Raw genomic sequence first — 56255 nt, forward strand, 5'->3', positions numbered from 1 at the left:
GGTATCTTCTCCTGCAGCCACGGCAGCCTCTTTTCATCTTTGAATGTCTGGGCTCGGTTGTTTTCATATTGTGATAAAACATTCTTGCTATCCGAGATTAGGCAGGTGGGCCCAAGGCGGTCAAGGTGAAGCCGCGGGGCCGAAGGCAACCACGGTCACTTTCCCTGCTTCACACCGAATGTGACCGTTCCCGATGGCTAGGGACCCTTGACCGGAAGGTGACCCAGGTCATACCCTTATTCCACTATTCAAAACTGCATTTCCACCTTATGGAAGTCGCGTCGGGGAAGCCGCGCTTCCCTTCAAGCCCTTTCCCAGATCACCCCATCACGCAGAACCCACACCCATCCCCCAGAACTGGAGATCCAGATGCAGACGACCCCATCAGTCGGCGTCGATACGGCTCCTGCCCCGACAGAGTTGTCGGGCCAGCCGATCCATCCCGCAACGGGCATTGACGCCCTTTGTGAAACAGCCACCGCAGCCTCCGGGCGCACCATCAGCCCCAGCCTCTACAACATCGACCTGGCCCCGACCAAGCGCGAGGGGCGCCGCTGGACCAGCTACAGCATCTTCACCCTGTGGGCGAATGACGTGCACAGCCTCGGAAACTACGCCTTTGCCATTGGGCTTTTCGCGCTGGGGCTCGGCGGCTGGCAGATTCTCCTGGCCCTCGGTGTGGGAGCTGTCCTGCTGTTCGCCCTCCTTAGTTTCTCGGGCTTCATGGGCGTCAAGACCGGTGTGCCATTCCCCGTCATGAGCCGGATCAGCTTCGGCATCCGGGGTGCCCAGATCGCAAGCCTCCTGCGCGGGGCGGTGGCAGTGGCCTGGTTCGGCATCCAGACCTACCTGGCATCGGTGGTGCTTCGCGTCATGCTCGTGGCTATGGTTCCTGCACTGCACGAACTGGACACCAACGCCGTCCTCGGACTGTCCACCCTAGGCTGGGCCGCCTTCGTGTTCCTCTGGATCGTCCAGCTGGTCATCGTCAGCTTCGGCATGGAAATGATCCGCAAGTACGAGGCCTTCGCCGGTCCGGTCATTCTGGTGACCATGGCCGCCATCGCCATCTGGATCTTCGCCGAGGCCGGCGGCTCCATCGCGTGGGCTTCGGACAACGCACTCGAAGGCGCGGACATGTGGCGCACCATCTTCGCCGGCGGCGCCCTCTGGGTGTCCATCTACGGAACCTTCGTCCTGAACTTCTGCGACTTCACCCGGTCCGCCGTCTCCAAGAAGGCGGTAGTGCGCGGCAACTTCTGGGGCATCCCGATCAACATGCTCCTTTTCGGGGCAATCGTGGTGGTCATGGCCGGCGGCCAGTTCAAGATCAACGGCACGGTCATCCAGAGCCCGTCGGACATTGTCCAGACCATTCCGAACACGCTGTTCCTGGTGCTGGCCTGCCTCGCCTTGCTCGTCCTCACCATCGCCGTGAACCTGATGGCCAACTTCGTTGCTCCTGTCTACGCCCTGACCAACCTTTTCCCGAAGCACCTCAACTTCCGCAAGGCCGCCTGGGTCAGCGGCACCATCGGCCTCGTCATCCTTCCGTGGAACCTCTACAACAACCCGCTCGTGATCGTGTACTTCCTGGGCGGCCTCGGGGCTTTGCTCGGACCTCTCTTCGGCGTCGTGATGGCCGACTACTGGCTGCTGCGCCGCGGCCGGGTCAACGTGATTGAGCTCTACACGGAAGACCCCGCCGGTGCGTACTTCTACAAGAAGGGCTTCAACCCCCGGGCGATCATTGCCCTGGTTCCGGCGGCCGCCGTCGCGCTCCTGATAGCGTTCGTTCCGGCGCTCGAGGCAGCCGCCCCGTTTGCCTGGTTCTTCGCGGCCGGCATCGCCGCCGTCGTCTATTACTTCATTGCGGACCGCTCGCAGCGGCTGGAAGATGTCGACGGCGAGACGATCGCCGTCGCGAGCACCCACTGACGCCCGCACCACTCATCTGTCCAGACCAACTCTGTCCATACCAACAGCGGAAGACACCACCATGCGCATTCTTGTCGCGAACGTAAATACAACGCAGTCCATGACGGATTCCATCGCCGCCCAGGCACGGGCGGCGGCGGCGCCGGGCACCGAGATCGTGGGGATCACGCCCCGATTCGGCGCGGACTCCTGTGAGGGAAACTTCGAAAGCTACCTGGCAGCCATTGCCGTCATGGACGCGGTGGTGAACTATCCGGAGCCGTTCGACGCCGTCATCCAGGCAGGCTATGGCGAGCACGGCCGTGAGGGGCTGCAGGAGCTCCTGGACGTTCCCGTCGTCGACATCACCGAGGCTGCGGCCTCGACGGCCATGTTCCTGGGCCACAAATACTCGGTGGTCACCACCCTGGACCGGGCCGTCCCATTGATCGAGGACCGGCTGAAGCTGGCCGGGCTGGAGGCACGGTGCGCCTCGGTGCGTGCCAGCGGGATGGCCGTCCTGGAACTGGAGGAGGAACCGGAGCGGGCTGTCGAAGCGATCATTGAGCAGGCACTGGTCGCCGTCCGCGACGACAAGGCCGAAGTCATTGTCCTGGGCTGCGGCGGCATGGCCGGGCTGGACGAGGAGATCCGCAAGCGCGCCGGCGTCCCGGTGGTGGACGGCGTCGCGGCGGCCGTCACCATCGCCGAGTCGCTCGTCCGGCTGGGGCTTTCCACGTCCAAAGTCCGGACCTACGCCAGCCCGCGACCCAAGACCGTCATAGGCTGGCCCATAACGGCAGCGGCTGTGCCCGCTGCGCGGTAGCCTGGCCGGACCCGCAAGCCTGGCCAGACCCGCAAGTTTGGCCAGATCCGCAAGTTTGGCCAGATCCGCAAGGAGCGACAAATGACTGCAACCCACCGGCCCGTAGCACCCCACCGGCCGGGGCCGGTCGCCGTCGTGACCGGTGCCGGTTCCGGAATCGGCCGGGCGGTGGCGCGGCTGATGCTGGCCGAGGGGTACCGCGTAGTGCTGGCCGGACGCCGTGAGGAGCCCCTGCTCGAGTCCGCGGCGGGGCATCGCCAGGCGCTGACAGTGCCATGCGATGTCACAGTGCCCGACGACGTCGAACGCCTTTTCGCTGCTGCCCTCCACAAGTGGGGGAGGGTGGACGTCCTGTTCAACAACGCGGGCGTGTTCGGGCCGGCCGCGTCGGTGGATGAGATCAGCGTAGAGGACTGGAATGCGGTGGTGGCGGTGAACCTCACCGGTTCAATGCTGTGCGCCGCTGCTGCCGTGCGGGCCATGAAAGCTCAGGAGCCGCAGGGTGGCCGGATCATCAACAACGGGTCCATCGCCGCGCACTCCCCCCGGCCGCGGACTGTGGCCTACACGGTCACCAAGCACGCGATGACGGGGCTGACCAAGAGCATCGAATTGGACGGCCGGGAGTTTGGCATCACGTGCGGCCAGATCGACATCGGCAACACGGCCACCGACATCATGGGCGCCATCGGCGTCGACTCCGGCGCCTTGCAGGCCGACGGCACGCGGAAGGTGGAGCCGACATTCCCGGTCCAGGACGCAGCGCGGGCTGTGCTGCTGATGGCAGGCATGCCGGCCTCGGCCAGCGTGGGCTCGGTGGTGGTGACGGCGGCCGGAATGCCCTTCATCGGCCGCGGCTGAGCCGGGGCTTCTTGGAGTTTTTGTCCACATAACGGGACTTCCGGGCCTCGGAAGTCCCCGTAGCTGGACAAAAACTCGCGTTCCCGGAAGCAGGCCTGTGGATAACCCCTGGTTCCCATTCTGGGAGTGCCTCAATGGATCATGAGCAGATTGTCACCGCTTCCCGACGAGATCAGCGGCAGGCCCTTCGCGGTTCAGGAGGCAACCGACGCCGGCGTGCGCACCAGCAGGCTGCTGGGTTCCGACCTGCACCGGCCAAGCCGCGGGCTCCGCGTGCCGAAGGGATACCAGACTGATCTTGCCGGCCTTGTCCGTTCACATACGGAGCTCGATGCGGGCACCTTCGGCACCCTTCTCAGCGCTGCCGAAATCCACGGGCTTCCGCTGCCGCCGTGGGCGGAATTCCGGCCCGACGGCGGCGGTCCCGTTACCGCCGTCGTCGAACCCGTGCCGTGGGGAAAGAAGACAGGCCCGCATTTCCGCCAGCCCGGCCGCTTCCTGCACCTCGCGCGACGGGGCGGCGCAACGCTGCCGCGGCGGAAGGGAGTGGCGGGGCACCGCCTCCGGATCCGCGAAGGCGATCTCATCGACATCGACGGATTGAGGCTCACCTCTGTGGCCCGCACCTGGGTTGACCTCGGCTCGGTACTGCCCATTGACGACCTTGTGGTGGCCGGCGATGCCATCGTCAGCGAGCACAACCGGACGTTCGGGCCGCCCAAACGGGCAATGGTGCCGCTGGCAGAGCTGCGGACGTTCGTAGACAACGCCAACGGAATCCACGGCGTGCGCAAGGCAAGGCTCGCGCTTGAGCTGCTCCGCGTCGGCGTCGATTCGCCTCCCGAAAGCAAGCTCCGCCTGCTGCTGGACAATGCCGGGCTCCCCGAGTTCACGCCGAACTTCCGTGTCGACGATGCTACGCACCGGCCGGTCTGGACGGACCTGGGCTGCGCGAGGTTCCGGACATGCATCGAGTACGACGGCGGGCATCACCTCACGCCGCCACAACAGGCTTTGGACGCCTACCGGGATCAGCGGGTGGCAGACGCGGGCTGGAGACAGGTCAAAATCAACAAAATCGACATGGAGCACGGACCCGAGTGGGTAGCGTGGAGGGTCAAAAACGCGCTTCGCAAGCAGGGCTGGCAGCGTTGAAGTTGTGGTCACATATCGCGGGAAGGAGTCCTCGCAGCTCCCCGGAAGTGGACAAAAACTCCGGAATCCTAGAGCCGCACCGAGGCACACCTATTCCACAATATGAAAACACTATTTCCCCTTGCGGAATAATGTGAGGGGGGTTACTTTGGAAACAGACCCCGATCTCCGGGGCTGTTCCCGATTGATAGGTACAGATCAATGAAGATCCCAGATTCCGCGGCGCTGAAGGCGAGTTCGGCGCCGTCGAAGAAGAAGCCCCTGTACAGGTCGCTCTTCTTCCAAATTCTGATCGCCGTCGTGGCAGGTGTTCTTATCGGACATTTCTGGCCGGACCTCGGCTCGCAGCTGAGGCCTCTCGGTGACGGATTCATCCAGCTCATCAAGATGATCATCGCGCCGCTGATTTTCCTGGTGATCGTTACCGGAATTTCGGCCGTAGGCGACGTCAAGGCGGTCGGAAGGGTCGGAGTCAAAGCCCTTCTCTACTTCACCGCGGCCACGCTTTTCGCGCTGGTCTTCGGCCTGATCGTAGGCAACATCGTCCAGCCCGGTGCCGGACTGAACATCGATCCCAGCACCCTGTCCCAGGAAGCGCTGAACGCGAAAACCGGCACCACGCCGCCGAAGGACGCAGCCCACTTCATCCTGGACATCATTCCCACCAGCGTGATCGGCGCCTTCGCCAGCAACAGCCTGCTTCAGGTCCTGTTCTTCTCGGTCTTCTTCGGTGCGGCCATCGTGGTCATCGGACGCGAGCGGTGCATGCCGGTCATCAGCCTGATGGAGACCGTCCTGGAGCTCATCTTCAAGATCATGTCCTGGATCATGAAGGTTGCGCCGATCGGTGCCTTCGGCGCCATGGCGTTCATCATCGGCCAGTACGGCCTCGACACCCTCAGCACCTACGCCATGCTGATCGCTGCCTGCTACGGCGCGGCCATCGTCTTCATCGCGCTGCTGTTCCTCGTGGCCTGGGGATTCGCCCGGGTGCCGCTCTGGCACTTCCTGAAGTACACCCGTGAAGAGTTCCTGCTGGCCCTCGGCACCGCCTCCACCGAAGCGGTCATGCCGCGCATCATGACCAAGCTGACCAACGCCGGCTGCTCCCGCGCCACCACCGGCCTGGTGGTTCCCACCGGCTATTCCTTCAACCTCGACGGCGCCGCGATCTACCTCTCGATCTCCCTGCTCTTCCTGGCCCAGGCCTTCGGGCACCACCTGGACCTTGGCCAGCAGCTGGCCGCTCTCGGCGTCCTGCTCCTGACCTCCAAGGGTATGGCCGGTGTGCCAGGATCATCGTTCCTTGCACTGTCCGCCACCGCGGCCGCTCTCGGGATCTTCCCGGTTGCCGGCGTAGCCCTGCTCCTTGGCGCGGACCGGCTCATGGATTCCATGCGAGTTGTGGTCAACCTGCTCGGGAACTGCGTGGCCACGTTTGTCGTCTCGAAGTGGGAGGGCCAGTTCGACCGCAGCGTCATGGTCCGTGCGTTCCAAGGCGAAATCACCAACCACGATTCGGCCATTATGCTCGGAGTCGAGGACGACTTTGAGGACCAGGAACTCGAACGGATCAGTGGAGGAGGGGCACCGTCGCCCAAGTTCCGCGGCGGCCCGAGCCCCGGGGACATCCCCGGATTCCAAATGAGCCGGCCCGGCGCCCACGCAGGTCCGCCGGAGCACAGCTCGGCCGCCATCCACCACGAATAACAGCAACGTCCCAAACAGCATTTCACGCAGCCCCGCCCCGGGAGCCCTCCGGTGCGGGGCTGTGCTGTGTCCGCCTATAACCCGCCGCCCGCCGCCGCCCGCCCGCCGCCGTCACCCGCGGCCGTCGCCCGCCGCCGACTCCCGCACCTGCGCCGAGCCGCCCCGTCTCCCGCCCCCGCATGGAGTTTTTGTCCAGATAATGGGGCTTCGGACGTCCGGAAGTCCCTCGATATGGACAAAAACTCGAATGGAACGGGGGGAGGAGGGGACGAGGGGAGGAGGGGACGAGGAAGGAGGGGAGGAGGGAAAGGGGGCGGAGGGGGATTTGGTCAGAGGGGGAGGAGGTCCGAGAGGTCGGCCCGCAGGCCTGAGGCGGCTACGTTGCCGGAGGCGACGGCGTCGGCCCAGCTCAGCCGGCCGGTGACCATCGCCAGCCAGGTGGCGGCGTCGCACTCTATGACGTTCGGGGGAGTGCCGCGCGTGTGCCGCGGGCCCTCCACACACTGGGTGACGCCGAACGGCGGGACGCGCACCTCCACGGAATTGCCCGGCGCCCGCGCGGTGACCTCCTCCAGCGAGTAGCGCACCGCCGTCGCGGTCACCGCCCGCGGAACGCCCGACGCCGGGACCTCCGACGCCGGGACGGCGGCTTCCAGCCACGCGGCCAGGGCGGCGCGGCCTTCTTCAATGTCAATACGTCGACGTGAAACGGCCATGTCAGTCCAGGAGTGCCGAGACGGCGTGGCCGAGCCGGATCTTGCCCACGGGCCGTCCGCCGCCCAGCACGGGTTCAACCACCTTTTCCAGGACGCTGGCGACGCCCGGGATGTCCACCGCGCCTGAGGCGGCCAGCAGCGTAAGGCCCACCAGGGTGGTGGCCCGCAGGTTTCCGTCCAACACCTTGATGGCCACCGAAACGCCCGTGGTGGTGGCCATGGCCAGGACGCCTTCCGCGCCGATCTTGGCGATGATCTCGAGCTCGTCCATCACGAGGGTGTTGGGCTCACCCTTGCCTTGGACGGCCCACGGGTAATCCAGCATGGACGTGGCGATGGTGGCTGCCCTGGCATTGGAGTTCTTGTCGCCCGGGGCCTTGGCCAGCCGCGAGTACGCACGCGCGAGTCCAGTCAAGGAGATGGCCGCCACCGGAGCGCCGCAGCCGTCGATGCCCAGGTGCGCAATCTGCTCGCCGGAGTACTCCTCGATGGCTGACCGGACGCGCTGCTGCATCGGATGGTTGGGCTCGAGGTAGCTGTGGGTGTCCCAGCCGTTCTCCGTGCAGGCCCACAGGAACGCGGCGTGCTTGCCTGAGCAGTTGAACGCGAGCTTGGACTTGCCCTGTTCGGACCGGATGAGCCAGTGCCGCGCGTTTTCGTCCTGCGGCCAGGCGGCGGGGCACTGCAGCTGCTCTTCCTTGACTCCGGCAGCCTTGAGCATTCCCTCCACCACGTCCATGTGGTCCAGGGATCCGGTATGGCTGGCGCAGGCCAGGGCAACCTGCGCGCCGCGCAGGGGCACTCCGGCCTGCATGGCGGCCAGGGCCTGGAGCGGCTTCAAGGAGGAGCGGGCGTAGATGGGGGTGGTGATGTCGCCGAGCTGCGTGACCACCGTTCCGTCGGCGGCAAGAACCACGGCTGAGCCGATGTGCCGCGACTCGACGAAGCCGCTCCGTTCCACGACTGCCAGTTCGACGGCGGACTCCACTGTGAATGTGGCATGCGGATTTTGTGGCATGGCTAAAGTCTATTCTGCCGGCGGCTGAAACCCCGGCAATCCGGGCCCACAGCTACTGCACCGTGACCATGACCGACTGCCAGCCGGAGGCTCCGTCGGGCACAGGATCGGCGCGCTTCTCCGTCTGGACCTCTCCCGTGCCGTCCGTGGCGCGGGCCTTGATGTAGTGCGGCCCGGGCGTGGCATCCCATTCGAACGACCACTGCCGCCAGGTCACCACTGACGCTTCCGCGGACAGCACCGCTTCGGTCCAGGGGCCATTGTCGATCTGCACTTCCACCTTGGTGATGCCCCGGGTCTGCGCCCAGGCAGTGCCGCCGATCGCGACCTTTCCGGCCGGGACCTGGGCAAAGGACCTGGGCACCTCCACCCTGGCCATGGTCTTGATGGGGCCGCGTTCGGACCAGCCGCGGTCGGTCCAGTACGCCTTGCTGTCCGCGAAGCGCGTGACTTCGAGGTCAACCACCCACTTGGTGGCGGAGACGAAGCCGTACAAACCCGGGACCACCATGCGGACGGGGTAGCCGTGTTCCAGCGGCAGGGGCTCGCCGTTCATGCCGATCGCCAGCATCGCGTCCCTGTCGTCCTGCAGGACTTCCAGCGGTGTGGAGGCGCTGAAGCCGTCCTGGGAGGTGGACAGGACCATGTCGGCGCCTTCCGTGGGGCGTGCCATCTTCAGGACCTCGCGAAGGGGGAAGCCAAGCCATTTGGCGTTGCCGGCCAGGTTGCCGCCCACCGGGTTCGACACGCAGGTGAGGGTTACGTGGGACTCGATCAGCTCGGCGTCGAGCAGGTCCTGGAAGGTGAGGGTGACTTCCTGCTCCACCAGGCCGTGGACCCGGAGCTCCCATTCCTCGGCGTTGATCTCCGGCGCGCTCAGGGCGGTGTCGATCCGGTAGAACTCGTTATTGGGCGTGATCCACGGCGTGACGCCAGGCGCGGCGGACTGCACTCCTGCAGGGACGGCCGGAGCTGCCTTGACCGGCGAAGGAAGGGTAAGCGACTCACGGGCCTGCGCGACGTTGTTCCGCGCCGCGCTGAGTAGCCGGCCTCCGGTGGCCGCGATGGCAGCGGCCGCCGCCGTGATGCCGGTGGCGGCGAAAAACGCGCGCCGCGTGGTGGCAGGTCGTTCGGGGTCCTTGGCTGCCACGTCCGCGGCGACGCCGGGCCATGAACGCATCCGCCACAGCCGCGTGATGAGGAGGCGCAGCACCACCAGCCCGGCCAGGGTGCCGATCAGCGAGGGAACGGCGTCCACCGGCTTCACGCTGGCCCGCGTGACCACGCTGGCCACAATGACCCCGCCCATCAGCAGCACTCCGGCCACGCCCAGGGCCCACTTGCGGTAGGCCACCACACCCAGGACGCAGGCGAGCAGGAGAACTGTCAGCCCCATCCCTGCAAACAGCGCCGCCTTGTCATTGGTGCCGAACGTGGCGATGGCAAAGTCCTTCAGCCACGGCGGAGTGAAGTCGATGAACGTGGAGCCCACGGCAATGAGCGGCGTTGCCCGCGCCGTGAAGAAGGCGCCGATCAGTTCCGCAACGGAAAGTACGACGGCGGCCGCGGCCACGCCTGCCAGCGCAGCCATCGCCGTGGGACCCTTGAGCCAGTTCGTGAGCTTCTTCATGCCGGAGGTTCGTAGCCGCCCGCCGTCCGGATTGACGGAGCAGGTCACGGCTTAGGAGCGGACCCGGTGCACAAAGTACCCTTGGAGACTGTGAAGGTACTCGTCATTGGCCCCGGTGGCCGCGAACACGCCATTGTCCGTTCCCTGCTTGCAGACCCCAACGTTTCCGAAGTCCACGCGGCTCCCGGCAATGCGGGCATCGGAAAGCTGGTCCCCACGTACGCCATTGACGGCAATGATCCGGATGCTGTGGCGGCCCTGGCCACCCGGCTGGGCGTGGACCTCGTGGTGGTCGGCCCCGAGGCGCCCCTGGCGGCCGGTGTTTCCGATGCCGTCCGTGCTGCCGGGATCCCGGTGTTCGGACCCAGCAAAGCGGCTGCCCAGCTGGAGGCCTCCAAGGCATTCGCCAAGCAGATCATGGCCGAGGCCGGAGTCCCCACCGCCATGGCCCGCGTCGCCGGCACCATTGAGGAAGCCGCCGACGCGTTGGACGCCTTCGGCACCCCCTATGTCGTCAAGGACGACGGCCTGGCCGCAGGCAAGGGTGTCGTGGTCACCAGGAACCGGGACGAAGCCCTGGCCCACGCCCAGAGCTGCTTCGACGCCGGCGGCACCGTGGTGATCGAGGAATTCCTGGACGGCCCGGAAGTTTCCCTGTTCGTCCTGTGCGATGGTCGCAACACCGTTGCCCTGTCACCGGCGCAGGATTTCAAGCGCATCTTCGACAACGACGAAGGCCCCAACACCGGCGGCATGGGCGCGTACACCCCGCTGGAATGGGCCCCTGAAGGCCTGGTCCAGGAGGTCATCGACCGGGTGGCGCAGCCCACCGTGGACGAAATGGCCCGCCGCGGCACTCCTTTCGTCGGCGTCCTGTTTGTCGGCCTGGCCCTGACCTCGCGCGGCACCCGTGTCATCGAATTCAACGTCCGCTTCGGCGATCCCGAAACCCAGGCTGTCCTCGCCCGGCTCAAGACGCCGCTCGGTGCCCTGCTCCTCGCAGCAGCCAAGGGCGAACTGGACAAGGCGGAAGAGCTGCGCTGGTCCAAGGAGACCGCGGTCGCCGTCGTCGTCGCGTCCGAAAACTACCCGGACACTCCGCGCACCGGTGAGCGCATCCGGGGCCTCAAGAAGGTGGAAGAGCTGGAAGGCGTGCACGTGATCCACGCCGGCACCAAGCTGGACGAGGAAGGCAAGGTGGTCTCCGCGGGGGGCCGGGTACTCGCCGTGGTGGCGCTCGGAACCGACCTCGTGGAGGCACGCGAACGGGCGTACGACGGCGTGGAGCTGGTTCAGCTCGAAGGCGGACAGTTCCGCACGGACATCGGCGGCAAAGCGGCACGCGGTGAGATCAAGGTAGCCTCCACTGCCACCAGCTCACTGCCCGTGACGAAGGCGAAGGCGTAGCATGACTGAGAATTCCCCGCTGGAATCCCCCAAAACGGGACTGGACACCGAAACGCTGGACCTGCCGGGCTGGCGCCACGTTTACTCCGGAAAGGTCCGCGACCTCTACGTCCCCGCGGATGAATCGCTCGCGGAGCAGTTCGGCCAGGAGTGCGTCCTGGTGGTGGCCAGCGACCGCATCAGCGCCTACGACCATGTGCTTTCCAGCGAGATCCCGGACAAGGGCCGCATTCTAACGCAGCTGAGCCTCTGGTGGTTCGACCAACTGGACGTGGACCACCACGTGCTGGCATCCACTGTGGAGGACGGTGTCCCCTCGGCGGTCGCGGGCCGGGCCATGATCTGCAAGAAGCTCGAAATGTTCCCGGTGGAATGCATCGCCCGCGGCTACCTCACCGGCTCCGGCCTGCTGGAGTACCGGCAGTCCGGGACCGTCTGTGAGATCCCGCTGCCGGAGGGACTGGTGGACGGTTCACGCCTGGAGCACGCCATCTTCACACCGTCCGCCAAGGCGGAAGTGGGAGAGCACGACGAAAACATCACGTACGACGCCGTGGTGGCCATGGTCGGCGACGATATCGCTGCCCGGCTCAGCGAGCTGACGCTGAAGATCTACACGACGGCGGAAGAGACCGCCCGGGAGCGGGGCATCATCCTTGCTGACACCAAGGTGGAGTTTGGCTACGACGCCGTCTCCGGGTCCATCACCCTGGGCGATGAGGTCCTCACGCCGGATTCCTCGCGCTTCTGGGACGCGGCTACTTATGAGCCCGGCAGGGCCCAGCCGTCCTATGACAAGCAGTATGTCCGTGACTGGCTGACTTCCGCAGAATCCGGCTGGGACCGGGAATCGGACGTGCCTCCGCCGGCCCTGCCGGAGGACGTGGTGAGCCGCACGCGCGGCCGCTACGTTGAGGCCTATGAAAAGCTCACCGGGCTGAAGTTTGTTTAGGTGAAGTTCGTCTAGCTGGCCTCTGCCGCGGCTTCGGCCGCGGCGGCGCGCCGCTGGGCGAGTTTGATCTCCAGTACGGCGTCCATGGCCTGCTGCACCCGGTCCGAGGCGCCGGCTGCGCTGAATTCCTGCTGCGCCTCCTCGAGGAGCACCAGTGCTTCGTCGGATTCCCCGGCAGCCTTAAGCGACTTTCCCAGCAGGAGTGATACTTCGCCGGCCACGTGCCGGGCGAGGTCCTTCCGCTCGGCGTGGATCTCGCGGAGTTTCGCGACGGCAGCGGGGATGTCACCTGTGAGGTACAGCCAGCGCGCACGGATGAACGCCACTTCCAATTGGTCCGTCTTGTTGCCGCCCACGATGGACAGGGCCAGCTCGGCACGCTCGATCGCCGAGAGGGTTTCCGGCTCCACGATGCCGGAGGAGAGCCGGACTGCGGCGGAGGCCTTGTTGAAGCGGGCCCAGAGTTCAATGTCGTTGGCCGGCGAGAGCAGCTTGGCCGCGCGCTCGTGGTGCTTGATGCCTTCCGGGTAGTCATGCCGCATGAAGGCAACGTTCCCTATCACCCAGGCCACTTCGCCTGCGAGCTGCGAGATGGATTGATCGTCCATCTGGTCGTTCATGGCCTGGCAGTAGGTCCAGGCTTCGTCCAGCCGCCCGCTTTCCGCCAAGGCGCCGATCAGCGCCCGCAGGGCGCCGATGATCAGCGTTGAGCCCTTCGGCAGTTGCGAGCACAGTTCCACGGCCTTCTGCGCATGCTCGACGGCGGTGGCCAGCTGGCCCTGGCCGTGGCACACCGCGGCAAGCATCTGCCGGGCCCGCACGCCCAGGCCGGCGGACTCGGTGGCCATGGGGTGTTCGAGGAGGTGCAGCATGATGTTCTGGCATTCCTGCAGCTGGCCCTGCTTCATGAGGCATTCCGCCTGCATGTAGGTCATGTTCCACCAGGCGCTGGTGTTCTTTCCTTCTAGGGCAATCTGGGCTGCCGTGGCGGCGTGGGCGGCTGCGAGGGGATAGTCCCGGAGGTCCCACGCCTGGCGGGCATAGAGCCCGGCGAGTACGTACTCGGCGTCGCTGACCGAGATGGGCTGGCTCCAGGCTTCCAGCGCCTTGGGTGCCAGCTCGAGCCGGCGTGCTAACTCTTCAATAACGTCCGCGGTTGGTTCACGCCGGCCTGTTTCCAAGAGGGAGATGTAACTGGGAGAATAGAGGTCCCTTCCAAGTTCTGCTTGCGTCAACCCACGTTCGAGTCGTTCGGCGCGGAGCTTCTCCCCGAATCCGTTTCCCACGGGTTTTCCTCCAATTCCGGACAGTCGTTGTACCAAATGCTTGACAGTCTCTGTGGAAAACATTTTACAATGTATGTCAACAAGGGCAGTGCTGACTTTGTAACGAATCCGACTCGTATTGAGGAATCCTAATGTTGAAGAAGATCGCAGCCGCCGCCGCTTTGGCAGGCGCACTGGCGTTTTCAGCCGCAGCTCCGGCAGTGTTGTCTGCCAGTCCTGTCGGCAACTGGGCGGATCAGCTGGGCAGCACTATTGCGATCGGCAACTGGCCCGATCCCATGCAGGCCATTGGAAACTGGCCGGACCCCATGGCTGTTCCGGCTTTCATCGGGAACTGGCCGGATCCGATGTAAACAGTTGAGGTACTTCCCGCAAGGGATCCAGGCTCCGGGACATGTGCGAACCATGTCCCGGAGCTATTTTTTGGACCAAACGAGGTGCCCGGCCAGTCGACGCAAAGCAGCACCTTCAGGAACCTCTGAACGCTGCAGGCACGTCCGGGACATAAGCAAAGAGGGCCTTCCGAATGGAAGACCCTCTTACTTTTTGGTCGGGATGACAGGATTTGAACCTGCGACCTCTTCGTCCCGAACGAAGCGCGCTACCAAGCTGCGCTACATCCCGATCCGCTGCAAAAGCAACTTTACAAGAATAGCGGATGCTTGCCCCGGATGTGAAATCGGCTCTCCGGGGTACATGCCGGACGGCTCTGCAGGCCTACACGAGCGAGTCTTTCCAGGCCCCGTGCAGCTGGGCAAACCGCCCGCCGCCGCCGATGAGCTCCTCCGGGGTGCCGTCCTCCACCACCTGTCCGTCGTGGACCACCAGGACGCGGTCCGCTGTCTCGACCGTTGACAGGCGGTGGGCGATGATCAGCGCCGTGCGTCCGTCGTCGTGCCCCGATACGGCCTCCATCAGGCCGGCGAGCCCGCTCTGGACCAGGCGTTCGGAGGGGATGTCCAGCGAGGACGTGGCCTCGTCGAGGATGAGCACAGCGGGGCGGGCCAGGAAGGCGCGGGCAAAGCTGATGAGCTGGCGCTGGCCGGCCGAGACGCGGCCGCCGCGCTTGTTCACGTCCGTGTCGAAGCCTTCGGGCAGTTCCATGATGAACTCGTGGGCCCCGACGGCCCGGGCCGCCTCCTCGATCTCTTCGCGGGTGGCTTCCGGACGCCCCAGGGCAATGTTGTCCGCCACGGACCCGCTGAACAGGAAGGCCTCCTGGGTCACCATCACCACGTTCCGCCGCAGGTCATGCGTGGTGAGGTTCCGCAGGTCGACGTCGTCCAGCGTGACGGACCCCTCGGACACGTCGTAGAAGCGGGCGATCAGCTTGGCCAGCGTGGACTTGCCAGCACCGGTCCGGCCCACCAGGGCGACGATCTGGCCGGCCGGAATGTGCAGGTCCAGCTTCGGAATGATGACGGGGCCGTCGCCGTACCGGAATTCCACGCCGTTGAAGTTGATGGTGCCGCGGGCTTCAGGGAGCGCCACGGGGTTCCTAGGCGGCCGCACGGTGGGGATCTCCTCCAGCAGCCCCGAGACCTTCTCCAAGGCTGCCTGGGCGCTTTGGAAGGAGTTGTAGAACATGGCCATCTGGTCCACCGGCTGGAAGAAGCGCTTGGTGGACAGGATCAGGGCCAGCAGCACCCCCACCGCGAGGTCTCCGCTGAGCACCCGGAAGCCGCCGAAGAGGAGCACAACGGCGACGCAGACGTTGCCGATCAGCACGAGCCCGGGCTGGAAGACGCCGTTGAGGTTGATGGACCGGACCGTCGCCTTGCGGTAGTCCTCGGCCAGTTCGCCGTACCGTTCGGCGTTTTCCCGCTCCTTGCGGAAGGCCTTGACTGCCCGGATGCCTGTCATGGTTTCCACGAAATGCACGATCAGGCTGGCCGACACCACCCGGGATTCGCGGAAGGCGACCTGCGAGTGCTTCTGGTACCAGCGGGCCAGGAAGTACATGGGAACGCCTGCGGCCAGCACAATAAGCCCGCTGCGCCAGTCCAGGGCGAACACCGTGACAGCGGTGAACACCATAAAAAGCATCCCGGAGGCCAGCGAGCTGACGCCCGAGTCCAACAGTTCACGCAGCGCTTCCAGGTCCGAGGTCTGGCGGGCGATTATCCGGCCGGAGGTGTATTTCTCGTGAAACTCGAGGCTGAGCCGCTGCGTGTGCCGGAAAACGCGCACCCGAAGGTCCAGCAGCATCGACTGGCTCAGTTTGGCCGTCGATGTCACGTACAGGGCGGTGAGGCCCGCCGTGGCAACCGACGCCGCGACGTAACCGACGCCGGTGAGCACCAGGGGCAGGTTGTCCCCGGCCCGAAGGGCCGGAAGGGCGTGGTCGATGCCGAAGGCGATCAGCGCCGGGCCGGCTACCCGGGCCGCCTGTGAGAGGACCACCATGGCGATGGTCAGCCAGAACCTGAACCGGACGGGCCGGATCAGCGACCCCAGCAAGGCGAGCGACCGGCGTCGTACGGCTTTGCTTTCGGTCTTGCTCAGGTGGGCGTTGTCCTCGTTGGCGGTGCCGAACGTTGCGGTGCTCATCGGGAAACTTCCTCGGCGTGGGCGTCCGCCTGTTCTTCAAGCTCTGACAGTTCGGAATCGAGGTCCCGGGGTTCCGTTTCCAGGCTGGCGATCACATAGCGGTAGTGCTCGTTGTGAGCCAGCAGTTCCGAGTGTGTGCCGACCGCGGCGATCCGGCCGTCCTCGAGCAGCGCCACCCGGTCCGCCAGGGCCACGGTGGAGGGCCGGTGGGCGACGATCAGGGTGGTGGTCTCGGCGAGGACCTCGCGCAGCCGGGCTTCCACGAGTTCTTCGGTGTTGACGTCCAGGGCGGACAGCGGATCATCCATCACAAGCACCGTGGGCTTGGCGGCGATGGCCCGGGCCAGGGCGATCCGCTGCCGCTGCCCGCCGGAAAGGCTGAGGCCTTCCTCGCCGATCAGCGTGTCCACGCCGTCCGGCAGGGAGTAGGCAAAGTGCGCCTGGGCCACATCGAGGGCTTCCTCCAAGGTTTCCTGGCTCCGCTCCCTCGCACCGAGCAGGACGTTGTCGCGGACGGAACTGGAGAACAGGGTGGTGTCTTCGAAGGCCACCCCCACCACCGTGCGCAGTTCCTCCACGGGGAACTCGCGCAGGTCGACGCCGTCGATTGTGATGGAGCCGGTGGTGACGTCGTAGAGGCGGGGGACCAGCTGCAGGAGCGCGCTCTTGCCGCTGCCGGTGATGCCGACGAGGGCCATGGTCTCGCCGGGGCGGATGTCGAGGCTGACTTCCCTGAGGATCGGCTTGTCCGGGGCGTCATCGAACGCGAATGTGGCTGCGTTGAAGCTGAGCGCGCCCTTGAGCTGTGCGGGTGTCCGTGGCTTCTCCGGGCTGGTGATGGTGTTGGCCGTGTCCATGACTTCGAAGTGACGGTCCACCGCATTTTTGGCGGTCAGTGCCATGGCCAGCAGCATTCCGCTGAATTCCACGGGGGCGGCGATGACGGCGGCGGTGGCGAAAAAGGCCACCAGGGAACCGATGCTCAGCTGTCCGCCGGCTGCCAGCATGATGCCCACCACCAGTGCCGCGCCAAGGGCGAGTTCGGGCAGGAGCGTGACCACCATGCTGAACGTTGCCTGGTGGCGGGCCTTGGCAATTTCGGTCTGGCGGAGTTCCTCGGCCTGCTCGTTGAAACTTTCCAGGGCTTCGCGGCTGCGGCCGAATGCCTTGAGGACGCGGATTCCGTGGACCGATTCCTCAACGGTGGTGGCGAGGTCGCCGGCCTGGTCCTGGCTGCGCCGGGCCACCTTGCTGAAACGGGTCCGGAACCGGAATCCGTAGGCCATGATGGGCACCGCGGCGGCGAGGAAGATCAGGGCCAGCTGCCAGCTCATGGAAAACATCACGACGACGCCGATCACCACCGTCAGGGTGGTCACCACCAGCATGATGGCGCCGAAGGCCATCCAGCGCCGGAGGAAGTTCAGGTCCGTCATGGCCCTGGAGAGCAGCTGCCCGGATCCCCAGCGGTCATGGAAGGAGACCGTCAGGTCCTGGAGATGTCCGTAGAGCGATACGCGCATCCGCGTTTCCACGGTGGTGGCAGGGTTAATGACGAATTGGCGGCGAAGGGCAACAAGTCCGGCCTCGGCGATGCCCAGGGCCAGGATGACCAGGGATGCGTTCCAGACCGCTTCGGTGGCACCGCCGGGACGGAGCGATTCGTTGACCAGGACGCGGAGAACCTGCGGGATGGTCAGCGCGACGACGCTCGCCAGGAGGGCGGAGATCAGCCCCAGCAGGAGCCGGGGGAGGATGGGCCTGACGTGAGGGTATAAACGGCTGATGGATCTGAAAAATGACGTCTGCTTGGCCATGCCCGCTTCTCACGCTCTAAAACGAATGTAGTTTCCTCTAGCAACTACCTTATGCCATGGAGTGACGCCGTTCACAGGATTCAGCGGGGTATTGAGGCCCTGCTCAGCTCTCCGTCAGAGTCAGGAGCACGGCCTCGGGCCGGCAGGCGATGCGCACCGGGGCGAAGCGCGAAGTGCCGATGCCGCCTGACACGTTCACCGGCGTCGTGCTTCCGTTGCTCTGCCAGTTGTTGAGTCCCTTGGCGCGCCAGGTGGGAAGGTCACAGTTGGATACCAGGGCACCGTATCCGGGAAGGCAGATCTGGCCGCCGTGGGTGTGGCCGGCGAGCAGGAGGTCCGCACCGTCCTCGGTGAAATGGTCCAGGACGCGCTGGTAGGGGGCGTGGGTGACTGCCACCTTCAGGTGCGGCGTGGTGTCCTGCCCCCTGGTCCCGCGCGGCCAGCCGGCATAGCGTTCCAGGCCCAGGTGGGGATCGTCCACGCCGGAAAAATCGAAGCGCAGGCCGTTCAGCACCACGGACTGGTGGCGGTTGGTCAGGTCCACCCAGCCGGACATGCCGAAATGGGAGCGAAGCCGAGGCCAGTCCAGTTCCACCGGGTTATCGCGGGCCTTGGAGGGTCCGAGGAAGTAGGACGCTGGATTCTTCAGGGTGGGCGCGAAGTAGTCATTGGAGCCGGGAACGAACACGCCCGGAAACTGCATCAGCGGGTCCAGCGCCGTCAGCAGCGGATCGACCGCCTTGGCGTGGCTGAGGTTGTCCCCGGTGTTCACCACAAGGTCCGGTTCCAGCTCAGCCAGCGAGGACAGCCACCGGGCCTTCCGCTGCTGTCCGGGGACAAAGTGGATGTCGCTCAGGTGCAGGATCCGGAATGGACCGTAACCCGCCGGAAGGATGGGCAGGAGTTCCTCGCGGAGGATGAACTGGTTCTTCTCCCACAGGCCGTAGCCGGCTGCGGCCATGCCTGCTGCAGCACTGGCCGCTGCTGTTACGGCAAGGCCGCGCCCGATGCTTCGGGCGCGGCCTGCCAAAGTCGTTGCGACGGCCACCGGTGCTTACCCGTTGCCATTTCCGTTGTTGCCGTTGCTCTTGTTACCGCTGGGCGCCGGCGCGGGGGAGGACGGCGCCGGGGCGGGTGATGAGTTCTGAGTCGACGGCGTGGTCTGGCGCGTGGGTGTCCCGCTGATCATGTTGGACGGCGGGGCGGTGAACGGGTTGGTGCCGTACGCGGGAGCCACCTGGGACATGAAGTTGGAGAACATCGGGCCGGCGATCATGTAGCCGTCGATCCCCGTGTAGAACTTGCCGTTGACCGTGACGTTCTGGCCTGCCCGCTGCTGGGTGCCGAGGGCATCACCGAACCACGCGGCGGTGGCCAGGCCGGTGGTGTGGCCCACCACCCAGGTCGATCCGTTGTTGTTGGACGTACCGGTCTTTGCGGCGATCGGGAAGTTGGTCTTCGTGGAGATCCGCGGCTGGATCAGCGAGCCGGATCCCCGGTTGAGGACTTCCTGCAGGGCGTAGTTCACGCCGCGGGCAACATCCGGTTTCAGGGCATCCCGGCAATTCGTGGTCTGGGCGGGCAGCTGCGCTCCGGTCTGGTCCTTCACGGAGGTGATGGCGATGGGCGCGCAGTATTTGCCGTCATTCGAGAAGGTGGCGAAGGCGCTTGCCATCGCCAGCGGCGACGTCTGCCTGGAACCCAGGAGGTTACCCAGGGTTGTCATGGTGATGGGCGGCGTCGGGTTGATGATCTTCCCGGCGTCGTCCCGCTGCGGAAGGCCTTCGTGGAGCCCGACGGCGTCCACGACCTTCTGGATTCCGCACAGGTCAACTTTGGAAGCCGTGGCAAACGTCATGGTGTTGATCGAGTTTGCCAGCCCGTCGAGGACGGTCATGGAACGGTAATACCCCGGCTCCGCGTTCTGCAGGTCTGTGGAGTCACCGTTGGTGCTGTCATACCAACCGACAGTCGGCGTCTGGCAGGTGTTCCTCCACGGGAAGCTTTGCGGATAGCGGCGAACCGCGCCGTTCAGGATGGTGTTCATCGAGTTGCCCTCGTTGAGCCATTCCGCGAAGGTGAAAGGCTTCATCGTTGAACCCGGCTGTGCACCGCCGAGGCCGTTGAGGTCGTTGCCGTTGGCGTCGTACTGGTCAACGCTGAAGTTCAGCTGGCTGTCGAACTTGCCGTCGCCGGCGAACCACACCGTGTTCTGCGCCATGTTGGTGATCTTGCCGGTGTTCGGCTGGACCGAGACGACTGCAGCACCCCACTTGTCCGGGTTGGCTCCGGCGGAGGCGTCCACCTGGGCCTGGGCCACGCTCTGGGCGTTGGGGTCAAGGGTGGTGGTGATGGTCAGGCCGCCGCGGAAGACCGTCCGCTCACGTTCTGTGGCATCGGCACCGTAAGCCGGATCGTTCAGCAGCAGGTGCAGGACGTAGTCACAGAAATACGGCGCAGTTGAGGCGTAGGCACAACCCTGGCGGGCGGGCGTGACCTTGGTTTCCACCGGCGTTGCAACCGCGGCCTCGTAGTCGGCCTGGTTGATCTTGCCCTGGGTGTACATGGCATTCAGCACCTGGTCGCGGCGGTTCTTCGCGTTTTCCGGGTTGTTGATGGGGTCATAGAACGACGGGCTGTTCACCACGCCGGCCAGCAGGGCCGCCTGCGGAAGGGTGAGGTCCTTCGCGGTGGTGCTGAAGAAGAACTTGGACGCGGCTTCGATGCCGTAGGCGTCCCGGTTGAAGAACACAATGTTGAGGTAGCCCTCGAGGATCTGCTCCTTGGTGAACTTCTTCTCCAGTGCGATGGCCAGCTTCATCTCGCGAAGCTTGTCACCCACGCCCTTGTTGACGCCGTTGAGCTTGATGTCCTCGGTGTTGCCCTCAGCCTCCAGCGAGGCGTTGATGACGTTGTTCACGTACTGCTGCGTGATGGTTGACGCGCCCTGCTTGTTGCCGCGGGCCGTGCTGACCAAGGCACGCATGATGCCGGTGGTGTCCACGCCGCCGTGCTCATAGAAACGGCTGTCCTCGATGGCGATCACTGCGTCCTTGATGAACGGCGACATCTGGTCCAGTGAAACGCGGGTCCGGTTTTCCGCGTAGAGGTTGGCGATCAGGCTGCCGTCAGCGGCAAGGATCTTGGTGGACTGGCTGGGCGGGTCCACCTGCAGCTCTGCCGGGAGCGTGTCGAAGAACTCGATGGAACCGCTGGCTGTGCTGCCGGAAACAGCAGCCGCCGGGACCAGCAGGCCCGCTACCAGGACACCACAAATCGCGCTCACGCCAAGGAAAGCAAGGATCTTTCCGAGGGTGGTGGCTGTATCGAATAGAGGGTTCTTACCAGTCGCCATGTTTTCCACTTTACCGGCAAGGACTAGGCTTTAGCTCATGACCAAATGGGAGTACGCCACGATTCCGCTCATTATTCACGCCACGAAGCAGATTCTGGACCAGTGGGGAGAGGACGGCTGGGAGCTCGTCCAGGTAGTCCCGGGACCTGACGGCAACGGTCTTGTTGCCTACCTCAAGAGGGAGAAGCAGTAGTTATGACAAGCCCTGCAGGCACGGCGCCGGAAACCCCGGCACAGGCCGAAAACCGCGTCTCCGGCGCAGAAAACGGAGCACCGGCTTCCGCCGTCGAACAGCGGCTGGCGGAGCTGGGATTGGCCCTCCCGGAGGTCGCCGCCCCGGTGGCTGCCTACGTGCCGGCCGTCATCTCGGGCAGCCATGTTTACACCTCCGGCCAGTTGCCATTTATTAACGGCAAACTCGAAGCCACGGGCAAGGTGTCCACGGGCAGCGAAGGCTTCGCGGACGAACCGACTGTGTCCCCCGAAGACGCCAAGCGTTTCGCTGCGGTCTGCGCCGTGAACGCCCTCGCGGCGGTCAAGAGCGTAATCGGCGACCTCGACCGCATCACCAGAATCGTCAAGGTTGTCGGTTTTGTTTCCTCGGATCCGTCCTTCACCGGGCAGCCGGGCGTCATCAACGGTGCTTCCGAGCTCCTGGGCCAGGTCCTGGGCGACGCCGGCCAGCACGCCCGTTCCGCCGTCGGCGTGTCGGTCCTGCCGCTGGACTCGCCGGTCGAGGTCGAACTGATCGCCGAATTTAGCTAAGGCCGGTCACTTCCCTTGCCCCAGTTAGCCCGCCGCCTGTTTGTGCTGCCCCCGGATCTCGAGGGGGCAGCACAAAGCTGGGTCGAACACGGCGAGCGGACCCCGCGCGCCGCCCGCCTCGCGTCCTCGGTCGTCCTGCTTCGCGACTCTCCCACCGGATTGGAGACCTGGTTGGGCTACCGTCCGGGTTCTTCCCCGCTCGGTGTGCTCGCCTTTCCCGGCGGTTCCCTGGATGCGTCCGACGACGACGCCGTCGGCTGGCTCGGCCCCTCAGCCCAGCATTGGGCGGAACAGATGGGAACAGACGACGTCGGGCTTGCTCGCCGCCACGTGGTGGGCGCCATCCGCGAACTGTTTGAAGAGACCGGGGTGCTGCTGGCCGGCCCGGACCTGTCCACCACGGTGGAAGCCACTTCCACGTCGGAATGGATGAAAGCCAGGGTGGCTGTCGCCGAGCAGGAGAAATCCTTCCCGGACGTCCTGGCCAAGCGGGGGCTCTCCATCCGCACCGACCTGCTCAAGCCGCTGGTCAACTGGCTCAGCCCCGACTTCGCCCACCGCCGGTTCAACACCCGCTACTTTGCTGCCACGGTGCCCGTGAACCAGCAGCCCACGCTGCTGGAAGGCAAGGGAGTGTGGGGCCGCTGGGTCTGCGCCAGCAAGGTCATCGCCGAACGCGACACCACTGCCCTGGGCGACGAAGTAGGCCAGGAAAACACTGTGGGCCTGGCCCTCGGACAACTGCTTGTGCCCGGCTCGGAGATCATGCTCGAAAAAATGGCGGCGGCCAACGGCTGCATCGCCTACCTGAGCTACAAGCGGAAGCCCCACGTCTACCAGCCGAAGCTGGTCGAAGAAGACGGGAAGCTCATGCTCGAAGTCGAGGCAGCAAAGACCGTCGCGGGAGAGCCCCAGCGCGAGCGCTAGGTCCGCAGCTCCCTCACTACCACCGACAGAGAAGGCCGGCTCCGATTCCTGGAGGCCGGCCTTCGTCCATATGGAGCTGTTGAATAATATTTAGCGGGAGCGCTGGCGGAGGCGCTGCATGTCCAGGATCACGACGGCGCGGGCTTCCAGGCGGAGCCAGCCTCGCTGCACGAATTCGGCCAGGGCCTTGTTCACGGTTTCACGGGAGGCGCCCACCAGTTGGGCCAGTTCCTCCTGCGTGAGCTCGTGGGCCACCAGGACGCCGTCGGTTGCCGGCCGGCCGAAGCGGTCTGCCAGGTCCAGCAGTGCCTTGGCCACGCGGCCCGGGACATCGGAGAACACGAGGTCGGACAGGGAGTCGTTGGTGCGGCGCAGGCGGCGGGCCAGGGCCTGCAGGAGCTGGGCCGAAACTTCCGGACGGGTCCGGAGGAGCGAGTTCAGGCTTTCGTTCTTCAGGCCGGCGAGGCGGGTCTCGGAGACGGCGGTTGCCGTGGCCGTGCGGGGGCTGGGGTCGAACAGTGCCATTTCGCCGAAGAGCTCGCCCGGGCCGAGGATGGCCAGCAGGGACTCGCGTCCGTCCGGGGAAGTGCGGCCGAGCTTCACCTTGCCGGAGACGATGAAGTAGAGCTGATCACCCTGGTCGCCTTCACGGAAAACCGATGCTCCGCGTGACAGATCCACCTCGGTCAGTTCGTCCGTGAGCAGACGGAATGCTTCGTCGTCGAGCGTGGCAAATAGGGGTGCGCGGCGCAATACCTCGATGTCCATGAAATCTCCTGAGTAAATGTGTCGGCTGGGGCGCTTCAGCCATTGTTTCAGAATTTTCAACGTTCTGTGACGTACTTGGCAGCTGAAACGCCTGAAACGGGGCCTTCGAGGCCGTCGCGGAGCCGTCGAGCGACGCGCATGACGGCGGTTCCGCTGACGCCGTGAGGGCTGCGAAGTGCTCTGCGGAGTGCGCGGGGCGGCGGTCTGTCGTCGGGAAACTGTCAGGGTTCACCACTAGAATTGGGGCTTACCTGTTTTTGTGAGGAGCCCGTGTGTTCGGCTTGACCATCCTGGACCTGGCCTTGATCCTGACGCTTTTGTCCTACCTGATCTACGGCCTGCGCAACGGCTTCCTGGTGACGCTGGGCGGCATCGCCGGATTTATTGTCGGCGCCCTGGCCGCGTTCGTCTCGGTGCCCATTGTCAGCAACCTTGTTGAGGACAGCGGCTGGAGGCTCACCGCGATTGTGGCCGCCGCCGTCGTGCTGATTGTCCTGGGACACGCGCTGGGAACCATGATCGGCCGCAAAATCCGCAGCGCCGTGCGGATCCAGCCGCTGCGGGCCATGGACCGCGTGATCGGCGGCGGCGTCAACGTGGTGGTGGCGGCGCTGGTCATGTCGATGCTGTCCTTCAGCATCAGCGCGCTGGGTGTCCCCTTCGTGTCCCAGCAACTGGCCGAGTCCAAGGTCATCCGCTTCATCGACGGCCTCACTCCCGTGCCGGTGAAGGCCGCCGTGGCGCAGCTGCGCTCCACCGTGATCGGTGACGGCATTCCCACGCTCATCGCGGGGCTCGGCCAAGGCCGCCAGGTGGCCATTCCAAACGCGAGCACGGACACCCCGGCCCTGAACCGGGCAGCGGAGTCGGTCCTGAAAATTGCGGGCACGGCCTACGAATGCGGGCAGAACCAGACCGGAAGCGGCTTTGTGGTTTCGCCGGGGCGCGTTGTGACCAACGCCCACGTGGTGGCGGGCGTGTCGCAGCCCGTGGTGGAGATTCCCGATGCTGGAGCCATGCCCGGCCGGGTGGTCTACTTCGACAGCCAGCATGACCTCGCAGTCCTGGCTGTCGACGGTCTGCCGTCATCCCCGCTGCAGCTGAGTGCGGACCTGCCTGCCGGCAGTTCGGCAGCGTTCGCCGGCTACCCCCACGGCGGCCCGTTCCAGTCCAAACCGGCGACAGTGCAGGACATCGCCACCGTCATGGTGCCGGACATCTACGGCAGCAACGCTGCGGCCGAAGACGTCTACCGGCTGGCCGGCGACGTCCAGCCGGGCAACTCGGGCGGGCCGCTCCTGACCACCGAAGGCCAGGTGGCCGGTGTGATCTTCGCGAAGGCCACCTCGGACGCGGACATGGGCTTTGCCATCACCATGGACGACCTCGGTCCGGTCGCTGCGCAGGCCCCGGGCCTGAGCAGTGCCGTTTCGTCCGGGCAGTGCATCCAGAAGTAGCACGCTTTTAGAGGTAGCGGGCCATAGAAGCAGCAGTGCCTAGAGCCACTCCAGGCTTTGGCCGTGGGGACCGGCGATGCCCACGGGGACGCCGTCCTGGACCAGGAGGAAGCGGCCCTTCAGCCGTGCGTCGTCCATCTCCGGTACCACCACCGAGCCGTCTGCCTGCGCGAGCACCGTGTGGCCCTCGTTGGACAGCCAGTGGCAGCCGCGCTCGGCGGCAAGCGTGGCCATGGTGGAGCGGAAGGCGTTCCGCTGGGAGGAGTCCAGGTAGGCCATCACGGCACTGTGGAACACCACGAGGACCGCGTCAGGCGGCGCCTGTCCGGCCAGTGACACCAGCTGTTCGTTCAGGTCACCGGCCACTAGCAGCGGCGGATCCTGCTGTGCGATGGCGATGGCCCGGCGCAGCCGCTCGCGGCGGAAGTCCTGCTCCGGCCAGATGAGGGCCTCCAGCCAGGCGACGTCGTCGGGATTGCTGATGTCGAGCGGATTCAGGTCGATGCCGGCCCGCCACACCACCTCGGGAAGCTCCGCGGGGAGCGGCACCCGGCCCGCCACTGTGCACTGAAGGACGGGCGGTCCGCCTGCCGGGGCCGGAGCGGCTTCGCCTGCTCGCGGAGCCAGCCGCGTGACGGAGGAGCCGTCGTCGTATTCGTACGCGTACCTGTCCGGATACAACGCCAGCCCGGCAGAGGCACCCACCTCGATCAAGGCAAGCGGGCGGCCCGTTGAGCCGGCGATGGCGGCGAGGGACGGCAGGAGTGTGGCGCAGCGGCCTGCCTCGTTGGTCTGCGTCGCGCGGGAGAGCACGATCCGGGCAACATCGTCCCAGCGCGCCAGCAGGAACTCGCGGAATTCGCCGTACGGGGCGATCTGCGCACCGAGAAACCGCGCGGCGGCCAGGATCAGCAGGGGCTGGCGCTTGGTGTGCGGCAACTGCTCGATGCGCGCGATCAGTTCAGGATCGCCCGCGATTCCCACCGACCATTCGGCATAGCACGGCGAGGAGGCCGGGGCGTCGATGGTGCCGAAATTCCGGTACCAGTCGGCCGTGCCTGCCTTCCCCGTGCTGGGGGATGGCATCTCAGGCCCTGCCGGCGTTCAGTTCGGCGAGGTATTCGACGGCGAACCGGTAGCCCATGACGCCGGCGCCGGCGATCACGGCCTTGCTGATGTCCGACAGGTACGAGTGGTGCCGGAATTCTTCGCGCGCGTGCACGTTGGTGATGTGAACCTCCACCGCCGGCACCTGCACCGCAGAGATGGCATCGCGGATGGCAACCGAGGTATGCGTGTAGGCGCCGGCGTTAAGGACGATGCCGATCGCCTTGCCCCGCGCCGCGTGGATGGCGTCAACCAGTGCGCCCTCGTGGTTGGACTGGAAGCATTCAATCTCCACGCCGTGCGCCGCGCCGGCGTCTTTGGCGAGCTGTTCGACATCGGCCAGGGTTGCCGTGCCGTACTTCTCCGGCTCCCGCGTTCCCAGAAGATTCAGGTTGGGCCCGTTGAGGACCAGGATCGTGCGGCGGCCGGCATCAGTGGCGGAGGGGGCTTCAGTCATGTCAGCCAATCTATCGCTTCCGGTGGTGCCTGGCCGCTTCTTTACGGCCTGCCGGTCCCTCTCACGAGGCCAGCCGGTCAGGTGCATTGTGGTCAGGCCTGCTCGGTTCAACCCCACGTTTGGCCTGGTTGATCTCGGCCCAGACCGCATCGAGGGAGAGTCCGACGACATCGGCGATCGCAGCGATGGTCGGGAAGGCAGGGGTCGCCACGCGGCCGGACTCGATCTTCCGAAGGGTCTCCGGCGACACACGTGCATCGAGCGCGATTTCGAGCATCGAGCGCTCGCCCCTGGCGCGACGCAACAGGGCACCGAGCCGCTGTCCGCGCTCGACTTCTGGGGGTGTGAGCGGCAACCTGACCATGGCTCCAATTGTAGTACCGGGATAATATGGCCGGGATAGTTATTGGATCCGTGAGACAGGCGCCGCATGATCGAGATTCTGAACCCGGCCGAACTGGCCCGGGCAAAAGAGACAGGCGCCCTGGTCGCTGACATCCTGCAGACGCTGAGGAGCCGCAGCACGGTCGGCACGAACCTTCTGGACGTCGACCGATGGGCCGCGACCATGATCGTCGAGGCTGGAGCGCAGTCCTGCTACGTCGACTACGAGCCATCCTTCGGACGCGGGCCGTTCGGACACTACATCTGCACGGCCGTCAACGACGCCGTGCTCCACGGACTGCCGCACGACTACACACTTGCCGACGGCGACCTGCTGACGCTCGACCTCGCCGTTTCCAAAGGAGGAGTCGCTGCAGACTCTGCCATCAGCTTCATCGTGGGCGACTCAAAGCCCCCGGAGAGCGCCGCGATGATCAGCGCGACCGAGCGCGCATTGAACGCAGGGATAGCCGCTGCCGGACCCGGGGCCCGCATCGGCGACATCTCCCATGTCATCGGCTCGGTCCTCAGTGAAGCGGGGTACGCGATCAACACCGAGTTCGGGGGTCATGGCATCGGATCGACGATGCACCAGGACCCGCACATTCCGAACACCGGACGGCCAGGCCGTGGATTCAAACTGCGCCCCGGGCTGCTGCTCGCACTGGAGCCGTGGGTCATGGCCGACACCGCTGACCTCATCACCGACGCCGACGGGTGGACGCTCCGAAGTGCGACAGGCTGCCGGACAGCACACAGTGAGCACACGATCGCCATCACCAACGACGGAGCCGAAATCCTCACCTTGCCGACGCAGCCGCACTCGTAAAATCAGAGCCGGACGGGCCCGCGTACGCGCCGGGGGGAGACAGCCGGCGCCCGCCGGCCCGCGGGCACTCTGGCAACCCTTTGCGGCGGTGCCTAAACTTGAAGAACCATCGTGCGGAGCTCCCGTACTCGGTCAGCTCGCGCGGAAAGCCCGATCTGGAGAGAGCGTCATCATGCGCTACAAAAATGTGGATTCAGGAAAAACAGTTCGCCGTGCTGCCGCAGTGGGACTCGTAGCCCTCGCAGCACTCGTAATTCCGGCGCCGGTGGTTTCGGCCGGCCCGCCGTCATCCAACGGCCACGACAAGGTCATTCAGCTTCCGGGAGCCTCCTCCGCCGAAGGCATTGCCGAGGGGAAAGGCACCACGTTTTTTGCCGGGGACCTCGGCAAGGGGGACATCTTCCGCGGCGATATCCGCAGGGGAACGGCCAGGCTCTTCATCGACGTGCCTGACGGCTGGGAGGCCGTGGGCATGAAAGTGGATGTGGACAACGATCTGCTCTTTGTTGCCGGCGGCAGCACCGGCCAGGGGTACGTCTACGACACCGACACGCGGGAGACGGTGGCCACGTACCAGCTGACTGCAGTGTCGGAGCAGCAGCCGGCCTTCATCAACGACGTCGCAGTCACGGACGACGGGGCCTGGTTCACAAATTCGCTGAAAGGCGAGCTGTACTTTGTTCCGGTGGACCGCCGCGGCACGCCCGGCGACATGAAGACCCTGCTCCTGACCGGCCCGGCCGCAGCGACTCCCGCTGCGTTCAACCTCAACGGCATCGCGGCCGTGCGGGGCGGCCGGACGTTGATAGTGGCGCATTCGGCCAATGGGGCCCTGTACACGGTGGACCCGGCCTCCGGTGCCAGTGCCGCCATTACGGGCGCCAAGTTGCCCTATGTGGACGGGATCGTGGTTAAGGGGAACACGCTCTGGGCCGTGCAGAACATGCTCAACCAGGTGAGCCGGGTGCGGCTGGATTCCGGGCTGGAATCCTTTGAGGTCAGGGACGTCATCACCAGCCCCGACTTCCAGGTCCCGACGACGGCGGCCGTCTTCGGCGATACGCTCGCCGTGGTCAACGCGAAGTTCGGGGTTCCCGGCGCCAGCACGTACGAAGTTGTCCTGGTGGACGCCCGTTAAGGGAACCCACACAAAACGGCGTGCCGTCCGGGATGGATACCCGGCCGGCACGCCGTTTTGTGTGAAACAGCCTACGACGCCGTGAAGCGCAGGAGCAGCGCGTGTTCCGGGTTCAGGATGGGCATCGGCAGGCCCACTTCCGCCAGGAACCTTCCGCTGGCCTCGGCGCCTGACGCCAGCCAGGCCGGCGGCTGCACCTGGGTGAAGTTGTGTGCGTAGTCGGCGTCGCCGGGGGCCGGGAAGATGGCCTCCACCTTATAGCTGCGGTCCGGTTCCAGGCCCGGGATGGCGATGCGCCCGGGCTGCTCAGCGAAGGCGGTCCTGGTGCTGACCAGCGCGAACAGCGCCGCGGTGTCGCCCTGTCCGGCGGGACGCGGTGCAACCACGCCGTGGAGCATCAGGGAATCGTCGGCCACATCCGCGCGGACCATCCGGCCGGAGTGGATCAGGCCGCGGTGCTCCTTGTAGAGGCCGATGAACCGCCTGAGTTCTTCCCGCTCGGCGCCGTGGATCTGGCGGACGTCCCATTCCAGGCCGAAGTGGCCGAACAGGGCAGTGATCGCGCGGAAGGACACGTCGTGCGTCCGGGCCGTGGTGTGGGAGGTGGTGGGGCCGATGTGCCCGCCCACCAGTTCCGGCGGGACAACAATGCCGGTCCAGCGCTGGATGGTCTGCCGTTCCAGGGCATCGTTGCAGTCCGAGCCCCAGATCCGGTCCGTCCGCTCCAGGATGCCCAGGTCCACGCGCGCGCCGCCCGAGGAGCAGCTTTCAATCTCGATCCCCGGGTGGGCCTTCTTGAGCTCGTCGAAGAGCCGGTAGGCGGCCAGCGTCTGTTCGTGGACCGACGAGCGCCCGGCGTGGCCGTGCTCGGTCAGGTCCCGGTTCTGGTCCCACTTCAGGTAGCTGACGTTGTTCTCGCGGAGCAGGGCATCGATGCGGTCGAAGATGTACTGCCAGGCTTCCGGGTTGACCAGGTCGATGACATGCTGGTGGCGCCAGGGCAGGGGCAGCCGGCCGCCGTCCTTGTGCGACCGTGTGGCGGGGCCGACGATCCATTCGGGATGTGCCCGCGCAATGTCGGAGTCGAGGTTGACCATTTCCGGCTCAACCCAGAGGCCGAACTCCATGCCGCGGGAGGTGACGGCTTCAATGAGCGGGGTGAGACCGTCCGGCCACAGGCCCTCGTCCACGTACCAGTCGCCCAGGCCCGCCTGGTCGTGGCGGCGGCCGCGGAACCAGCCGTCGTCCAGGACAAACCGCTCCACGCCCAGGTCTGCAGCGGAATCCGCCAGTTCGATCAGGGTGTCGAGGTCGTGGTTGAAGTACACAGCCTCCCAGACGTTCAGCACCACGGGGCGGGCCTTGCCGGCGCGCGCGTTGCCTGCTCCTGACCTGGCGGAAGCGGCTGGCAGCACGTGGTGCGGACGGTTCCGGAACCAGCTGTAGAAGGCTTCGCTGATGCCGTCGAGGCCCCGGTCCGAGTAGGCGGCAAAGAGCGCCGGCGTGGTGTAGCTGCCGCCCGGCTGGAGCACGACTTCAGCCGGACCGAGCAGTTCGGACCCGCCGATCATGGTGCGTCCGTCCGCGATGTTGTCCGCGAACTGCTCGTGGTTGCCGCTCCAGGCAAGGTGGGTGGCCCAGACTTTGCCGTGGCGGTTGCCGAAGCCTGCCGTACCCGCGGCCAGCAGCAGGGAGGAGTCGTGGCCGGTGCGGCCGTGCCGTCCGGTCCGCACCCAGGTGCCCTGCTGGATGGTCCGGCGCTGTGGGTGGCGTTCGCGGCACCAGCGGCCGGTCAGGTCGAGGAGTTCGACGGCGTCGGGAGCCACCGGCAGCACGGTGGCCAGTTCGTCGAGCTGGAAAGGCGAGGTACCGGTGTTGGTGACGGTGTGCCGCATTTCCAGCAGGCCGCCGTCGTGCAGTTCCAGCGTTGATTCCACGGCGATGCCGGCGTCCGGGTCGGACTGGACAACCACGGCGGTGTTGGCGCCCTTGTCGCCGGGCGGGGTGGCGGCGACGCGGAGGCGGACGGAGAAGTCGTAGCCGGGAACGCCGTCGGCGATCCGGTGGCCGCGGAGGGCGGGACGCCCGCGCCAGCTGGAGGATGCCTGCGGCAGCAGCCCGGCGGGGACAGTGGCGTCGATGGCAGAGTGCGGGATCGGTTCGCCGAGGATGGCCAGATCGGGCAGCGAAGAGCCCAGGTCGGCGCCCCAGTGAATGACCTCGGCCTCCCCGCTGTCGAAGCTGATCACCAGGCTGGTGCCGGCGGAGCGGAGGTGCAGGGGATCCATAGGGGTTTCTCTTTCAGTAATCATGGTGTGCGTCCGGTGACGGGGCTGGTTGGTCGGGTGGCTGGTTGTTTCAGTGGGGGTGGCTGGATGCCGCCGTCGCGAGGAAGGAACGGCGGCATCCGGCCGTGTGACTGCGACCACTCACGCTGTCACGCTTTGGCGGGAACGTGTCTACTTGAAAAGATCGTTCACCTGGTTGTTGGCTTCGGTCAAGGAGCTGGCGGGCTGTTTGCCCGATACGACGGCGTCCATGGCGGGTTCCATGATGCCCTTGACCTTCGCGGTGTTGTCAGTGATGGGGTACAGGAAGGTGGTTTTGTTCTTGACGTGCTCGGTAAACGCCGTCACGTCTACGCCCTTGGCCTTGAAGGCCTCCGCGGCCTTGTCAGAAGAGGCCTTGAGCGCCGGGAACACCACAGCCTTGGACGCGACGACGTCCTGGCAGTCGGCCGAGGCAAGGTATTCGACCCACTTGATGGACGCGTCCTTCTTTTTGGTTCCGGCCCAGATCGAGTCGGCCAGGCCGTTGAACATTGATGCACGCTTGCCCTCAGGGCCCACGGGGGTCGGGGCGATGCCCACCTCGACGCCCTTGTAGCCGGTGTACTGGCCGATCATCCACGAACCGTGGGCGTTGATCGCCGACTTGCCCGCAGCGAAGGTGTCGGCCATGGCCGCGCCTACAGTGGTTTCGAGCTTGGGCATGTAGCCCTTGTCAACAAGCCCGGCAAACCACTCCATTGATTTCTGGAACTTCGGGTCATCGTAGTTGTAGTGCGTGCCCCACGGGTTCTTGTCCGTGTGGGACCAGCCGGTTGTATTGGCGAAGTAGCTCCACTCGGTCTGGCCCGAGGAGTCGCCGCCGCCGTTGAGCCCGAGGCCGTAGACGTCAACGTTGTTCTTATCGAAGCCGGCCTCGTCACCCCGCTTGCCGTTCTTGTCAACGGTCAGGTGGGCGATGACTTGCTCGTACGTTCCGCCGTCCTGCGGGTTCCAGGTGAGGTTCTTCATCTGCTCCTCGGAGATGCCGGCGCTGGAGAGCATCGCCTTGTTGTAGAACAGCCCGATGGTGTCCCAGTCCTTCGGCAGGCCGTAGCGCTTCCCGTCCTGGCCCACCCAGAGGTCCGCGAGGCCCTCGTTGTACGCGGACAGGTCCACGTTGTCCTTTTCGACGGCGTCGTCGATGGGCAGCAGCTGCTTGTTCTCGGCCAGCTCGCCGTAGCGGCCCAGGTGGTTGGTGAAGACGTCCGGGGCGGTGCCGCCCACGAATCCGTTGGTGAGGGTGGACCAGTAGTCGTCCCAGCCGCGCTGGGTGATCTTGACCTTGATGTCCGGGTTGGCCTTGGTGAAGTCGTCTGCGCACTGCTGGTAGGCGGGAAGCTGGTTGGCATCCCAGAGCCAGTAGCTGATCTCGCCCTTGGCCGATTCTGCGGAGGATCCTGAGCCGCCGCAGGCGGAGAGGGAGAGCGCCATGGCTGCAGCGACGGCGACGGTGCCGAGGGATTTCTTCATTGTTTTCTTTCCGTTCGGGGTTCGGGTGTGCGGTGTGCGGGAGGAGATGCGGGTGCTTATTTGATGCCGGAGAAGCCGATGGAGTTGACGATCTTCTTGCCGAAGGCGGCGAAGAGGATCAGGACAGGCAGTGCCGAGACCAGGGTGGCGGCCATCAGGCCGGACCAGTCCGGTGCTCCCTGCGGTGATTGGGACTTGAAGACGCCGAGCCCCACCTGCAGGACGCGTACGTCGTCCTGGGACCCGACCAGCAGCGGCCAGAAGTATTCGTTCCACTGGCCGATGAAGGTCAGCAGCGCAAGCGTGGCGATGGGGGCTGCCGCGTTGGGGAGAACGATCTGGAAGAAGATGCGCAGGTGCTTGGCGCCGTCGAGCATGGCCGCTTCCTCAACTTCACGGGACATGTTCAGGAAGAACTGCCGGAGGAAGAAGATGGCGAACGGGGTCATGAAGACGTACGGCAGGACCATCCCGAGCATGGTGTTGAGCAGGTCCAGGTTCTTGATCAGGAGGAAGTTGGGCAGGGCTGTGAAGATCGGCGGGACCAGCATGGTGCCAAGGAACAGGCTGAAGACGGCGTTCCGTCCCTTCCAGCGCAGCCGGGCAAAGGCGTAGGCGGCCATCGCGCTGAAGAACACGGCGCCGGCGGTGGTGATGGAGGAGAAGATGATCGAGTTGCGCAGGTACAGCCAGAAATCGATGGCGGCCCCGGAGCCGCCCTCCGCGACGGCGTCGGCCGGGCTCTGCAGCCCGAAAACACGCATGAAGGCGCCAAGGGTGAAGTCTGCAGGAAGCAGGCTGGCCGATTGGGTGGCCAGTGCCCCGTTGGTGGACAGCGCCGTCCGCAGCACCCACAGGAAGGGGAGGACGGAGACGGCGATCGCGAGGGCCAGCAGGGCCCAGGCGCCGGCGCGGCGGGCGTTGAAAGTACGACGGCGGGTGGTTGAGGGGCGCAGTGCGGTGGCCGGCTGCGGTGCGCGGCTGGTGGTGGTGGTCATGCGGGACTCCTTAGTCCAGGTCCGACTCGTTGCCCTTGAGGAACTTCATCTGAATGAAGGCGACGAGGGCGAGGATGAGGAAGAGGATGACGGCGATGGCGGATCCGTAGCCGAAATCCGACTCGGTGAAGGCGCGCTGGTAGATGTAGTACTGGATGACCCGGGTGGCGTTGACCGGTCCGCCCTGGGTGGTCACTGCCACGGTGTCGAAGACCTGGAAGGAGCCGATCACGGTGACGACCAGGACCAGGACCAGGACGGGGCGAAGCAGCGGCATGGTGACCTTGCGGAAGGTCTGGAACGGTGATGCGCCGTCCAGCTTGGCTACTTCATAGAGGTGCTGCGGAATGGCCTGGAGGCCGGCGAAGATCAGCAGGGCGGTGTAGCCCATGTGTCGCCAGGTGTTGATCAGCGCCTGGGTGGGGATTGCCCACTCCTCGCTGCCGAAGAACGCGACGCGGGGCAGGCCGGCCCATTCGATGAACTGGTTCACGACGCCGATCTGGTAGTCCAGCATCCAGAACCAGAGCAGGGCGGCGATCACGTTGGACATCAGGTACGGCAGGAGCAGGGCGCCGCGGACCAGGGTGGACTTGGCCACCCTGTCCATCAGGAGGGCCAGGCCGAGAGCCAGGGCGGTCTGGAGGGCGATGTTCATCAGGACGTACTGCCCCGTGACGGCCAGCGAATTCCAGAACAGCGGATCCTTGGCGATCGCGGTGTAGTTATCCAGGCCCACCCATTCCGGGTCGCCCAGGATGTTGTACTCCGTGAAGCTGAGGTAGATGCCGCGGATGGTCGGCACCACGTAGAAGAGGATGAAGCCGATCATCGCGGGGGCGATGAAGAAGAGGGCGACCTTGAGGTCGCCGAACCGGCGGAGGCCGCCGCGCGGCGCCGGGGCGCCGGACCGGAGCCGGGGGGTACTCGTGTGCTTGGTAAGGGTGGTCATCTTCGACCCTTTCCTGACTGTGATGTGGGTAACAACTGCGAGCCAATCTACACGAGTAGATGACGGGTGGCAAGTGTTTGAATCAACAAAAATATTGGAACTTGGCGACGGTCCGCCGGAAATCGTTGACTCGAGTAGATAGTGGTGGAAGACTTTCGGCAAGCCCACGCAAGGGCTCTTTGCCCGCAACCGCGGGCCAGCCATGGAAAGGTAAACAATGCCGTTTTCAATCGGAGTCGTCGGTGTCGGACAGTTCGGCGGCCAATTCGCCCACCTCTTTAAGCTCCACCCGGGCGTCAGCGAGGTATACGTTGTGGACGAGCGGCCGGAGCGCGCTGCGGCGGCCCTGGAACGCTGGGGACTTGACGGCACCAAGGCGAGTTTCGCGGAGCTGCTGGCGTCCGACGTCGACGCGGTGGCCATTTTCACGCAGCGCTGGACCCACGGCCCGCTGGTTGAGCAGGCGCTGCGCGCCGGCAAGCACGTCTACTCCGCTGTCCCCATGGCGGTTTCCGAAGCGGAGATCGAACGCATCATCGAGGCCGTGAAGGAAACCGGACTCGTCTACGCTATGGGGGAGACCAGCTACTACAACCCGGCCACGGTCTACGCGCGCGAGCAGCACGCCGCCGGAAAGTTCGGCCGGATCTTCTACAGCGAAGGCGATTACGTCCATGACATGGACCTGGGCTTCTATGACGCCTACCAGTACAGCGGCGGAGAGGCGTGGAAGTCGACGGCGAGCTACCCGCCGATGCTGTACCCCACCCACGCCATTGGCGGTGTGCTGGGTGCCCTGCCGTCCCACGCGGTCAGTGTCAGCTGCATCGGCGTCCGGGACGACCGACAGGACGGCGTCTTCGACAAGGACGTGAGCATGTTCGGCAACGACTTCTCCAACGCCACGGCCCTGTTTGAGCTGAACGACGGCGGGGCCATGCGCACCAACGAGATGCGCCGCGTGGGCTACCCGTCCCACATCCGGGAGTCGCGTTTCCGCTTCTTCGGCACCGAGGCCAGCTTCGAACAGCTCGCGAAGGTGACGGTGTGGCAGGACAAGGAAAACGTCCACGACATCTCCGCACAGGTGGAGACCAAGCCCAGCATCCCGCTGGATGACCCGTCGCTTGCCGACGTCGCACCCGAACTGCGTGATGCCTTCATCTCCGGCCTTGCCCCCGTACACGACCGCGCACGCCTGCCTGAGGAATTCCGCGGCGCGCCGAACGGGCACGAGGGGAGCCACCAGTTCCTGGTGGATGATTTCGTCACCGCCGTCAAGGAAGGGACGCTGCCGCCCGTCAACGCCTGGGTGGCCGCAAGGTTCACCCTTCCCGGGATCGTGGCACATGCCTCGGCCCAGCAGAACGGCGAACGCCTGCCCATCCGCGATTTTGGCGACGCTCCGCGGGATGCATAGCTAGCATGTACTCCATGACCACTTCCGCAGTGCACCCGCCCCGAGGCCCGGTAACCCGCAAGGATGTTGCCCGCTACGCCGGCGTGAGCACCGCTGTGGTCAGCTACGTTGTCAACGGCGGACCCAAGCGCGTTGCGCCGGCCACGGAAGCGAAAGTCCAGGACGCTATCCGCGTCCTGGGCTACCGCCCCAATGCGGCTGCCCGTGCACTGAAACTCGGATCAAGCGAGACCATCGGCCTGATCATTCCCGACAACAGCAACCCGTTTTTCTCGCAGCTTGCCCACGCTGTGGAGGACGCTGCCGCGGAACTCGGTTTTGCACTGTTCCTGACCAACTCCGACGGCGACCTGGCAAAGGAACGCCGGCACATCCGAAACCTGGCCGCACGGCAGGTGGACGGAGTGGTGCTGGCCAGTGTCCTCTCCGAGCCGGACCTGGCCGATCTGGAAGCGGCGGAAATCCCCTCGGTCCTGCTGAGCCACAGCGAGCGGCCGGCCGGCCTCACCAGTGTGGGCGTGGACCTCGCCGCAGGGGCCCGCACTGCCGTGGAACACCTTGTGGGGCACGGCCACCTGAACATCGGACTGGCGATGGGCACCACCACGGCCAACGAAGCGGATGACCGTGAGCAGGGCTGGCTGCAGGCGCTCGAAGGTGCCGGCCTGCAGGAGGGCCCCATCGCGCGCAGCGCCTTCACCCGCGAAGGCGGCTACGCGGCAGGGAAACGCCTGCTGGCGTCAGGGCACCGGCCCACCGCTATCTTCGCGAGCTCGGACATGCAGGCCGTGGGCATCCTCCGGGCCTTCCATGAGGCGGGGTTTTCCGTTCCGGAGGACTTCGCGCTGGTCGCCTTCGACGGCTCGGTGGAGGCTGAGTATTCCTGGCCTCCGTTGACCACGGTGGAGCAGCCCGTGCGCGCCATGGCGGATGCCGCAGTGCGGGCACTCGTCGGGGAGGGCCGCGGGGAGCCGCCCCGGCACCACGTGTTCCCCACCCGGCTTGTGGTCAGGCAGTCCTGCGGCTGCCCCTAGGTGAATTAACTACTTAGGCTGCCTCGTTAAGCTGCTTCGCCGCCGACGATCCGCAGCCGGCTGACGCTTTCCTGAAGGAGACGCCGGGCGTCCCGGCTGAGCCCGGCGTCGCTGATGACTTCGTCCGCTTCCTCGAAACCGGCGATGGTGCTCATGCCCTGGGTGCCCCACTTGGTGTGGTCAGCCACCACCACCACTTTGCGTGACGCAGCCACGAACGCCCGGTCCGTTTCGGCTTCCAGCAGGTTCGGCGTCGTGAAACCGGCGTCCGGATCCATGCCGTGCACCCCTAGGAACAGCAGGTCCAGGTGCAACTGCTTGAGCGCCGCCGTCGCAATCGGCCCCACGAGTGCGTCCGACGGCGTGCGTTCGCCGCCGATCAGGATCACCGTGGAGCCGTGTCGTCCGGCCCCGGAGGAGGAACCGTGGTGGAAAAGGTCGGCGATGCGGATGGAGTTGGTCACCACCGTGATGGTGGGACCGTTCACCAGCTCCTTCGCCAGCGCCCAGGTGGTGGTGCCGGCGCCGAGTCCCACGGCCATGCCTTCATGCACCAGCGACGCCGCCTCGAGTGCGATGGCCCGTTTCTCCGCTGTCAGCTGGGTGGATTTCTGCTCGAAGCCGGGCTCATGGGTGCTGGCGTCGCCGGGGAGCTTGGCGCCGCCGTGGATGCGTTCCACCCGGCCGCCCTCCTCGAGCAGCTCAATGTCCCGCCTGACCGTCATGAGCGACACGCCCAGCTGCTGGGCGAGGTCCGAGACGCGGACCACCCTTTCGCGCTGGACGGCGTCGACGATTGCCTGGTGGCGTGCTGCGGGGAGCATGGAGTTCCTTTCGGGCTTACGGCCGGGGAGTGCTGTCCCCGTCAGGGTCCATCATGGTCTACCCCTTGCTGGAACCAAGAGTCAGGCCTGCCACAAACTGCCGCTGGAGGAGCAGGTAGATCACCAGGGTGGGGATCACCGTGATGACGGCGCCGGCCGCCAGGAGGTTGTAGTTGTTCAGGAACTGGCCTTGGAGGTTGTTGATGGCCGTGGTGATGGGGAGCCTGTTGCCGCTCTGGATGAACAGCAGCGGCCAGAAGTATTCGTTATAGATGAAGATGATCTGCAGGGTGCCGAGGGCGGCGAACGCGGGCCGGCACAGCGGCAGGATGATTTCCCGGTACTGCCGCCAGATTCCGGCGCCGTCCACCAGGGCGGCCTCGGTGAGGTCGGAGGAGAGCGCCTTCATGTAGTTGGACAGCACAAAGGTGCAGAATCCCATTTGCACAGCGATATTGACCGCGATGACCACGATGTACGTATTCAGCATGTTGCCGGAGTCGCTGAAGGAGTAAGGCACCTCGAAGTGCTTCGCCATCTCGAACAGCGGCGCGGCCAGCACCTGCGGCGGCAGCAGGTTGCCGGCGGTGAACATGATGAGCAGGGTGATGTTGAACTTCCAGCTCACCCGGCTCACGGCGAACGCCATCAGGGAGGCCAGGAACAGGGTCAGCAGCACGGCCGGAACCGTAATGATAAGGGAGTTCATGAAGTACGTGGCGAACCCGCCCTGCGTCCAGGCCTGGGTGAAGTTGTCGAAATTGAAGTCCCCGGCCACGCTGAAGTACCCGTGTTCGTTGGTCGATGCGACCGGCCGCAGCGCCGTGAAGAGCGACCACCCCAGCGGGATCAGCCACATCACCGCCATCACCGTGAGGAAGATGTGCGTTCCGTAATGGCGCCTCGGGCGGCTGCCGGAGCGGAGGGCTGCCGTGCGGGTTCCGCCGGAGCGGGCTGTGGTGGTGCTCATGCTTTGTTCTCCTTGCCGAAGGTGCGGCTGAGGTAGAAGACGATGGGGACAAGGGAAATAACCAGCAACACCACCGCCAGCGCCGAGCCGACGCCGATCACCTGCCCTTCGCCCACCAGGTTCTGGATGACCAGGGCGCTGAGCATTTCCAGGCCGTTGGTTCCGCGGTTGATGACGTACACGACGTCGAAGGCCCGCAGCGACTCGATGATGGTGATGACCACAATCACGATGTTGATGGGACGCATGGCCGGAAAGACCACTCGGAAGAAGGTCTGGACAGCGTTGGCGCCGTCGATGGCCGCGGCCTCCTTGAGGGTGGGGTCAACACCCTTGAGCCCGGCCAGGTACAGGAGCATGACGTAACCGGCGTGGCGCCAGGTGGCGGCGATCATGGCAGCCCAGATATTGACCGAGGAATCCCCGAACCAGTCCACGGCCTGCGGTGTCCCCGCGGTGCCCAGCAGGAAGTTCAGCAGCCCGTTGTCGCGCTGGTAGAACAGCTGCCAGATGATGCCGATCAGGGCCAGCGAGAGCATTACAGGTGCGAAGAAAATGCTCTGGTAGATCTTGCTGCCGCGGATGTTCTGGTCCAGCAGTACAGCCAGCAGCAGACCCAGCGGGGTGGCAATCAGGGCCAGGAACAGCAGCCACAGCATGTTGTGCTGCACCGCAGGCCAGAACGGCGGATAGTCCTGGGAGATGTACTGGTAATTGGCCACCCCCGCCGGGCGGATGTCGCCCAGGTCCAGGCCGTTCCACCGGGTGAAGCTGAGGCCCACCGACATCAGCATCGGCAGCCACACCAGGGTCAGTTCGATCAGCGTGGGGATGCCCACCATCAGGGCCAGGACCATTTTGTCCCGCCCTGACAGGCGGCGTACCCGCCCGCTTTTGACGCGGTGGACCGGCGCCCCCTCGGGCTCCCTGGATTCCTCCGGGATAAGTTCTCTTGCAGTGCTGCTCATGGAAGTCTTCCCTCGCTTGGTCCGGATGCAGGGAAAGTACGACGGCGGCAGGCGGTGCCGCCGTCGTCGTACTTTCCCCGCCGGTCGCCGGTGATGCGGCTCATTCGGCTGGTACTGGCTGCGCTGGCCCTACTGGGCGGCGTACAGCGTCTTGGCCTGGGCTTCGAGGTTCTTGACGTCCATCTTGCCGTCCTTGATGAAGGACTGCAGGGCCGGGATCATCACGTTGTTGGCCATGGCCGGCAGGGCGTCGCGGTCGAAGAACTGGCTGATGTTTTTTGCATTCGCGATGGTGTCCGCACACGTCTTGTTCAGCGGGGTGAACTTGGACGTGTCCGTTCCCTTGGCCGTGGCGATGTTCGACGCGTCCACCGCTGCGTAGGCATCCTGGGCTTCGGAAGTTCCCAGGAACGCCATGAAGTCGCGGGCTGCCTTGTTCTCGCCGCCCTTCTTGGACAGCAGCAGGCCGTCGATGGGGGCTTCGACGGCGTCGCGGCCTTCCATGGCGATCTCGGGGAAGGCGAAGAATCCGATGTCCGCCAGGACGGCGGGGTCTGTAAACTGCTGGGTCACGAAGGAGCCCAGCAGATACATGCCAGTCTTCTTTGCCTCCAGTGCCTTGGCGGCGTCCTGCCAGGTCTGGCCGAGGGCCGCCGGGTCCTGGAAGGGGAGGAGTTCGGCCCAGGTGTCAAAGACGGCGCTGACTTTTTGCTGGTCCCAGGATTCCTTATGGGCGCAAAGGTCCACGTGGAACTGGTAGCCGTTGAGCCGCATGTTCATGTAGTCGAAGGTGCCCATGGCCGGCCAGCCGTCCTTGTCGGCAAAGCCGATGGGAATGATGCCGTCAGCCTTCATCTTGGCAGCCAGCGCCTTGAGGGCGTCGAAGGTCTCCGGAACCTCATAGCCCTTCTCGGCCCAAAGGCTCTTCCGGTAGAAGAAACCCCAGGGGTAGTTGTAGTTGGGGACGAAGTACATCTTGCCGTCAGGGCCGGTGGAGGCCTTCTTCAGGGCGTCGGAGTAGTTGTCGCCGATGCTTTCCCAGACGTCGTCGATGGGGGCCAGGAGTCCCTTCTCCGCGTAGTACTGCATGCGGTAGCCGGCGAACCAGGTGAACGTATCGTCCGGGGAACCTTGCAGGTAGGAGTTGATCTTGTTCTGGAAGTCGTTGTGCGGCACCACGTTCGTGGTGACCTTCTTCCCGGTTTTGGCGGTGAAAGCGTCCGTGACAGCCTGGTACGCGCGCTTGGGAACATCGTCCGAGGATCCTGAACCGAAGGTCAGGCCGGGGGAGTCGGAGCCTGTGGCCGAGGGGCCGCTTCCGCCGGTGCAAGCTGCGAGGAACGGGATGCCGGCCAGGCCTGCCGCGCCGACACCAACGGTCTTGAGGACGCTGCGCCTGCTCGGGTAACGGGCTTCCGAAGCATCAAACTTTGCTGCCATGCTCTCTCCCTTGAAAAATAGCTGCGTGTGAGGCTCCTCACATGTTGATGACTATAACCTCTCAAAAGCGAACAGGAAAGAACGGGAAATAACATTTTGGGTGCATTAGGTGTTTGAAACGTCACAACGCACAGCGGCCCTGTTGTTCCACCCTCTGGGGTGGAACAACAGGGCCGCGTGGCTTCCTGCTGGGGGCTTTTGCTGCCGGCTTCTTGCTATTTCCGGAGCGACTGCGCGATCTGGGACATCACCGTGTTGTCGGCAAGGGTGGTGGCGTCGCCCACTTCACGGCCCTCCGCGACGTCCTTGAGGAGGCGGCGCATGATCTTGCCGGAGCGGGTCTTGGGTAGTTCGGGGACCACCAGGATGGTCTTGGGCTTGGCGATCGGCCCGATCTCCTTGCCCACATGGTTGCGGAGCTCCTGGACGATTTCATCGCCGGAGTCCGTGGCGTCTTCACGGAGGATCACGAACGCGACGACGGCCTGCCCGGTGGTTTCGTCCGCGGCGCCCACCACGGCGGCTTCCGCCACGGCAGGGTGGCTGACCAGGGCCGATTCGATCTCCGCCGTGGACAGCCGGTGCCCGGAGATGTTCATGACGTCATCCACCCGACCGAGGAGCCAGACGTCGCCGTCATCGTCCTTCTTGGCGCCGTCGCCGGCGAAGTACATCGTCTCGAAGCGGGACCAGTACGTTTCCTTGAACCGTTCCGGGTCGCCCCAGATGCCGCGCAGCATTGCAGGCCAGGGTTCGCGGATCACCAGGAAGCCGCCGTGGCCGTTCGGCACGGACTCGCCGAGCTCATCCACCACATCGACGGCGATGCCCGGGAGCGGGACCTGAGCGGATCCGGGTTTGGTGGCCGTGACCCCCGGCAGCGGTGCGATCATCTGGGCGCCGGTTTCGGTCTGCCACCAGGTGTCCACGATCGGTGCCGGGTTCTCCTTCTTCTCGCCGTTCTTGCCGGCGTTGGCGCCGATGACGTCGCGGTACCACATCCAGGCTTCCGGGTTGATGGGTTCGCCCACGGAGCCCAGGACGCGGATGGAGGAGAGGTCGAATTTGGCCGGGATCTCCTTGCCCCACTTCATGAAGGTGCGGATCGCGGTGGGGGCGGTGTAGAGGATGGACACTTTGTATTTCTCCACGATTTCCCACCAGCGGCCCTGGTGCGGGGAGTCCGGCGTGCCCTCGTACATGACCTGGGTGGCGCCGTTGATGAGCGGCGCGTAGGCGACGTAAGAGTGGCCGGTGACCCAGCCGACGTCGGCCGTGCACCAGTACACGTCCGTTTCCGGGTGCAGGTCGAAAACGGCCTTGTGGGTGTAGGCGGTCTGGGTAAGGTAGCCGCCGGTGGTGTGCAGGATGCCCTTGGGCTTGCCCGTGGTGCCGGAGGTGTAGAGGATGAACAGCGGGTGCTCCGAGTCATGGCCTACGGCCGCGTGGTCCGGGGAGGCGGCGTCTACGGTGTCGGCCCACCAGTGGTCCCGGCCCTCATGCCAGTCCACGTCCTGGCCGTTGCGCTTAACCACCACCACGTTCTGGACGGTGTGGCCGGCCTGGGACAGGGCCTCGTCCACGGCCGTCTTCAGGGCGCTGGGCTTGCCGCGGCGGTAGGTGCCGTCGGCGGTAACGACGAGTTTGGCTTCGGCGTCGTCGACCCGCGAGCGGAGGGCGTCCGCGGAGAAGCCGCCGAAGACCACCGAGTGGATCGCGCCGATCCGGGCGCAGGCCAGGAGCGTGATCACGGCCTCGGGGATCATGGGCAGGTAGACGGCCACGCGGTCGCCCTTGACCACGCCCAGGGATTCGAAAGCGTTCGCCGCCTTCTTCACCTCGTCGGTGAGCTGGGCATACGTGTAGGTCCGGGTGTCTCCGGGTTCGCCTTCGAAGTAGATCGCGACCCGGTCTCCGAGCCCGTTCTCCACATGGCGGTCCAGCGCGTTGTACGCGGCATTGACCTCGCCGCCGACGAACCACTTGGCGAAGGGCGGGTTGGACCAGTCCAGGGTCTCGGTGAAGTCCTTGCTCCAGGTGAGCAGTTCACGGGCCTGCCTGGCCCAGAAGGCGGGCCGGTCGGCGTCGGCTTCCGCGTAATCCGCCGCGGTGACCACCGCGTTGGCGGCAAATTCCGCCGACGGCGCGAACTTCCGGTTCTCATGGGAGAGGTTTTCGAACGCATCGCCGTTGCCGTTGCCGGCTGCGGATCCGTTGGCCGGCACGTCGGTGTGGGCAGCGGTGGCCGTGGAGCTGGGTGTCTCGTGGGACATGGTGAACCTCATCATTCATCGATCTTTGCTGCGCGGGACCGCCGTCACCGGGCCGCAGCCGGGCCGCAGGCGCGGCGTCGGGCAGCGGCTGATCACGGCTGTACCGCAAAGAGCTGTTCCGAAATACACACTAATACCTGCCCCGGACAGCACGTGTGCCCGGTCACATTGTGAGCCGTGAGCGGCGTTTATTAAGCGGCGAATGGTTGCAGAATCGGCACCCCCACGGTACTGGCGCGGGTTCTGACGGGATACTCTCACCCGGCGAACAGAAGGGTGTGGTAGGCCAATTCCGCGGTTATTCCGCCGCGCCCACGTCCGGCCCGTCAGCTAGTGATCAGCCAAGCACTTGGCTAGGCTGAGATGAAGTTGTGACATCCAATGGAGGCGACAGGACCGCTCGCGGTTCCGTTTCTGCCTGCCGTTAGGAGGCGCTGTCCAGGGCGCCGCCGTGCTAAGGAGAACAGAATGAACCAGCAAAGCCATGGGCAACAGAAGGCCGCCCATCCGCACCCCGGTCAGGCGACCGGCCCGGCGGGTTCCGACAGGCCGGTCAACGCGGACGGGCAAAAGTCCGCGGGAAGCAGGCTGACGGCGAAGAAGAACGAAACCGTCCTCGGGCCGTTCACAGTGCGCGACCTCGCCGTCTTCGCGTCAACGCTGATTCTGTTTGTGGCGTCCCTCATCCCTATGTTCGCTTCCCGCTACAACCTGTGGAATTTGGGAAGCCTCTTCTTCCTCGGCCTGGGAATCGTCCTGCCGCTGATCGTGACCGCCCTTTTTGTGGCCCGCCGGCTTACCCCTGAGTCCAAGGTCAGGATCGGATCGTTGTCCATTGACCAGTTCGCCTCCGTGGTTGCTTCGTTTGCCCTGGCGTTCTTCTTCCTGTCGGCCGCCGGAGCGTTCGTTCCGGTCATGCTGGTGGCGCTGATCGGATCCCTGGGACTGTTTGCGGCCACGGTGCTGGCACCCTTCATTCCCTTCTTTGCCGGTGACTTCCTGGACCGTGCCGAGGTGCCGGCGCACGTCGTGGCCCGCGAATCGGCCGCGCCGTTCCGCAAGCCCAGCGCCCCGAAGGTGCCAAAGCCTGCCAAGGACCCGGGCTCCAGCACGTTGGCTGGCTGGTCGAAGCGCCTGACGGCCGGTGCCGCCGGTGGCGGGGCCAAGAACGGTACCGACCAGCACGGTGCCGCCCAGAACGGTGCCCGTCCAGGCGCCGGTGCTCCGGACGCCGGTGCTTCCGCCGGCGAAGTCCGGCACGGGGCAACCGAGCTGGGTGTTGCCAGGCAGGCTGACGCGACGCCGGCCGGTGCCGCCGCAGCCCAGACCGGTGCCGCCGCAGCCCACACAGGTGCCGCCGCAGCCGCCACCGGTGCAGCGGCAGGCGCAACAGGTGCAGCGGCAGGCGCCACGGGTGCAGCGGCAGGCGCAACAGCCGCAGGTTCCGAAGCTGCCCGCCTCGGAAGGGACGCCTCGCCCGCAACGCAGGCGGCCGACGTCGTGCCCTCCGCCGCAGAGCAGACGCAAGCCGCCGCCGTCGCCCCTTCCGCTCCGGAGGCCCAGGCAGCGGGCGCGCCCGCCGCGGTTAACCAGCAGACCGGCGTTCCCGCAACAGGTCCTTTGCCGGCGTCGGCTCGGGCGGCGTCGCTGCCGGCTGAAACGATGGTGAACCCGCAGGTGCGGTCGCAGGAACCCATCCGTGCCACCGTGGACCCGTCCAGCCGGCCCGAGGAGCACGAGGAGCAGCCCGTCCACGAGGCATTCTGGTTCGCCGTCGCGCAGCCCCGCACCGCCGTGGACGAACGGACGGGCATGCCCGCGTTCATTATCGAACCCGGCGGATGGGTTCTGGCACTGGAGGACCGCGGCCACGAATTCCTGGTGCAGCACACTGACGGCCGGGTAGGGGTCCTGCGCGACCTCAGCAACATCGAGCGCGGCTAGCCGGGTCCGATGTCGATCGATTCCGGCACTCCGGAGCCGGGCAGCACCACCCCGCGGGTGTCCGGAGAATCAACGCTGGCGCTGAAGCGGCGCGCCCGCAGGATTAACCGGGCGCTCGCCGAGCTCTATCCCTACGCCCACGCCGAACTGGACTTCCGCAGCCCCTTCGAGCTCCTGGTGGCCACGGTGCTCTCGGCCCAGACCACCGACGTCGTGGTCAACCAGATCACGCCGATGCTGTTCGCCCGGTATCCGGATGCCAAAAGCATGGCCGAGGCGGACCCGGCCGAGCTCGAAGTGATCCTCAAACCGACAGGTTTCTTCCGGGCTAAGGCGCGCAACGTCATGGCGCTGTGCAACCGGCTGGTCGACGAGTACGACGGCGAGGTGCCGCCCAGGCTCCAGGATCTGGTGACGCTGCCGGGCGTCGGGCGGAAAACTGCCAACGTGGTCCTGGGCAACGCCTTCGGCATACCCGGAATCACCGTCGACACGCATTTCGGCAGGCTGGCCCGCCGGTTCGGCTGGACGGAATCGGACGACCCCGTGCGGGTTGAAGCCGACGTGGCAGAGCTGTTCGAACCGAGGGACTGGACCATGCTTTCGCACCGGGTGGTGTTCCACGGGCGGCGCGTCTGCCATTCACGCAAACCGGCGTGCGGGGCATGCGCGGTGGCCACCTGGTGCCCCAGCTACGGGACAGGGGAGACGGACGCGGAAAAGGCCCGGAAGCTGCTCAAGTATGAACTGGCCCCGGGGCAGGAAGCCCTCCTGGCCCAGCTGCTGGCCGAAACACACCGGGCTGCTGAAATCCGCATGGAATCCCAGAAGCGGGCGAAATGACCGCCCGCCAGGATCTCATTGACCTGGTTGCCGCCATCGAAGCCGGGAACGGCCCGGCGCGCAATCCCTACTGGCGCGAGCTCAGCGTCGATGACACCGTGGCCCGCAAGGCCGCGGTGCTGATGCTCTTCGGTGCGCTGGACAACGTGCCGGCGGCTTCGGGAAAGCCCCTGGCTCCCGCTGACCTCGACGTCCTGCTGTTGGAACGCGCACATACCCTGGACGACCACCCCGGCCAGGTGGCGTTTCCGGGCGGCGGGATCGATCCCGGCGAGTCGCCCATCGAAGCGGCCCTGCGGGAAGCGGAAGAGGAAACGGGACTGGATGCAGCAGGCGTGGAGGTTCTGGGTGCCATGCCGCAGCTGGCCCTGCCCCGCGGGAATTTCCTGGTGACGCCGGTGCTGGCCTGGTGGCACTCGCCCTCGCCGGTCCGTGTGGTGGACTATGGCGAATCGGCCCAGGTTTTCCGCATCCCGGTCCGGGACCTGCTGGATCCCGACAACCGTGCCATGGCCACCGTCAGCCGTGCGGGCCAGACCTTCCTTAGCCCGGCCTTTGTGGTGAACAAGCTGGTGGTCTGGGGTTTCACCGGGATGGTCCTGAACGAACTCTTCGATCATCTTGGCTGGTCGGTGCCTTGGGACCGGACCCGGCTGCACCCCATCGACGTGTGATTTGCCGCCGAGGTTGTGACGGGCTACCCCGACGCCAGTTCGCGCCGCGAACGGTTGACCACAAGTCCTGTGGCCGCGTTTTCACGGACGGCATTAATACCTGCGACGACGCCTCTCAGCGTCTTGAACCGTGGCGAAACCGCCACCAACGTGCCGTCTTCTGCCGTAAGGCGGAAGTAGAAAGCGTCTTCTTCCGCATTAACAATTTCAAATGTGCCAGCCACTTATAGTGCCTCCCCAAATAACAATGCATCATTGCATCGGCCGGTCCTTGTCGGTGCTGCACTGCCACTGCTGCGAACCGGCTAATTGAGCTTAACCGGGAGGTGAGGCAGTTCACAAAGCTACCAGCGGGTACGTTACAGGACGTGTCTTATAGGGGCTACTTGGCCTTGTCGTAGGAGTCCACCACGGCCACGCTCACCGGAAATTCCACCGGGATCCGCCCGAACAGTAGTTCCTTCGCGGCAGCAGCCGCCTCCTCGATGGCCTGGATGCATGCGTCCACCGACTCGTCAGGGCAATGCACCATCACTTCATCGTGCAGGAAGAACACGAGCTCGCCGGCGGGTTTTCCGGCCGATCTCAAGCCGCGGAGCCGCCGCCGTAATTCGGCCAGCCAGCAGGCAGCCCAGTCTGCGGCCGACCCCTGGACCACGAAGTTGCGGGTGAACCGGCCGCGGGAGCGGGCGAGCGCGTCGGCCCGCCGTTGCTCTTCGGCTGTGGTGGACTTCTGGCTCTGCCGCCAGCGGTCCGACGGCGGCGGGCTGCTGCGGCCCAGCCGCGAAGTGACGGTGCCGCCCGCTTCACCGTCCCGCGCGGCCTGTTCCACGAAGCCGACGGCGCGCGGATACGTGCGGCTCAGCTGCGGCATCAGGCGCCCCGATTCGCCCGTCGTGGCGCCGTAGATCGCGCCAAGCAACGCCACCTTCGCCTTGGCACGGTCACCGCCGAAACCCTGGGCTGCGATGCCCGCGTAGAGGTCCTTGTCCCGCGCGGCTTCGGCCATTTTGGAGTCCTGGGCCAGGGCCACCAGGACCCGCGGCTCAAGCTGCGAGGCGTCCGCCACGATGAGTTTGTAGCCCGGGTCGGCGTGCACGGCGCCCCGGATCTGGCGGGGAATCTGCAGGGCACCGCCGCCGCGGGATGCCCACCGCCCGGAGACGACGCCTCCCACCACATACTCCGGCTGGAAGCGGCCGTTGTTAACCCAGGCGTCCAGCCAGGCCCAGCCGTTGGCAGTATGCAGCCGTGACAGCTTCTTGTAGGCAAGGAGCGGTTCGATGGCCGGATGGCTTGATTGCTTCAGCTCCCATTGCCGCGTGGTCTTCACCTCGATGCCGTTCCGGTGCAGCGCACGCATGAGTTCCTGCGGCGAATCCGGGTTCAGGCCGGGCGAGTTCAGGAGCCTTCGGAGCTCTGTATTCAGCGCCTCGAGCTTGGCGGGCCGATGTCCCAGCGGTGGTCGGGGGCCCAGGTAGTCGGCGAGGATCCGTTCGTGCAGTCCTTCGCGCCAGGGTACTCCGGTGTGCTGCATTTCCGCGGCGATCATGGCTCCGGCCGATTCCGCGGCCAGCAGCAGCTGGAGCCGCTGCCTGCGGTTGGCCTCCGTGCTCGCCTGTCTGAGTGCTTCCTGCTGCGCCGCGTACTCGGCGCGCAGCTCCTCGAGGGAGTGGCCCGGCGCACGGCCGAGCCCGGAGTCTTCGAACAGCGCCCCCTGGTGTGCCGGCGGGGGCGGCGGTTGGAGGCTGCGGGGCGTCTGCTGCGAATCGTCGTCCTGCGTGAGCTTTTCCGCGTTGCGGGCGTAGGCGGTGTGGGCGGTGAATTCCGAGTGGGCCAGGATGGCGCCGCAAAGGGCGAGGTCGTAGCAGCGCTCCAGCTCCACGCCCTTCGCCAGCAGCGCGGGGTACCAGTCCTGCGTCCGGTGCCAGATCCAACGGGGGCGACGCTTTTCGAGTTCACGTACGACGCCGGCCAGCTGGCCGGCGCTGATCAGGCGCGGTTCGGGGTTGCCCGGGGCAGGTGACCCGTCCGCGGTGAATTCCTGGAGGGCTGCGCCGCCAGCGTGGGCGGACAGCAGCAGATACATACCCCTAATTCTGCCTTGCGGAGTGCGGTGCTTTGCGCCGCGGCCCGGGCCGCAGCGCGCCGCGCACCGCGATGGCGGGCGGCTTGCCCGCGGGCGGGGGTTTTCGTTGGCGCAGGGTGGCGCCCGTCGCACTATCCCTCCACAGGTGCGCGTTAGCCTTCTTGTCCACATGGCGCGAAGGGCATCTGTCGGTCAGGAGGGTTGCCCGGAACAGTGGCAGGATGAGCAGGCAGCATCTTCAAGAACCCACGCCGGAAATGACCGGACTGCGCACCGCGGCTTCGGGTGCCGACACCGGGGCGGCAATAGGACCTCCCATAGCTGCTGCCCCGCCGGCCCGCCGTGATGGCCGGGCCGGAACCGCAGAACCGGCCGCGCCGGCACGCCGCGCTTCCTGTGCTGCCCCGCCCGCACAGCCGGACGACGGCGGCGATCGCCAGGGAACCCGCGGCCGGGATAGGCCCGGTGCCGGGCAGCGGAATGCGGGTCGCAAGTCTGCCGGGGCCAGGCACCCCGAAGCAGACCCCGCACGCCGCCTTGTCCCGGCCGCAAGGAGTGTTCCTGCTGCCAAGGATGCGCCGGTGGGCGTGAGGGCTCCGGGCGCGTGGCTTCCGGCAGAGTCGGCCGAAACGCTGCTGGTGACGGGCTTTGATTTCTTGCGGGGTGAGGTTGAACGGATCGTAGCCGCGGCCGGCGGCCAGCTTCGCGTGGCTGTTGATGCCACCGAAGCGGCTCCGTTCTGGGACACCGCGGCCGTTGTGTTGGTGGGCAGCGACATCCGCGAATTGCCCCCGCGGCGGCGGGCTCCTGCCGTGCTCGTAGGACTGGGCGGAGAAGGCGACAGCCTCTGGCACCTTGCTGCCGCCCTGGGTGCGGAGCGCGTGGCGGTGCTCCCGGATGCTGCCGCATGGCTGGCTGAGTACCTGAGCCGCTCCAGGTCTCCCGAAGCCGGCGGCCTCGTCCTGGGTGTGACCGGCGGCTGCGGCGGCGCCGGCGCCACCACCGCTGCAATCTGGATCGCCCAGGCGGCGGCGGAGTGGGGAGCCCGGGTTTTGTTGATCGACGGCGACCCTTGGGGCGGCGGGCTGGAACTTGCCCTGGCTGCAGAGGAATCTCCCGGCCTGCGCTGGACCGACCTATCGGACGCGAGCGGGAGCATCGATCCGGAGCAGCTGTCCGATGCCCTCCCGGTCGCGGGCGGGTTCTCCTTCCTGTCCTGGCCGGGCAGCCGCGAACGCCAGACGGGCGTGGAAGCGGCAACCGTCGGCGGTGTTCTCGATGCCGCCCGCAGGGGGTACGAACTCGTGCTGGTGGACATCGGCCGCGGAACGGAACCGCTGCGTACCTTCGCCTGGGACTGCGACCGCATCCTCGTGGTGGCGCCGGCCCAGCTGAAAGCCGCGGTTTCCTCGGCCCGGCTGCTGCAGGAACTCCCTCCGGTGGAAACGGCATTGGTGATCAGGGGCAAAGCAGGCGCCGTCCTGGACGGGCCGCTGATCGCCGAATCCGTGGGGCTGCCCCTGCAGGGACTCGTCCCGGAGGTAAGAGGCACCGCCAACGCCACGGAACTCGGCCGCTTGCTGGAAATGGGCCGCCGGCGCACCGTACGCCGCTTCGCTGCCTCGGTCCTGGACCTGCTGAGCGGTGAGCTGCCATGAGCATGCCCTCGCAGCCGCCGGGGGTGTCCAGGTTTCCCGGTCCCGGCGGAGGCACCCGACGGCGGCAGAACCGTGCTTTGGACGCGGGCCTGCTCGAATCCGTCCGGGAATCAGTGATGGCTGACTCCGGCCCGCTGACCCCGTCCCGGGTCGCCGCCGCGGTTCAGGCCACAGGAAAACTCCTGGGAACGGCAGGGTCGCTGGCTGCCGTCGAGCGGATCAGCGCGGAACTCAACGGCCTGGGACCGCTGCAGGTGCTGACCAGGGATCCCTCTGTCACGGACATCTTCGTCAACGGCCCGGATTCCGTCTGGCTGGACCGGGGAAACGGCCTGGAACATGCAGGGGTGTCGTTTTCCTCCGAAGCGGAAATCCGCGCACTGGCGTCCAGGCTGGTGGCAGCAGGCGGGCGGCGCCTTGACGACGGCTCGCCGTGCGTGGACGTCCGGCTCGAGGCCGGGTACCGCATCCACGCCGTCCTGCCGCCCATTTCTACGGCAGGAACCCTGTTGAGCGTCCGAATCCGGCGGAACGAGGTGTTCACGCTGGATGAACTCCGGGAGGGCGGCATGTTCGGTTCCCTTGTCCAGGAGGTGCTGGAACGCATGGTCTCCCGTCGGTTGAGTTTTCTGGTCAGCGGTGCCACGGGCTCGGGCAAGACCACTTTGCTCTCCACTCTTCTGGGACTCTGCCATCCCGGCGAACGCCTGGTCCTCATCGAGGATGCATCCGAACTGAACCCTGTCCATCCGCATGTCGTGTCGTTGGAATCGAGGCACGGAAACCTCGAAGGGGGCGGTGGCGTTGACCTCGCCGAACTGGTCCGCCAGGCCCTCCGGATGCGGCCGGACCGGCTGGTGGTGGGGGAATGCCGCGGGGCCGAAGTCCGCGAACTGCTCACAGCCATGAACACCGGCCACACCGGCGGAGGAGGCACCATCCACGCCAACACTGCAGCTGCCGTGCCGGCGAGGCTGACGGCCCTGGGCGCCCTCGCCGGCATGGGACAGGACGCCATGCGGCTGCAGGTCGCCAGTGCCCTGGACATTGTGGTGCATGTTGAACGCTTCCGCGGCGGACGCCGGGTGGCATGTGTCGGCGTCGTCGACGACGGCCCGCACGGACTGGAGGTCTCGGTGGCCATAGCTGCGCACGCAGGTACGCTCAACCTGGGACCGGCATGGCCAGGGCTTGCGCGGAGGCTGGGCCTTGACACCGAGGTCAACATTGACGCCGCATCGGGCCCGGCTGCGTATCAGGAAAGCACATGATGATCCTGCTGATCGGGGCACTGGCTGTCGCTGCCTGGCTGGTGGCCAGGCCTCCCGGCGGCCGCTCAGGGAGGATCCGCGCCGCCCTCGGCACTCCGCATCCGCGCCGGGCCCGGAGAAGCGGAGCCCGCGAGGGGACCGGCGAAAGCGGCGGCCCGCCGGAGGCCCCCAGGTTCAGCCTGGCCGTGGGGCGTGCCCTGTCCCGCCAACGGGCCGCGGCGGTGCCGATGACAGTTATCGTGCAGCAACTGGCGGCACTGTTGAAGGGTGGCCGGACGCCGGCGAGGCTCTGGGAAGAACTCTGGCTGGTGTATTCACCGGATGAGGAAACCGGGGCAGCCGACGGCGGGCCCGGACTGACGCCGGTGACCCGGTCGATGATAGTGGTGGCCCGTGCGGCTGCGACGAGGGGCTCGCCCGTTGCCGGTGCGATCAGTTCAGCGTTAGGCACTGGCTTCTCCGGTAACAACAACCGCGAACTGAGAATCTGGGGCGAGCTGGCTGCCTGCTTTGAGATTGCGGAAGCCAGTGGTTGTCCGTTGGCTGATGTCCTCACCCGCTTCGCCGCGCAGCTTGAGGTGGAGGATGATGCCGAAGCAGCCAGGCAGACAGCCCTTGCCGGGCCGAAGGCGACCGTCACACTCCTGACCTGGCTGCCGCTTCTGGGCCTCGGACTGGGAGTCGCCCTTGGCGTGGACCCGCTCGCCATCCTTCTAGGCACACCGCTTGGCACGGCTGCACTCGCGGCCGGCATTGCCCTGACGGTGGCCGGACGGATTTGGTCCGCCCGGCTCGTCCGCACCGCCATCGGATCACCATGACACCCGAATGGCTGCCTTCCCTGGTGGTCGCCCTGGCGCTCGCCGGTGCAGCGATGCTGGTACTGGCCGGCAGCGGCAAGGCCCGCCGCAGACTCCGCAGGCATCATCTGTTGGGTCAGGACCGGGCAGATCAAGGCAGTGTGGGCGGCGGAACGGCCGGAGCCCCGGAAATGCAGGCACACGGGGGTCTGCGGGACACCGCCATGATGCTGGAACTGGTCGGCGCCATGCTCGATGCCGGGTCCGGGATCGGGCGGTCGCTGGAGCTGGTTGCTGGGGCTGCCTCACCTGAGTACCACCAGTCGCTGCGGCCGGTTGTCTCTGCCTTGGCAATCGGGGCGGACTGGGAAACGGCCTGGCGCAGTTCCGAGACCCGCACTCCGGAACTCTTGGTCCTGCGGCAGGCGCTGGGCTTCGCTGCCCTGACAGGCGCTCCATCATCAGCCATCCTTTACGCCCAGGCCGCCAGACTCCGGCGGGAGCGGTTCCGTGCCGCGGAGAAGCGCGCTGCCGCCCTCGGCGTGAGGCTGGTGGTGCCGCTGGGCCTCTGCTCGCTTCCTGCCTTTATCTGTCTGGGCGTGGTGCCGGTCCTGCTGGCCATGCTTCCTTCCGGAACCTGACTTGGAGGCACCCGGCAGCCGCTGCCCTGCCGGCCGAGTGTTCCTCCACAGCCACGACCGCACCGGTTTTTCCACTTAGCCGAACCCGTCCCTTACCGGCCTTTTCAGGAGCCGGGAGAGTCGACTCAGCCGGCAATTCCGCCGGAAACCAACGAAAGGAAATGCCATGTCAATCACTTCCGATAACCGCCAGTTCGCCCAGCAGGACTCCTCCCGCGCGGACCGCCCGGAGGATGCCGAAGTCAGGGAGATCTATCCGGGAGCCAGCTATGCTGCCCCGGTTTCCGGCCGGCGGCGAAGCCGACTCATGGGATCCGAGGTGGGAATGGCTACCGCTGAATATGCCATCGCCACCCTGGCGGCTGTGGGCTTTGCCGGCATCCTGGTGTTCATCCTCCGCAGCGACGAAGTCCGGGGGTTCCTGCTGAACCTGATCCGGACGGCGCTGGCGTTGCCATGACCCGCAGGCTCCACCAGGGGGCACCACCAGCCAAGGAACCCGGTGGTTCGGGGAAGGACCGCGGAGCTGTCACTGCTGAATTCGCCGTTGCACTTCCGGCGGTCCTTCTTCTGCTGGCCCTGCTGCTCGCGGGCTCGGCGGCCGGGATTACGCAGCTGCGGCTCGAAGAAGCGGCAAGGGCAGGGGCGAGGGCGCTGGCCCGAGGGGAGGACGCCGGAGCCGTTGACGGAATCGTCCGGCAACTCGCGGGTGCCTCAGCGTCATCGTCGGTGGTGGCCGAAGGCGAATGGCTCAGCGTCACGGTGTTCGCCAGGGTCTCCGGGCCGGTCGGCTCGATCGTCCCGTGGACATTGTCGGCCCGGGCCTTGGCCCGGAGCGAAACCCCGGAGTCAGCAGGCGTCCGTTCGCCGGTCTTGCGGTCCCAAACCCAGGGGGACCCGGCGAGGGAGGAGCAGACACGGGAGACACAGCTGAGTGAGGAGCAGCGGCTAGCTGCTGCCGCCTCATGACCTTGCCCGGAAATCCTTCGCAAGGTGCCCGCGAGCGCGGTTCAGGAACGGTTCTTGCGGCCGGGCTGGGGATGCTGGTGATGGTGGCCATGGCGCTGATGCTCTTACTGGCCCAGTCCGCCGTGATGGCCTCAAGGGCCGCGGCGGCCGCGGATCTGGCAGCATTGGCGGCCGCAGATGCACTGCGCGGAATCAGCCCGGGGGTGCCGTGCTCTGTGGCTGCCGAGGTCGCCGGCCGGCAAGGCGCCAGAATATCGAGCTGCACGGAAGGGGGAGGAAACACCGTGGAGATTAGAACCGAGCTGTTGAGCCGCAGCATGTTCGGAGCGGCCACCGGCCATGCGAGGGCCGGTCCGCCTCCCTGATCGTAGCGGGACGGGCTGATCGGGCTCAGGACCGGGTTGCGTGCTCTTCCGTCCGCAACGGGTCGGTCAGGGGAGCTGCCGGCTTCTTAGCGATCCGCCCGGAGGTCTCCTCGGTGGCGTCCTTAAGCAGGACATTGATCAGCGTGATCGCGGCGGCCTTGTCCAGGGGGTTGTTCTTGTTGCCGCACTTCGGCGACTGCACGCAGGAGGGACAGCCTGCATCGCATTCGCAGGCCGCGATGGCATCGCGGGTCGCGGAAAGCCACACTTGTGCCTTGTCGAAGCCGCGTTCGGCAAAGCCGGCGCCGCCGGGGTGCCCGTCGTACACAAAGATCGTGGGCACCCCGGTGTCGGCATGGATCGCAGTGGACACTCCGCCGATGTCCCAGCGGTCGCTCGACGCCACGAGCGGGAGCAGCCCGATGGCCGCGTGCTCGGCCGCGTGCAGTGCGCCGGGGAACTGGGCTTCGATCAGGCCGGCCCCGGTCAGCGAACGGTTGTCCACCACAAACCAGACAGCCTTCGTGAACAGGTCCCGGGCACCGAGCTCCAGCGGTTCCTCGCCCAGGATCTCATTCGAAATAAGCGCCTTGCGCTGAAAGGAGACCACCTGTGTTGTCACCTTTACGTCGCCGAAGTGCACGGCGACGTCGCCCCATTCCGCTGTCCGCTGCGTCTCCAGAACTTCGATCTGGGTCACGTCACGGGCTGTGGTGTAGTAGTCGGGGTTGGCGCGGCGCACCATCACGCAGTGGTCGGCCTCGTTCAGGTCTTCCACAACATAACTGTCGCCCTGGTGCACGTACACGGCTCCGGTGTGGGCCTGGTAATGCGTCTGAGGGGAGTCCATCGTGCCAAGGAGGGAACCCGTTTCGGCGTCGACGATGCTCACCGGACCGCCGCCGTCGGCCCGCAGGTTGACCATGGCCGCCGCGCTCTGCGGGTGCGTCCAGAACCAGCCGGCCGGACGCTTGCGCAGGTAGCCCTGGGACACGAGCTGGCCCAGCAGTTTCTCCGCGGTGGGCCCGAACAGCTCCAGCTCGGCGTACCCCAGCGGAAGTTCGGCGGCAGCCGCGCACAAATGCGGCCCCAACACATACGGATTGGAGGGATCGAAAACAGTCGCCTCGACGGACACGTCAAAGATGGCTTCCGGATGGTTCACCAGGTAGGTGTCCAGCGGATCGTCGCTGGCCACAAAGGCGGCGATGGCGTCCTGCCCGGCGCGACCCGCCCGGCCGATCTGCTGGAAGAGGGACGCCCGCGTCCCGGGCCAGCCGGCCACCAGGA

General features: G+C 66.0%; 50 protein-coding genes and 1 tRNA gene (1 of these 51 running past the window's edge). 26 read left to right on the plus strand and 25 right to left on the minus strand.

Features of this window, described 5'->3' with window-relative positions:
• The first annotated feature begins 369 nt into the window (after positions 1-369).
• The 5 genes from J7I92_RS13820 (at position 370) to dctA (ending at position 6469) form a co-directional block, all read left to right on the plus strand.
• Complete coding sequence (locus J7I92_RS13820; protein ID WP_214841358.1) at positions 370-1938, plus strand: NCS1 family nucleobase:cation symporter-1; 1569 nt, start codon at positions 370-372, stop codon at positions 1936-1938.
• Positions 1939-1999: 61 nt separating this feature from the next.
• On the plus strand, positions 2000-2743 hold the full coding sequence (locus J7I92_RS13825) for an aspartate/glutamate racemase family protein (protein WP_214841360.1): 744 nt from the start codon (positions 2000-2002) through the stop codon (positions 2741-2743).
• Positions 2744-2824: 81 nt separating this feature from the next.
• Complete coding sequence (locus J7I92_RS13830; RefSeq protein WP_214841361.1) at positions 2825-3604, plus strand: SDR family oxidoreductase; 780 nt, start codon at positions 2825-2827, stop codon at positions 3602-3604.
• Positions 3605-3745: 141 nt separating this feature from the next.
• Positions 3746-4759, plus strand: coding sequence for an endonuclease domain-containing protein (locus J7I92_RS23955; protein WP_251039923.1), 1014 nt, complete (start codon positions 3746-3748; stop codon positions 4757-4759).
• A 201-nt stretch (positions 4760-4960) separates the two neighbouring features.
• Positions 4961-6469 carry a C4-dicarboxylate transporter DctA gene (dctA, locus tag J7I92_RS13840; RefSeq protein ID WP_214841362.1) on the plus strand — a complete coding sequence of 503 codons (1509 nt, stop codon included), beginning with the start codon at positions 4961-4963 and terminating at the stop codon, positions 6467-6469.
• Positions 6470-6798: 329 nt separating this feature from the next.
• On the opposite strand, the gene J7I92_RS13845 is transcribed toward dctA, so the two are convergent.
• Genes J7I92_RS13845 through J7I92_RS13855 form a run of 3 tightly spaced genes read right to left on the minus strand, consistent with a single transcriptional unit; the run spans position 6799 to position 9833 of the window.
• On the minus strand, positions 6799-7185 hold the full coding sequence (locus tag J7I92_RS13845; RefSeq protein ID WP_214841363.1) for a sterol carrier family protein: 387 nt from the start codon (positions 7183-7185) through the stop codon (positions 6799-6801).
• 1 nt (position 7186) lies between these two features.
• The gene (locus J7I92_RS13850; RefSeq protein WP_214841364.1) at positions 7187-8203 is read right to left on the minus strand and encodes an asparaginase; all 1017 of its coding nucleotides are present in this window, start codon (positions 8201-8203) and stop codon (positions 7187-7189) included.
• 52 nt (positions 8204-8255) lie between these two features.
• Positions 8256-9833, minus strand: a complete 1578-nt coding sequence (locus J7I92_RS13855; RefSeq protein ID WP_214841365.1) for a molybdopterin-dependent oxidoreductase — start codon at positions 9831-9833, stop codon at positions 8256-8258.
• A 90-nt stretch (positions 9834-9923) separates the two neighbouring features.
• Here J7I92_RS13855 and purD point away from each other — a divergent pair, with 90 nt between their 5' ends.
• Positions 9924-11240, plus strand: coding sequence for a phosphoribosylamine--glycine ligase (gene purD / locus J7I92_RS13860; RefSeq protein WP_214841495.1), 1317 nt, complete (start codon positions 9924-9926; stop codon positions 11238-11240).
• A gap of 1 nt (position 11241) precedes the next feature.
• Positions 11242-12192: a phosphoribosylaminoimidazolesuccinocarboxamide synthase gene (locus J7I92_RS13865; protein ID WP_214841367.1), complete on the plus strand. Its 951-nt coding sequence runs from the start codon at positions 11242-11244 to the stop codon at positions 12190-12192.
• A gap of 11 nt (positions 12193-12203) precedes the next feature.
• Here the strand turns inward: J7I92_RS13865 and J7I92_RS13870 are convergent, their stop codons facing one another.
• Positions 12204-13478, minus strand: coding sequence for a helix-turn-helix domain-containing protein (locus J7I92_RS13870; protein WP_214841369.1), 1275 nt, complete (start codon positions 13476-13478; stop codon positions 12204-12206).
• Between the two features lie 131 nt (positions 13479-13609).
• Between J7I92_RS13870 and J7I92_RS13875 the strand changes: the two genes are divergently transcribed.
• The gene (locus J7I92_RS13875; protein ID WP_214841371.1) at positions 13610-13831 is read left to right on the plus strand and encodes a hypothetical protein; all 222 of its coding nucleotides are present in this window, start codon (positions 13610-13612) and stop codon (positions 13829-13831) included.
• A gap of 194 nt (positions 13832-14025) precedes the next feature.
• On the opposite strand, the gene J7I92_RS13880 is transcribed toward J7I92_RS13875, so the two are convergent.
• The 5 genes from J7I92_RS13880 to J7I92_RS13900 all read right to left on the minus strand — a co-directional run bounded on the left by J7I92_RS13880 (position 14026) and on the right by J7I92_RS13900 (position 21200).
• Positions 14026-14102: transfer RNA gene (locus J7I92_RS13880), tRNA-Pro, on the minus strand.
• Between the two features lie 93 nt (positions 14103-14195).
• Positions 14196-16028, minus strand: coding sequence for an ABC transporter ATP-binding protein (locus J7I92_RS13885; protein ID WP_214841373.1), 1833 nt, complete (start codon positions 16026-16028; stop codon positions 14196-14198).
• The gene (locus tag J7I92_RS13890) at positions 16025-17845 is read right to left on the minus strand and encodes an ABC transporter ATP-binding protein (RefSeq protein WP_214841374.1); all 1821 of its coding nucleotides are present in this window, start codon (positions 17843-17845) and stop codon (positions 16025-16027) included. Before J7I92_RS13890 ends, J7I92_RS13885 begins: the two co-directional genes overlap by 4 nt.
• Positions 17846-17948: 103 nt before the next feature.
• Positions 17949-18893 carry a metallophosphoesterase gene (locus tag J7I92_RS13895; RefSeq protein ID WP_214841375.1) on the minus strand — a complete coding sequence of 315 codons (945 nt, stop codon included), beginning with the start codon at positions 18891-18893 and terminating at the stop codon, positions 17949-17951.
• A gap of 6 nt (positions 18894-18899) precedes the next feature.
• Positions 18900-21200, minus strand: a complete 2301-nt coding sequence (locus J7I92_RS13900; RefSeq protein WP_214841377.1) for a transglycosylase domain-containing protein — start codon at positions 21198-21200, stop codon at positions 18900-18902.
• 37 nt (positions 21201-21237) lie between these two features.
• Between J7I92_RS13900 and J7I92_RS13905 the strand changes: the two genes are divergently transcribed.
• The 3 genes from J7I92_RS13905 to J7I92_RS13915 are packed head-to-tail and all read left to right on the plus strand — an operon-like array spanning position 21238 to position 22892.
• On the plus strand, positions 21238-21393 hold the full coding sequence (locus J7I92_RS13905) for a DUF4177 domain-containing protein (RefSeq protein WP_009359196.1): 156 nt from the start codon (positions 21238-21240) through the stop codon (positions 21391-21393).
• 2 nt (positions 21394-21395) lie between these two features.
• Positions 21396-21965 carry a RidA family protein gene (locus J7I92_RS13910; RefSeq protein WP_214841378.1) on the plus strand — a complete coding sequence of 190 codons (570 nt, stop codon included), beginning with the start codon at positions 21396-21398 and terminating at the stop codon, positions 21963-21965.
• A 15-nt stretch (positions 21966-21980) separates the two neighbouring features.
• On the plus strand, positions 21981-22892 hold the full coding sequence (locus J7I92_RS13915) for an NUDIX hydrolase (protein WP_214841380.1): 912 nt from the start codon (positions 21981-21983) through the stop codon (positions 22890-22892).
• A 90-nt stretch (positions 22893-22982) separates the two neighbouring features.
• Here J7I92_RS13915 and J7I92_RS13920 read toward each other — a convergent pair whose 3' ends face one another.
• On the minus strand, positions 22983-23660 hold the full coding sequence (locus J7I92_RS13920; protein WP_056634704.1) for a Crp/Fnr family transcriptional regulator: 678 nt from the start codon (positions 23658-23660) through the stop codon (positions 22983-22985).
• Positions 23661-23932: 272 nt separating this feature from the next.
• On the opposite strand from J7I92_RS13920, the gene J7I92_RS13925 reads away from it, so the two are divergent.
• The gene (locus J7I92_RS13925) at positions 23933-25117 is read left to right on the plus strand and encodes a MarP family serine protease (RefSeq protein ID WP_214841381.1); all 1185 of its coding nucleotides are present in this window, start codon (positions 23933-23935) and stop codon (positions 25115-25117) included.
• A gap of 39 nt (positions 25118-25156) precedes the next feature.
• Here J7I92_RS13925 and J7I92_RS13930 read toward each other — a convergent pair whose 3' ends face one another.
• From J7I92_RS13930 to J7I92_RS13940, 3 genes are all read right to left on the minus strand, one after another.
• Positions 25157-26203, minus strand: coding sequence for a DUF2332 domain-containing protein (locus J7I92_RS13930; protein WP_214841383.1), 1047 nt, complete (start codon positions 26201-26203; stop codon positions 25157-25159).
• A 1-nt stretch (position 26204) separates the two neighbouring features.
• Positions 26205-26681 (minus strand): type II 3-dehydroquinate dehydratase, encoded by a 477-nt coding sequence (aroQ, locus tag J7I92_RS13935; protein WP_214841384.1) that lies wholly within the window; start codon positions 26679-26681, stop codon positions 26205-26207.
• Positions 26682-26742: 61 nt separating this feature from the next.
• A complete protein-coding gene (locus J7I92_RS13940) occupies positions 26743-27045 on the minus strand; it encodes a helix-turn-helix domain-containing protein (RefSeq protein ID WP_214841386.1) in 303 nt (100 codons plus the stop codon).
• A gap of 66 nt (positions 27046-27111) precedes the next feature.
• On the opposite strand from J7I92_RS13940, the gene map reads away from it, so the two are divergent.
• Together map and J7I92_RS13950 are read left to right on the plus strand one after the other, a co-directional pair.
• Positions 27112-27894 (plus strand): type I methionyl aminopeptidase, encoded by a 783-nt coding sequence (gene map, locus J7I92_RS13945; RefSeq protein ID WP_214841387.1) that lies wholly within the window; start codon positions 27112-27114, stop codon positions 27892-27894.
• 172 nt (positions 27895-28066) lie between these two features.
• Entirely contained in the window at positions 28067-29032 is a 966-nt protein-coding gene (locus tag J7I92_RS13950; RefSeq protein ID WP_214841389.1) for a hypothetical protein, read from the plus strand.
• A gap of 71 nt (positions 29033-29103) precedes the next feature.
• Here J7I92_RS13950 and J7I92_RS13955 read toward each other — a convergent pair whose 3' ends face one another.
• The 4 genes from J7I92_RS13955 to J7I92_RS13970 form a co-directional block, all read right to left on the minus strand.
• The gene (locus tag J7I92_RS13955) at positions 29104-31320 is read right to left on the minus strand and encodes an alpha-galactosidase (RefSeq protein WP_214841391.1); all 2217 of its coding nucleotides are present in this window, start codon (positions 31318-31320) and stop codon (positions 29104-29106) included.
• Positions 31321-31491: 171 nt separating this feature from the next.
• Positions 31492-32832: a sugar ABC transporter substrate-binding protein gene (locus J7I92_RS13960; RefSeq protein WP_214841394.1), complete on the minus strand. Its 1341-nt coding sequence runs from the start codon at positions 32830-32832 to the stop codon at positions 31492-31494.
• A 56-nt stretch (positions 32833-32888) separates the two neighbouring features.
• Positions 32889-33830, minus strand: a complete 942-nt coding sequence (locus tag J7I92_RS13965; protein WP_214841396.1) for a carbohydrate ABC transporter permease — start codon at positions 33828-33830, stop codon at positions 32889-32891.
• Between the two features lie 10 nt (positions 33831-33840).
• The gene (locus J7I92_RS13970) at positions 33841-34782 is read right to left on the minus strand and encodes a carbohydrate ABC transporter permease (protein ID WP_214841398.1); all 942 of its coding nucleotides are present in this window, start codon (positions 34780-34782) and stop codon (positions 33841-33843) included.
• 217 nt (positions 34783-34999) lie between these two features.
• On the opposite strand from J7I92_RS13970, the gene J7I92_RS13975 reads away from it, so the two are divergent.
• On the plus strand, positions 35000-36202 hold the full coding sequence (locus tag J7I92_RS13975) for a Gfo/Idh/MocA family protein (protein WP_214841400.1): 1203 nt from the start codon (positions 35000-35002) through the stop codon (positions 36200-36202).
• Positions 36203-36207: 5 nt separating this feature from the next.
• Positions 36208-37236 carry a LacI family DNA-binding transcriptional regulator gene (locus J7I92_RS13980; protein WP_396020391.1) on the plus strand — a complete coding sequence of 343 codons (1029 nt, stop codon included), beginning with the start codon at positions 36208-36210 and terminating at the stop codon, positions 37234-37236.
• A 26-nt stretch (positions 37237-37262) separates the two neighbouring features.
• Here the strand turns inward: J7I92_RS13980 and J7I92_RS13985 are convergent, their stop codons facing one another.
• The 5 genes from J7I92_RS13985 to acs all read right to left on the minus strand — a co-directional run bounded on the left by J7I92_RS13985 (position 37263) and on the right by acs (position 43711).
• Positions 37263-38060: a DeoR/GlpR family DNA-binding transcription regulator gene (locus J7I92_RS13985; RefSeq protein WP_214841404.1), complete on the minus strand. Its 798-nt coding sequence runs from the start codon at positions 38058-38060 to the stop codon at positions 37263-37265.
• Between the two features lie 58 nt (positions 38061-38118).
• Positions 38119-39030 carry a carbohydrate ABC transporter permease gene (locus J7I92_RS13990; RefSeq protein ID WP_214841406.1) on the minus strand — a complete coding sequence of 304 codons (912 nt, stop codon included), beginning with the start codon at positions 39028-39030 and terminating at the stop codon, positions 38119-38121.
• Positions 39027-39998: a carbohydrate ABC transporter permease gene (locus J7I92_RS13995; protein WP_214841408.1), complete on the minus strand. Its 972-nt coding sequence runs from the start codon at positions 39996-39998 to the stop codon at positions 39027-39029. The genes J7I92_RS13990 and J7I92_RS13995 overlap by 4 nt, the downstream gene beginning before the upstream one ends.
• A gap of 129 nt (positions 39999-40127) precedes the next feature.
• Entirely contained in the window at positions 40128-41438 is a 1311-nt protein-coding gene (locus J7I92_RS14000) for an ABC transporter substrate-binding protein (RefSeq protein ID WP_214841409.1), read from the minus strand.
• Between the two features lie 215 nt (positions 41439-41653).
• Positions 41654-43711 carry an acetate--CoA ligase gene (gene acs, locus J7I92_RS14005; protein ID WP_214841496.1) on the minus strand — a complete coding sequence of 686 codons (2058 nt, stop codon included), beginning with the start codon at positions 43709-43711 and terminating at the stop codon, positions 41654-41656.
• A 468-nt stretch (positions 43712-44179) separates the two neighbouring features.
• On the opposite strand from acs, the gene J7I92_RS14010 reads away from it, so the two are divergent.
• The 3 genes from J7I92_RS14010 to J7I92_RS14020 are packed head-to-tail and all read left to right on the plus strand — an operon-like array spanning position 44180 to position 47172.
• On the plus strand, positions 44180-45655 hold the full coding sequence (locus J7I92_RS14010; RefSeq protein WP_214841410.1) for an ABC transporter permease: 1476 nt from the start codon (positions 44180-44182) through the stop codon (positions 45653-45655).
• Between the two features lie 9 nt (positions 45656-45664).
• A complete protein-coding gene (gene nth / locus J7I92_RS14015) occupies positions 45665-46498 on the plus strand; it encodes an endonuclease III (protein ID WP_251039924.1) in 834 nt (277 codons plus the stop codon).
• Positions 46495-47172 (plus strand): CoA pyrophosphatase, encoded by a 678-nt coding sequence (locus tag J7I92_RS14020; protein WP_214841411.1) that lies wholly within the window; start codon positions 46495-46497, stop codon positions 47170-47172. Before nth ends, J7I92_RS14020 begins: the two co-directional genes overlap by 4 nt.
• A 23-nt stretch (positions 47173-47195) precedes the next feature.
• Here J7I92_RS14020 and J7I92_RS14025 read toward each other — a convergent pair whose 3' ends face one another.
• Together J7I92_RS14025 and J7I92_RS14030 are read right to left on the minus strand one after the other, a co-directional pair.
• Positions 47196-47396, minus strand: a complete 201-nt coding sequence (locus tag J7I92_RS14025; RefSeq protein WP_214841412.1) for a YegP family protein — start codon at positions 47394-47396, stop codon at positions 47196-47198.
• A gap of 158 nt (positions 47397-47554) precedes the next feature.
• Positions 47555-49261 (minus strand): bifunctional 3'-5' exonuclease/DNA polymerase, encoded by a 1707-nt coding sequence (locus tag J7I92_RS14030; RefSeq protein ID WP_214841413.1) that lies wholly within the window; start codon positions 49259-49261, stop codon positions 47555-47557.
• A gap of 221 nt (positions 49262-49482) precedes the next feature.
• Here J7I92_RS14030 and ssd point away from each other — a divergent pair, with 221 nt between their 5' ends.
• From ssd to J7I92_RS14065, 7 genes are all read left to right on the plus strand, one after another.
• Positions 49483-50919 (plus strand): septum site-determining protein Ssd, encoded by a 1437-nt coding sequence (gene ssd, locus J7I92_RS14035; protein ID WP_396020392.1) that lies wholly within the window; start codon positions 49483-49485, stop codon positions 50917-50919.
• Positions 50916-52190 carry a TadA family conjugal transfer-associated ATPase gene (locus J7I92_RS14040; RefSeq protein WP_251039925.1) on the plus strand — a complete coding sequence of 425 codons (1275 nt, stop codon included), beginning with the start codon at positions 50916-50918 and terminating at the stop codon, positions 52188-52190. The genes ssd and J7I92_RS14040 overlap by 4 nt, the downstream gene beginning before the upstream one ends.
• Positions 52187-53011 carry a hypothetical protein gene (locus tag J7I92_RS14045; protein ID WP_214841414.1) on the plus strand — a complete coding sequence of 275 codons (825 nt, stop codon included), beginning with the start codon at positions 52187-52189 and terminating at the stop codon, positions 53009-53011. The genes J7I92_RS14040 and J7I92_RS14045 overlap by 4 nt, the downstream gene beginning before the upstream one ends.
• Complete coding sequence (locus J7I92_RS14050) at positions 53008-53631, plus strand: type II secretion system F family protein (protein WP_214841416.1); 624 nt, start codon at positions 53008-53010, stop codon at positions 53629-53631. The genes J7I92_RS14045 and J7I92_RS14050 overlap by 4 nt, the downstream gene beginning before the upstream one ends.
• A 166-nt stretch (positions 53632-53797) precedes the next feature.
• Positions 53798-54091, plus strand: a complete 294-nt coding sequence (locus J7I92_RS14055) for a DUF4244 domain-containing protein (protein ID WP_214841417.1) — start codon at positions 53798-53800, stop codon at positions 54089-54091.
• Entirely contained in the window at positions 54088-54600 is a 513-nt protein-coding gene (locus J7I92_RS14060; protein WP_251039926.1) for a TadE family type IV pilus minor pilin, read from the plus strand. The genes J7I92_RS14055 and J7I92_RS14060 overlap by 4 nt, the downstream gene beginning before the upstream one ends.
• Complete coding sequence (locus J7I92_RS14065) at positions 54597-54965, plus strand: Rv3654c family TadE-like protein (RefSeq protein WP_214841418.1); 369 nt, start codon at positions 54597-54599, stop codon at positions 54963-54965. The genes J7I92_RS14060 and J7I92_RS14065 overlap by 4 nt, the downstream gene beginning before the upstream one ends.
• Positions 54966-54990: 25 nt before the next feature.
• Here the strand turns inward: J7I92_RS14065 and J7I92_RS14070 are convergent, their stop codons facing one another.
• A protein-coding gene (locus tag J7I92_RS14070; protein ID WP_214841419.1) for a DEAD/DEAH box helicase crosses the window boundary here: on the minus strand, positions 54991-56255 show its 3' portion. Its footprint extends 1162 nt past the window's final position; the window shows 1265 of its 2427 coding nt (coding positions 1163-2427); its start codon lies beyond the right edge, outside the window; it ends in the stop codon at positions 54991-54993.

The sequence above is a fragment of the Arthrobacter sp. ISL-72 genome, assembly GCF_018613755.1.
Taxonomy (GTDB): Bacteria; Actinomycetota; Actinomycetes; order Actinomycetales; family Micrococcaceae; genus Arthrobacter.

Bases quoted from the DNA above. Each gene is read 5' to 3' on its own strand.
- J7I92_RS13820 (WP_214841358.1), top strand. From the start codon at position 370: ATGCAGACGACCCCATCAGTCGGCGTCGATACGGCTCCTGCCCCGACA.
- J7I92_RS13825 (WP_214841360.1), top strand. From the start codon at position 2,000: ATGCGCATTCTTGTCGCGAACGTAAATACAACGCAGTCCATGACGGAT.
- J7I92_RS13830 (WP_214841361.1), top strand. From the start codon at position 2,825: ATGACTGCAACCCACCGGCCCGTAGCACCCCACCGGCCGGGGCCGGTC.
- J7I92_RS23955 (WP_251039923.1), top strand. From the start codon at position 3,746: ATGAGCAGATTGTCACCGCTTCCCGACGAGATCAGCGGCAGGCCCTTC.
- dctA (WP_214841362.1), top strand. From the start codon at position 4,961: ATGAAGATCCCAGATTCCGCGGCGCTGAAGGCGAGTTCGGCGCCGTCG.
- J7I92_RS13845 (WP_214841363.1), bottom strand. From the start codon at position 7,185: ATGGCCGTTTCACGTCGACGTATTGACATTGAAGAAGGCCGCGCCGCC.
- J7I92_RS13850 (WP_214841364.1), bottom strand. From the start codon at position 8,203: ATGCCACAAAATCCGCATGCCACATTCACAGTGGAGTCCGCCGTCGAA.
- J7I92_RS13855 (WP_214841365.1), bottom strand. From the start codon at position 9,833: ATGAAGAAGCTCACGAACTGGCTCAAGGGTCCCACGGCGATGGCTGCG.
- J7I92_RS13865 (WP_214841367.1), top strand. From the start codon at position 11,242: ATGACTGAGAATTCCCCGCTGGAATCCCCCAAAACGGGACTGGACACC.
- J7I92_RS13875 (WP_214841371.1), top strand. From the start codon at position 13,610: ATGTTGAAGAAGATCGCAGCCGCCGCCGCTTTGGCAGGCGCACTGGCG.
- J7I92_RS13885 (WP_214841373.1), bottom strand. From the start codon at position 16,028: ATGAGCACCGCAACGTTCGGCACCGCCAACGAGGACAACGCCCACCTG.
- J7I92_RS13890 (WP_214841374.1), bottom strand. From the start codon at position 17,845: ATGGCCAAGCAGACGTCATTTTTCAGATCCATCAGCCGTTTATACCCT.
- J7I92_RS13900 (WP_214841377.1), bottom strand. From the start codon at position 21,200: ATGGCGACTGGTAAGAACCCTCTATTCGATACAGCCACCACCCTCGGA.
- J7I92_RS13905 (WP_009359196.1), top strand. From the start codon at position 21,238: ATGACCAAATGGGAGTACGCCACGATTCCGCTCATTATTCACGCCACG.
- J7I92_RS13910 (WP_214841378.1), top strand. From the start codon at position 21,396: ATGACAAGCCCTGCAGGCACGGCGCCGGAAACCCCGGCACAGGCCGAA.
- J7I92_RS13920 (WP_056634704.1), bottom strand. From the start codon at position 23,660: ATGGACATCGAGGTATTGCGCCGCGCACCCCTATTTGCCACGCTCGAC.
- J7I92_RS13930 (WP_214841383.1), bottom strand. From the start codon at position 26,203: ATGCCATCCCCCAGCACGGGGAAGGCAGGCACGGCCGACTGGTACCGG.
- aroQ (WP_214841384.1), bottom strand. From the start codon at position 26,681: ATGACTGAAGCCCCCTCCGCCACTGATGCCGGCCGCCGCACGATCCTG.
- J7I92_RS13940 (WP_214841386.1), bottom strand. From the start codon at position 27,045: ATGGTCAGGTTGCCGCTCACACCCCCAGAAGTCGAGCGCGGACAGCGG.
- map (WP_214841387.1), top strand. From the start codon at position 27,112: ATGATCGAGATTCTGAACCCGGCCGAACTGGCCCGGGCAAAAGAGACA.
- J7I92_RS13950 (WP_214841389.1), top strand. From the start codon at position 28,067: ATGCGCTACAAAAATGTGGATTCAGGAAAAACAGTTCGCCGTGCTGCC.
- J7I92_RS13955 (WP_214841391.1), bottom strand. From the start codon at position 31,320: ATGGATCCCCTGCACCTCCGCTCCGCCGGCACCAGCCTGGTGATCAGC.
- J7I92_RS13960 (WP_214841394.1), bottom strand. From the start codon at position 32,832: ATGAAGAAATCCCTCGGCACCGTCGCCGTCGCTGCAGCCATGGCGCTC.
- J7I92_RS13965 (WP_214841396.1), bottom strand. From the start codon at position 33,830: ATGACCACCACCACCAGCCGCGCACCGCAGCCGGCCACCGCACTGCGC.
- J7I92_RS13970 (WP_214841398.1), bottom strand. From the start codon at position 34,782: ATGACCACCCTTACCAAGCACACGAGTACCCCCCGGCTCCGGTCCGGC.
- J7I92_RS13975 (WP_214841400.1), top strand. From the start codon at position 35,000: ATGCCGTTTTCAATCGGAGTCGTCGGTGTCGGACAGTTCGGCGGCCAA.
- J7I92_RS13980 (WP_396020391.1), top strand. From the start codon at position 36,208: ATGTACTCCATGACCACTTCCGCAGTGCACCCGCCCCGAGGCCCGGTA.
- J7I92_RS13985 (WP_214841404.1), bottom strand. From the start codon at position 38,060: ATGCTCCCCGCAGCACGCCACCAGGCAATCGTCGACGCCGTCCAGCGC.
- J7I92_RS13990 (WP_214841406.1), bottom strand. From the start codon at position 39,030: ATGAGCACCACCACAGCCCGCTCCGGCGGAACCCGCACGGCAGCCCTC.
- J7I92_RS13995 (WP_214841408.1), bottom strand. From the start codon at position 39,998: ATGAGCAGCACTGCAAGAGAACTTATCCCGGAGGAATCCAGGGAGCCC.
- J7I92_RS14000 (WP_214841409.1), bottom strand. From the start codon at position 41,438: ATGGCAGCAAAGTTTGATGCTTCGGAAGCCCGTTACCCGAGCAGGCGC.
- acs (WP_214841496.1), bottom strand. From the start codon at position 43,711: ATGTCCCACGAGACACCCAGCTCCACGGCCACCGCTGCCCACACCGAC.
- J7I92_RS14010 (WP_214841410.1), top strand. From the start codon at position 44,180: ATGAACCAGCAAAGCCATGGGCAACAGAAGGCCGCCCATCCGCACCCC.
- nth (WP_251039924.1), top strand. From the start codon at position 45,665: ATGTCGATCGATTCCGGCACTCCGGAGCCGGGCAGCACCACCCCGCGG.
- J7I92_RS14020 (WP_214841411.1), top strand. From the start codon at position 46,495: ATGACCGCCCGCCAGGATCTCATTGACCTGGTTGCCGCCATCGAAGCC.
- J7I92_RS14030 (WP_214841413.1), bottom strand. From the start codon at position 49,261: ATGTATCTGCTGCTGTCCGCCCACGCTGGCGGCGCAGCCCTCCAGGAA.
- ssd (WP_396020392.1), top strand. From the start codon at position 49,483: ATGAGCAGGCAGCATCTTCAAGAACCCACGCCGGAAATGACCGGACTG.
- J7I92_RS14040 (WP_251039925.1), top strand. From the start codon at position 50,916: ATGAGCATGCCCTCGCAGCCGCCGGGGGTGTCCAGGTTTCCCGGTCCC.
- J7I92_RS14045 (WP_214841414.1), top strand. From the start codon at position 52,187: ATGATGATCCTGCTGATCGGGGCACTGGCTGTCGCTGCCTGGCTGGTG.
- J7I92_RS14050 (WP_214841416.1), top strand. From the start codon at position 53,008: ATGACACCCGAATGGCTGCCTTCCCTGGTGGTCGCCCTGGCGCTCGCC.
- J7I92_RS14055 (WP_214841417.1), top strand. From the start codon at position 53,798: ATGTCAATCACTTCCGATAACCGCCAGTTCGCCCAGCAGGACTCCTCC.
- J7I92_RS14060 (WP_251039926.1), top strand. From the start codon at position 54,088: ATGACCCGCAGGCTCCACCAGGGGGCACCACCAGCCAAGGAACCCGGT.
- J7I92_RS14065 (WP_214841418.1), top strand. From the start codon at position 54,597: ATGACCTTGCCCGGAAATCCTTCGCAAGGTGCCCGCGAGCGCGGTTCA.